A 56612-nucleotide genomic window follows, 5' to 3' on the forward strand; every position below is an offset into this window, starting at 1 on the left:
CTTGGCGTGCTGCGCCTCGGTCGCCTTCTCGCTCGGTCCGGCCACCGCCTGCGCACGGATCTCGTGCAGTTCGGCCACGCGTCCGCGCGCGTCGGCCGGCCCTGGCCTGCTCGGTACGGGGGCAGTCCTCGTCACCATGTCTGGTCCCTCCCCGGGACAGGCCGAAGCGGCCCCCGCCCGGCTCTCGGAAATCTTAACAAACCGAATGCGCGGTTTCTATACGGCGGTCGTAGCGCCGAGCAGGTCACGGCGTCCGTGCCGAACGGCCGGGCGCCGCGCGGCCCGCCGACCGCGCCCAGCGGACACCCGAACGGCTCACGAGTTGCACCCCCGGCCCCGCCAACACCCCCGCGACGTGGGACGACGCCACAGTCGGACCAGTCGGCCCGACCTGGCCCACTCGTCGGCACCCCACGCCAAGCGGCACCTCGATCCACCCCCTCGGCCACCCCTCCCCCGGGGCTGACGACAAGGCTGAACGAGGACGCTCAAGGACAGCTCCGGACCCGCTCGAGAGCCGGCCTCCCGGTCCGTTCCCATCGGACCGCTGGCCGAAAACATGCGGCAGGTGAACCGGCCGCCACTCCCTCCGCCCAACTCGGCTCCGTGAAGCCCCTGTTCACGGAGCCATGACCCCTGCGCGGCCCGCGGAGGGGTACTCAACGAGAACAAGCCGTTCACCGGACTCCCTAGCCGGAATGCTTCGTACCGCTAGAAACTAAACCGGGTGGTATGTATCTTCGCAGACCTGAGCGGCCCTCCACAGCAACGTCACATTCATGCGGCCCACGGGGAGAAGACATGTCCGCGAGCACGTTCCACGTCGCACACCCGGCACCCGGCACCCGAAGCGGCGAGGGCGACGGCACGACGCCGGTGTGCGTCTTCGTCCCGCGCTTCCCGTCCCTGACCACCACCGTGCCGAAGGAACTCGTGCACCGCGCCAGCGTCTGCGAGGTCATGCTCACCGACTGGGCGCGCGTCGACGACGAGCACTTCACCCTCGCCGCCCAGTGGCCGCGCGGACACAGCTTCTTCATGAAGGTGGACGGCTGCCACGACCCGCTGATCGCCGCCGAAACCATCCGTCAGGCCGGTATTCTTCTGGCGCACGCCGAGTTCGGCGTCCCGCTCGGCCACCACTTCCTGGTGAGCGACCTGAGCGTCCACGTCGATCCCGAGCACCTGCGCGTCGAGCGGACCCCCGCCACGCTGGAGCTCCAGGTCACCTGCTCGGAGGTGAAGCGGCGCGGCGACAAACTGCTGGGCTTCCGCATCTCCGTGCAGATCCGCCGCGACGGCCGGCTCGCCGCCACCGGCGGCGGCTCGCTCACCTGCATCACGCCCCGGGTCTACCAGCGGCTGCGCGCCGGCCGCCTGGGTGCGGACGGCATGCCGCAGGTCATCCAGCTCACCGCGCCGGAGGCCCCGCAGGTCGTGGGGCGCACCTCCCCCACGGACGTCGTGCTCTCCCCGATCGGGGAGGCGAACCGCTGGCAGCTGCGCGTGGACACCCGCCACCCCGTGCTGTTCGACCACATGGTCGACCACGTGCCCGGCATGGTGCTGATGGAGGCGGCCCGCCAGGCGGCCACCGCCACCCTGGGCCGCACCGCCCTCCCCCTGGACGTCATCAGCGAGTTCACCCGCTACGTCGAACTGGACGCCCCCTGCACCGTCGAGGCGCAGCACCTGAGCACCTCGCAGGACGGGGAGTCGGTGCTGGTGACCGCCCATCAGGGCGGTGAGCAGGTGTTCCGCTGCACGGTCCGCTTCCCGGCCGCCGACTGAGCGGCCCGGCCGCGCTACTCGCCCGGGTCGCACCGCGCCCTCGCCGGTGCGCCCGGGCGGCTCATCGTTCCGGGTTCGCCCTCCCTCACCCGGGAACGGGGGCGAAGGCCTCCAGGTGGTCGCGGGCCCACGCGCGGAACGTCGTCGCCGGGCGCCCGAGGAGCGCGGCGAGCGCCCCGTCCACCCGGGCCTTGGCACCCGCGCGCTGGCGTTCCGCGCTGGCCAGCAACGCCTCGACCACCGGCCGCGGATAGCGCAGCGCCAGCCCGGCCCGGGCCTGTTGCGGGCTGAGTTCCTCGAACCTGAGCGGCACGCCGAGCAGCCGGCCGAGCTGGCGCGCCTGCTCCACCGGCGCGATGGCCTCGGGGCCGGTGAGCGTGTAGGCGCGCCCCTCGTGCCCCTCCTCGGTGAGGACGCGCACCGCGGCCCCGGCGATGTCCCGGGGATCCACACACGGACTGGCGGACGTCCCGTTCAGCGCGCGTACGACGCCCTCGCCGCGCACCGACGCCGCCCAGGACAGGCAGTTGGACATGAACGCCCGGGGCCGCAGCAGCGTCCACTCCAGACCGCAACCGCGCAGGGCCTCCTCACAGGCCCGCTGCCAGCGAGTGATCAGGTCCTGGGCGCGGTCGTCGAGCACGGCCGCGGCCGAGAGCTTCACCACCCGCTGCACGCCGGCGTCGCGCGCCGCCCGGAGGAAGCGCTCGTCGTGCCGCCCCTCGACCGCGGCGGTGACCAGGAAGGCCGTCCGGACCCCGGCCAGCGCCCGCTCCAGCGAGCGGGTGTCCGTGTAGTCCCCGGCGACCGTCTCGATCCGGCGGCCCGCGGCGGCGACGCGCCCGGGTTCCCTCGCCATGGCCCGCACGTCCGTCCCGGCCGGCAGGCGGCGCAGCAGCTCCCGCCCCACCGTGCCCGTGGCCCCCGTCACCAGGATCACCGCGAGTCCCCCCTCGTCGCGTACGTCCTTGTCGCATCGGTGCACGGCTTTGCGGAGTCTTTCCACCTGGTGTCGTCCAGGGGGCTGCGCGAAGCCGCTTCGGCTGTAATATACATACTGGACGGTTTTTTCTCAGGGGTCTCCGGGCTCATCGAATGGAGGAGGCCGAAGTGGCGAAGCAGGACCGGGCGATCCGGACGCGGCAGACGATCCTGTCGGCGGCGGCGAAGGTCTTCGAGGAACGCGGCTACCAGGCGGCGACGATCAGCGAGATCATCACCATGGCGGGGGTCACGAAGGGGGCGCTGTACTTCCACTTCCCCTCCAAGGAGCACCTGGCCGAAGGGGTGCTGACCGAGCAGGACCAGACCCTGCCCGTCCCCGACCGCCCCTTCAAGGTCCAGCAGCTCGTGGACACGGTGGTGCTGCACGCGCACCGTCTCCAGACCGACCCGATGGTGCGCGCCGGGGTGCGTCTCACCCTCGACCAGCAGGCGCAGGGACTGGACCGCAGCGGCCCCTTCGTGCGCTGGAGCGAGGTGGGCAACGAACTGCTGGAGAAGGCCCAGGCGCAGGGCGAGTTGCTCGACCACGTCAAGCCGGGCGAGACCGCCGACGTCCTGGTGGGGTCCTTCGCCGGCATACAGGCCATGTCCCAGGCGGTGTGCGAGTACCAGGACTTGCCCGGCCGGGTCAGCTCCCTGTTGCGGCACGTCCTGCCCAGCGCGGTGATCCCCTCCGTGCTGGCCTCCGTGGACATCACCGAGGACCGCGGCGCCCGGGTGCACGCGGAGCTGCTGGCCCGCGCCGCCCGGCAGGAGAGCGCAGCCGTCGGCTGACGGCCGGGGCCGGCCCGTCGGCCCCCGGTCCGCGCTCCGCGGCTCGCCCGTCCGGCCCGGCGGCCGCAGCCCGGGGGCGATGCGGCGCGCCACCGCCCGCCCCCGGCCCCGGTGCGTCGGCGCGGAGAGCGTATGGCTCGGCACCCGGCGGTGCCCTTCAGCCGAGGGCCGGGGCGAGCGCACCGGTCCCCGCCGCGCGTCCTGCCGTCCCCGTGGCGATGCCGAAGTAGGCGGTCAGGGCGGACCGCAGGGCGCCACCGCCCGCCGCCCAGGCGATGTAACCGTCGGGCCGCACCAGGAGCGCCTCGCAGGGAAGCCCCGGAGCCGGCTCCGCGTGCACCACGCGCAGCATCCCGGCCCATCCGCGCGCCTGCCCGGCGTAGGTGTCACCGGCAGCGCCCAGGAGCAGCAGCAGCGGCCGGCCCGCGATCAGCAGGTCGATCACATCCGTCCGCCCCTGCCGGGTGGTCAGGCCCACGTTGTGCAGGAACCTTCCTTCCCACGGTGAGGCATCCCGGGCCCGCGCGGGCAGCACGGTGTCCTGGGCACTGACCATCGACGCCAGCGCGCCGCCCGCCCCCTGCCCGCCCAGGAGCTCGCCGAACAGGGCCCGCAGCGGGTCGAGTTCGGCAGCGGGACGCATCAGGGCGAGCTGCGCGCGCGTGTGGTCGATGACCCGCTGGGCGGCGGGCCGGCGCTCCCGGTCGTAGCTGTCCAGCAGCCCCTCGCCGGCCTTGCCGCGCACCGTCAGCGCCAGCTTCCAGCCGAGGTCGACCGCGTCCAGCAGGCCGGTGCTCAGCCCTTGCCCGCCGATCGGGAAATGCACGTGCGCCGCGTCGCCCGCCAGCAGGATCCGTCCCTTGCGGTAGGAGCGGGACAGCCGCGCGAAGTCGCTGAACCTGCTCAGCCACTTCGGCGCCCGCATCGGCACGTCCCGCGCGACGATCCGGGACACCTCGCCGCGCAACTCCTGCAGCGTCGGCGGCCGGTGCCGCTCGTCGTGGGCACCGGCGCAGTCCAGGGTCCGCAGCCGGGTCCCGCCGTCCGGGAGGTGCTTGGCGACGATCCAGCCGCGCCGGGTGCGCCGCCACCCCTCCTCCAGTTGTCCGGGCTCCTCCAGCAGGACGTCACCCGCCAGCGCGGACACCGTCGCCGGATACGTCCGGCAGGCGAATCCGGCCTGCTCGCGGACGACGCTGCGTGCCCCGTCCGCTCCGACCAGGTACTCCGCCGTGCACGTCACCGCGCCGTCCGGGCCGTCGGCCGTCACGCGCACGCCGTCCGGGCCCTGCCGCAGCCCGGTCACCCGGTGCCCGCGCAGGATGAGGGCCCCCGCGGCCCGCGCCCGTTCCTCGAAGTGGTGCTCCAGCTCCTGCTGCGTCCGCTTCAGCACGGGCTCCGGCTCGGCCGCCGGTGCCGAGATGCCCAGCCCCGCCATCCCCGCGAAGTGGAAGGCGCTCGTCGCCGGCTCCGCGCCGTCGTCGGAGTGCGAGAGCCCTTCCAGGTAGCCGCGCCGGACGAGGCACTGGACCGTCCGGGCGTGCAGGGTCGTGGCCCTGGGCCGCCCGGACACCGCGGTGCCGGCCTCCACGACCACGGTGGACACCCCGTAGCCCGCCAGTTCGCACGCCAGCACCATCCCCACCGGCCCGCCGCCGGCGATCACCACCTGCGCCTGTATGCAGTCCGCCATGTCCAGATCTCCCCCTGTCGTCGACGGAACCCGAACGCGAAGCGACCACCCCGGGGCCCCGGCCCAGGGGTGAACGTCCATCCCGCTCAGTCGCACGAGCACCGCGAAATATACCGGTCGGCCGGTTCTTTGTAACGCCTACGGACCACGGAACTACGCAGAGATGCGAAGCGCCGGACGTCCGACCGACGCGGCGTCCGGCGAAGGTCCGCAGGTAGGGGCGGGCATAACACCGCGTTATCGCCAAGTGCTGCTACCGCCGTTCAACGATCCTCCGTGATTCTGGGCCACGTCCACGACGAACCGGTGCCCCACGAGGGCGAGTTCGTCATGGCGGCCCCCCGAGTGGGGGCCGACGACCCCCACACCCGCACGCCCACCCGGCGTGTCCACTGAATCGAGGAACCTTGCGCATATCAAGGCTCATGCCCGCCTTCGCCGCCGCAGCGGTCAGCGTCCTCGCCCTCCTCTCCCCGAACGCCGCCGCGGCACAGGCCCCGGTGCCTCCGGTCACCAAGGCCCCGCAGCCCATCATCGGTGGCTCCTACGCCAGCAGCGGCCCCTGGGCCGCGCGGCTGTTCTCGAACGGCAGGGAGACCTGTTCGGCGACGATCATCGCCCCGACGTGGATCCTCACCGCCAAGCACTGTGTCACCGGCGGCGGGCTGTCGTTCCGCATCGGCAGCCTGGACCAGCACAGCGGCGGCACCGTGGCCAACGGCGTCCAGACCTACACCCACAGTGCGGACCTGGCGCTCGTCCGCCTCGACCGTTCCGTGTCGGCTACCTACGCACGGCTGGGCCAGCCCGGCACCGTGCGGGTGGGCCAGAGCGTGCAGGTCTACGGCTGGGGCGCCACCTCCCAGTGCGGCTCCGAGGCCACCTGCCAGTCGCGCTACCTCAAGGTCGCCAACGTCACGGTCACCGGCGGCTGCTCGGACGCCTACGGCGGTTCCGCCATCTGCGCCCGACGGGGCGACGGCATCACCGCCGGCGGCGACTCGGGCGGCCCGATGATGGCGAACGGGGTCCAGGTCGGGGTGGCCTCCACCAGCGACCGCCAGACGACCACCGCCTACACCAACGTGACGGCGTACCGCTCCTGGATCCAGTCGGTCGCGGGCGTCTGAGCCGTACCGCCCCGCCTGTCTGCACATCGGGTCCCGCATCACGTCGTGGTGCGGGACCCGTCCTCGTTACCGGGCGGGGGGCGGTTATATTCGAGCCCGCATTCGACATCCGACCTACAGGGCTGGCGTGCACACAGCAGAGGAACGTACCGAGGACGCTGAAGCGGTCACCGAGGCGGCCGAGGGCAAGGCCCTGGAGGAGCGGCTCTGGTCGGGGTTGCTCGTGCTGCTGGGAGCGGTCGTCCTGCTCAACGTGGTGCTCCTCGTGGGCCGTGGCCGGCTGGATGCGCCGGCCGTGCAGGCCTGGCGCACGGTCGCCCTCGCCGTCACCGTGCAGGCGATGCCCTTCCTGCTGCTGGGGACGGCCCTGTCCGGCGCCATCAACGCCTTCGTGCCGGCCCGGGCGTTCAGCCGCCTGCTGCCGAAGCGGCCCGCGCTCGCCGTGCCGGTCGCCGCGAGCGCCGGCGTGGTGCTGCCCGGCTGCGAGTGCGCCTCGGTGCCGGTCGCGAACAGTCTGATCGGCCGGGGTGTCACCCCGGCCGCCGCGTTCGCGTTTCTGCTCTCGGCCCCCGCCGTCAATCCGGTGGTGCTCACCGCCACGGCGATCGCCTTCCCCGGCAACCCCGCCATGGTGCTGGCCCGGCTGCTCGCCTCGCTCGCGACCGCCGCCGCCATGGGCTGGCTGTGGCTGCGGTTCGGCCGGGACTCGTGGCTGCGGCCCCGCGTGCGGCACACCGGGCACCAGCCGGGGCACAGCCGCTGGACGGAGTTCCGCCACGGCTTCCAGCACGACTTCCTGCACGCCGGCGGCTTCCTGGTGCTGGGGGCGATGGCGGCGGCCACCTTCAACGTGACGGTCCCGCGCTCGGTACTCGAGGCGTTCTCCGGGTCCCCCTGGCTGTCCGTGCTCTTCCTGGCCGGGCTCGCGGTCGTGCTGTCGGTGTGCTCCGAGGCCGACGCGTTCGTCGCGGCGTCGCTCACCGGCTTCTCCCCCGTCGCCCGCCTGGCGTTCATGGTGGTCGGGCCCATGGTGGACCTGAAGCTCTTCGCGTTGCAGGCGGGTACGTTCGGCCGGGCCTTCGCCATCCGCTTCTGCGCGGTCACCACGGTGGTGGCGCTCGCGAGCAGCGTCCTGATCGGAGCGGTGCTGCTGTGAGACGTCTCTTCCAGGTGCTGCTGCTCGTCCTGAGCGGCCTCGGCCTGCTGCACGCCTCGCTCCTCACCGACCTCTACCTCAGATACGTCAAGGAGGGGATGCGGCCGTTCCTGATCGCCTCCGGCTGCCTGCTCCTCCTGCTGGGAGCGGCGGAAGCGGTGTCGTACCCGAGGCGGCGCAGGGACGCCGGGGCGGGCGGGGAGCCCACGGAGGCCGGCGGTCACGACCACTCCGGCGTGCCCCGTGTCGCCTGGCTGCTGCTCCTCCCGGCACTGAGCCTGCTCTTTCACGCCCCACCGGCCCTCGGCGCGTACACCGCCGCCCGGGAGTCCCCGCGGGCGGTGCAGGAGCGGAACGACTTCGATCCCCTGCCCGCGGCCTCGCCGGTCCCCCTGACCCTCACGGAGTTCACCAGCCGTGTGCAGCAGGACCGCGCTCAGGGCATCAAGGGGCGCACAGTCCGGATGACGGGGTTCGTCACCCCGGCCGGCAAAGGCGGTGACTGGTACCTGACCCGGCTCGTCCTCAACTGCTGTGCCGCGGACGCCCAGACCGTGAAGGTGCGCATCCACGGGGCTCCGGAGCTGCCCGCCGACACGTGGGTGAACGTCACGGGGACCTGGCACCCCGGCGGAACCCTGGGCACGAAGTCAGCCCCGGTCGCGCTGGACGCCCACGCCGTCCGGAGAGTCCCCCGGCCCGCCAACGCCTACACCGACGCACTGCCGCTGCCGGCCACCAGGTGACCCGCCTCCGGCGAACGGGCTAGAGATCGCGACCGCATCCGGATCGGCGGGTATGACGGAAGGGGTTCGAGGGCGCCGTCGGCGGGGCGGCGCGGTGACGGAACGAGGACGTATGAGCGAGGTCCCCGGATCGGGACGGTTCGAGGGGGCGGCCGGCCCGCCCCTGGCAGGGCGGGTCGCCGTCGTGACCGGAGCGGCCCGAGGCGTGGGCGAGGCCCTCGCGCGGCGTCTGTCGGACGCCGGGATGCGGGTCGCGCTGATAGGGCGCGAGGAGGCCACCCTCCGCCGGGCGGCCGACGCTCTGCCCGGCCGGAGCCTGTGCGTCGAGACCGACGTCACCGACCGGGACGCCCTCGATCACGCCGCCCGCGAGGTCCGCGACCGGCTGGGGCCGGCGAGCGTCGTGGTGGCCAACGCGGGCATCGCCACCGGCGGGCCCTTCCTGCACACACCGGCCGACCTGTGGCAGCGGGTCATCGACGTCAATCTCACCGGATCGGCGAACACGGCCCGCGCCTTCCTCCCCCAACTGATGGAGACGCGCGGCTACTTCCTCCAGATCGCGTCCACCGCCGCCTTCGGCTCGTCCCCGTTGATGAGCGCCTACTGCGCCTCCAAGGCCGGGGTGGAGTCGTTCGCCCTGGCGCTGCGCGGCGAGGTGGAGCCGGACGGGGTCGGGGTCGGCATCGCCTACCTGCACTGGACCGGCACCGACATGATCCACGGCATCGACGATCATCCCGTGCTGCAGGCGTTGCGCCGCAACCAGCCCCGCTTCGCGCGCAAGGTGCACAGCACCGCCGAGGTCTCCCGGTGGCTGACCTCCGGCATCACCCGGCGCGCCCGCCACGTCTACGCACCCCCGTGGCTGCGCTGGTGCCAGCCCCTGCGGCCGGCCTTCCCTGCCCTTGTCTCCCTCCTGGCCCGCCAGGAACTGCGCCGGCAGCCCCCGAGCCGGCTCGCCGGACAGACCGGAGTCCTGGGCGCGGGCGGCCGGGCCGACGTCGACGCCTACCGGTCGGCCACCCGCCCCTCTCCGCCCGAGCGACCCTGACCGGCCGGGACACCGTCGAATGCCCCGGCCGGGCGGGGCCCCGCGCCGGGGCGGCCACCGGCCGGACCAGACGGCCGCCCCGTGCCCGCCGCGCCCCGGTGGAGGCGGCGCGGCGGGCGTCGGTCGGCGGTGACTACTGGACGATCTTGAGCAGCTTGTTCGGGGTGCCCTGCGAGGGGTTGGAGATCTTGTCGGGGACGGCGCCGTCGGTGAGCGCCTTGGCGACCTGGTCCGGCGTGGCGTCCTGGTGGCCCGCCAGGTAGACGGCGGCGGCGCCCACCACGTGCGGTGTGGCCATGGACGTACCCGAGATGGTCTTGGTGCCCTCGTCGCTGTCGTTCCACGCGGAGGTGATGTCCGAGCCGGGGGCGTAGAGGTCCACGGCCGAGCCGAAGTTGGAGAAGTCGGACTGCTTGTCGTCCTTGGTGGAGGAGGCCACCGTGATGGCTTCCGCGACACGGGCCGGGGATCCCTGGCCGGCGTCGGAGGACTCGTTGCCGGCGGCGACGCCGAAGGTGACACCGGCCGCGATGGCCTTCTTGACCGCTTCGTCGAGGGCCGGGTCCGCGCCACCGCCGAGGCTCATGTTCGCCACGGACGGGCCCCGGTGGTTCTTGGCGACCCAGTCGATACCTGCGATGACCTGCTCGGTCGTCCCGGAACCGTTGTCGTCGAGCACCCGGACGGCGACGATCTCGGCCTTCTTGGCGACGCCGTGGGCCGTGCCGGCGATGGTGCCGGCGACGTGGGTGCCGTGCCCGTTGCCGTCATCGGCGTCGTTGTCGTTGTCCACGGCGTCGTAGCCCGAAGTGGCCCGTCCCGCGAGGTCCTTGTGTGTGATGCGCACGCCGGTGTCGATGACGTACGCGGTCACGCCCGCACCCGCGCCGTCGGGGTAGGTGTACTTGCTGTCCCCGGCCGTGTCCGCCTGGTCCAGGCGGTCGAGGCCCCAGGAGGGCGGGTTGTCCTGGGTGGCGTCGATGCTGAACTTCTTGACCTGTACGACCTTGGCGACCGCGGGGTCGGCGGCGAGGCGCTCGGCCTCGGCCGTCGAGAGGCCGCCGGCCGAGAAGCCGTCGACGGCGGTCGTGTACGTGCGCCGCAGTGTGCCGCCGTACTCCTCGGCGAGCGAGGACTTGTCCGCCTTTTCGTCCAGCGTGACGATGAAGGTGCCGGGCACGGCACCCTTGGCGCCGAGACCGTACACGGTGCCCTCGGCGGGAGTGTGTTCGGGTGCCGACTGGGCGTGTGCCGTGCCGAGGGTCGTCAGGGTGGTGACGACGGCCGTGGCGGTGAGGAGCTGCATTCTGCGTGTGAATGCGCGAGATGCCATGTGAGGGTTCTCCTCGTCAGGGGGTGTGGGGGGTGTGGGAGTTCGGACCGCACCTGTATCCGGCCCGCCTCGAACCTGACTGATTGATGTGCGCAGATCAAGGCTTTACGGCCGATCAGTGCCGTCACAGCAGGTCAGCGGGGCGTGAATCGGCCACCCGTGGCGCACACCCGTTCCTCACACACCCGCCCCGCATGCGGGCGTCGTGTCGAGAATGTGTGCCCATGTGTCCCGTGCCGACGTGACCGCACGAAATCCGGGTAGACACCGCCGATTTCCCAGCAAGCGATTGCCGTACGGCAGCCGCGGCGAACCGGGAATTGGTGCAGACCGCACGGCGCGGAAAGAACCAGGCCGATTCAAAACCCCTTCCAGAACGCGGCGTTGATGAATCCGGATTCATCAGTTGTGCGTTGTAGCAGGTGAATGAGGGCGTGCGACGGCTGCTCTCAGGCAGAGCCCGCACGCCACCGCTGTCCGGGGCCCCGTCCTGCCCGCTCCAGCGACAGCCCGGCCCCTGACCCGCCGTCGGGGGTGACGGCCGTGTCGAAGGCGATGGCGGGGCGGATCAGGCCGCTGCCGTCCACGACGAACACGAGGTTGCGGCCGTTGCGGCCCTCCACCGAGTCGCAGGTCCAGATGCCGACGCCGCGGTAGGTGTCTCCACGGCTGTCCAGGCAGTAGCCGGGGTCGGCGGCCGATTGCAGCACCCCGCGGTCCGCGTCGACGCGCCAGCGCTGGGTGCGTGCGGCGGAGCAGGGGGCCGTGACCACGTCGGTGCCGTTGCCGAAGCCACCGCCGACGTCCAGGCACAACCCCGACGCCACGTTCACGACTTGGGCGAAGGTGCCGGAGGGCGGGTGCGTGGAGGGGGCCTCCGGTCGCGGACTCGGCTTCCTCGTCGGCGACTTGCGCGGCGTCGGGGACGCCGACCTGCGCGCCGGAGAGGGAGAGGAAGAGGGCGAGCGCGAGGTCGAGGGGGAAGGCGAGGACGCCGACGGCGTCGCCGACACGGTGGTCGTCACCGTCACCGCCACCGGGGGCGCGTCCGTCCGAGCCCGCGCCGAACTCACCGGGTCCTGTGCCGGAGATCCGTCCTGCACCATGAGGAACGCCACCACGCACAGCGTGGCCGTCCCGATCGCCGCGGAGACCAGTGCGGTGCGCCGGCGGTCCGGAGTCACGGCTCCTCCGTGCTGCTCCACACCGGAGTTCGCTCCCGTGGCCGCTCCCCCGGCCTGGCTCCGTCCCGTGACGGCGTCCGGTGCCGCCCGCCGGCCGGTCGTGTACGCCGCCCCGCCCCACGGCAGCAGTCCTTCCGCCAGGGCCGCGCGCGGTGCGTCGCACAGGGTGGACAGTTCTTCGTGGGCCGTCGTGCAGTGGGGACAGCGCGTCATGTGCGCATGCAGGTCCGCGCTGGCGCGAGGGCGGTCCGGGCGCACGGACTCCTCGATGAGGCGGCCGAAGTCGGGGCAGTCCGGGTCGTCGGAGGCGGCCAGACGCGCCCGCAGGCAGACTTGGGCCAGCCGGCGCAGTGCGCGGTCCGTGCCGTGGGCGACGTCCTCGCGGGTCAGGCCGAGCAACACGGCGGTGACGCCCGGCTGTTCCCGCTCCACGAGCCCGTACCAGATCAGGCCCTGGTCCCGGGCCGGCAGGGACTGGAAGGCGGCGAGCATCGGGGGCACGGGGCCGGAGCCGCCGACCGCGTTCAGGAGGAGCAGCAGGCCCGCGTCGAGACCGGCCGCCCGCGCGTCCTCCGCCCAGCTCCCGGCCGTACCGGTGACCAGGAGGAGGAGTCGGTGGCGCCAGGGCAGCCCGGGGTCGATGCCGCGGGCGACCTGACGGGCCGCCAGCGTAAAGGCCTGTGCGGCCAGTTGCCGGGCCGTGGACTCGTTGGGGGTGCACAGCCGGGCGTAGGCGAGCACAGGGTGATGATGGCGGGCGCGCAGTTCGCGCAGCGCCGGATACGCCGTCGCCGTGTCGGCGCGCAGCAGCTCGGTCAGCCGCGCGTCGGGCACACCCCCGAGCGTCCCCTGACCGGGCTCGGCAGCGCCACCCGTTTCGTCGTCGGCCCCAGCCATCGCGCAGCCTCCCGGCACCCTTGCGAACCGCGCGGAGAACGGACCTACCGGCGGGTATGACGGCTCATAGTGGAGGAAGAGCGGTCGCGGGAAAAGAGTTTCCGTGGGTAACGCGGTGGCCGCCGGTGCGGGTGGGAGGCCCCCCTCTCGGCCTTCCGTCACAACTCGGGCACCGGTAACGGTTTTCCGGCGCGGGGAGGCGACCGCCGCGCCGCGGGCCACGCCCGCTCGATCCACTTTGTCCTGATCATGGAAAAAGTGTCGCGAGTGGATGCGAAAGGGGTTACGCCTTCGATCCGGGGCCGCTACCTTCCCTTGCGACCGGTCATGCGCATGCAATGGCTCGACGGCGCGACGGCGCGCGCCTGTGCTCCCCACGGCAGTCCTGACATCGGCCTGCCGTCACCCCACCCCACGGGAGACGTCTGTGCGCTCAAAAGTGGTCAGACCCGGACTCGTCCGTTCGCTCGTGACGGCCTTGGCGTGTGCCGTCGGCTGCCTCGTCCCCGGTGCGGCGGTCGCCGCCCCCGAAGGGCCCGGAGCGGCACCCCGCGCTGCGACAGAGGAGTTCCAACAGGTCACGCTCGCCAAGGGTGTGGCCGAGACGGGCGAGCCGATGACGCTCGCCGTCCTGCCGGACCGCTCGGTGCTGCACACCTCCAGGGACGGCACCGTCCGGCTCACGGACGCGGCCGGCACCACGAGAGTGGCCGGCAAGCTGGAGGTGTACAGCCATGACGAGGAGGGCCTCCAAGGCGTCGCGGTGGACCCGGGCTTCGCGTCCAACCGGTTCGTCTACCTCTACTACGCGCCGAAGCTGAGCACCCCGGGCGGGGACGCCCCCTCCGACGGGTCGGCGGCGGACTTCGCACCTTTCGACGGCGTCAACCGGCTGTCGCGGTTCGTGCTCGGCAGCAGCGGCACCCTCGACCTGGCGAGCGAGAAGAAGATCCTCGACGTCCCCGCGTCCCGGGGCATCTGCTGCCATGTCGGCGGGGACATCGACTTCGACGCACAGGGCAACCTCTACCTGTCGACGGGCGACGACACCAACCCCTTCGCCTCGGACGGCTTCACGCCGATCGACGAGCGCGCCTCTCGCAATCCCGCCTACGACGCCCAGCGTTCGGCGGGAAACACCAACGACCTGCGGGGCAAGGTGCTGCGCATCAAGGTCGCCGCCGACGGGTCCTACACCGTGCCGCCGGGCAACCTCTTCCCCGCCGGCACGGCCAGGACGCGGCCCGAGATCTACGCGATGGGGTTCCGCAACCCTTTCCGGATGAGCGTCGACAAGGCGACCGGAGTGGTCCACCTTGGTGACTACGGACCCGACTCGGGTACCGCCAGCGCCTCCCGCGGCCCGGCCGGGCAGGTCGAGTTCAACCGCATCACGAAGGCGGGCAACTACGGCTGGCCGTACTGCACCGGCAGGAACGACGCCTATGTGGACCACGACTTCGCGAGCGGCAGCGCGGGCGCCAGGTTCGACTGCGCCGCGCCGAAGAACACCTCGCCGCGCAACACCGGGCTCACCGACCTGCCGCCCGCCCAGCCCGCCTGGATCCCCTACGACGGCGGCTCCGTACCGGAGTTCGGCACCGGCTCCGAATCGCCCATGGGCGGCCCCGTCTACCGTTACGACGCCGCCTCCACCTCCCCGGTCAAGTTCCCCCAGGAGTACGACGGCGACTTCCTCGCCGGTGAGTTCGGCCGCCGCTGGATCAAGCGGATCGAGACCGGCGGCGACGGCACCGTGCAGTCCGTCAACGCCTTCCCCTGGACCGGCACCCAGGTGATGGACATGGCCTTCGGACCGGACGGCGCCCTGTACGTCCTCGACTACGGCACCGGCTACTTCAACGGTGACGCGAACTCCGCGCTCTACCGCATCGAGCACGTCACCGACGGCCACGCCCCGGTGGCCCAGGCCAAGGCCGGCGTCACCTCCGGCAAGGCCCCTCTGACGGTCTCGTTCTCCTCCGCCGGGAGTTCCGACGCCGACGGTGACGCCCTGAGTCACGCGTGGACCTTCGGCGACGGCGCCACCTCCACCACGGCCGACCCCACGCACACGTACACCGCGAACGGCCGGTACACGGCCACACTGAAGGTGACGGACACGACCGGCAAGTCCGCGACCGCGTCGGTGCAGATCACCGTGGGCAACACCGCCCCGACCGTCCGGCTCGACCTACCCGCCGACGGCAGCATCTACGACTTCGGCGCCGCGATCCCCTTCAAGGTGACGGTCACCGATCCCGAGGACGGCGCGATCGACTGCACCAAGGTCAAGGTGACGTTCATCGTCGGTCACGACAGTCACGGCCACCCTCAGACCTCGGCGACCGGCTGCTCGGGCACGCTGCGGACCCTCGCGGACGGCGAGCACGATCCCAACGCCAACATCTTCGGTGTCGTCGACGCCGAGTACACGGACAAGGGCGCGAACGGCCAGCCCGCGCTGACCACCCACGACCAGCACGTCACCCAGCCCAGCCACCGGCAGGCCGAACACTACGGCGACTCCTCGGGCGTGCAGGTGGTCAGTCACACCCCGGCGCACGGGGGCAGGGCGGTCGGCCACATCGACAACGGCGACTGGATCTCCTTCGAGCCCTACGCCCTCGCCGGCGCCACGCGGTTCACCGCCCGTGTCTCGTCGGCCGGCTCCGGCGGCACCATCGAGGTCCGCGCCGGGTCCCCCACCGGCACCCTGCTCGGCACGGCGAGCGTGCCGGTGACCGGCGGGTGGGAGACGTTCCAGGACGTGACCGCCGCACTGACCGGCCAGCCCGCCGGGACCACCGAGCTCCACCTCGTCTTCAAAGGCGGCGCCGGTTCGCTGTTCGACGTCGACGAGTTCGCCTTCACCACCGCCGGCTCCGACCGCGCGGGCGAGGTGAAGGGTGTGGGCGGCAAGTGCCTCGACATCGACAACGCCCAGAGCGCCGACGGGACCAAGGTGCAACTGTGGACCTGCAACACCAGCACCGCCCAGCGCTGGACCCTGCCCGGCGACGGCACCCTGCGCGCCCTCGGCAAGTGCCTGGACATCTCCGGAGCAGCCACCGCCGACGGCACCAGGATCCAGCTGTGGACCTGCAACGGCACCGGCGCCCAGCAATGGACCCCCCACACCGACGGCACCCTGCGCAACCCCCCGTCCGGCAAATGCCTCGACGCCTCCGGCGGCACCTGGAACGACGGCACACCCGTCCACCTGTGGACCTGCCACACCGGCCCCAACCAGAAGTGGACCCTTCCGTAGAAAGGAGGCGATCCCCATGCGCTCCCCCATCAAGCCGCTGCTCGGTCTCCTGACGGGCGCCGCACTGTGCCTGACCTCCCCGTCCGTCGCCCTGCCGGCGCCCGCCGACGACCCTCGCGCCACCGCCTTGCTCCTGCCGGCCGCCGACCCCGCCTACAAGGTCCTGGTGTTCTCCAAGACCGCGGGCTTCCGGCACTCCTCCATCGACGACGGCACAGCGGCGCTGCGGGACCTCGGCGCGGCGAACAACTTCACCGTCGACGCCACCGAGGACGCCGGGGCCTTCACCACCGGCAACCTCGCCCAGTACAAGGCGGTCGCCTTCCTGTCGACCACGGGCGACGTGCTCAACGCCGGCCAGCAGAGCGCGTTCGAGAGCTACGTCAAGGGCGGTGGCGGGTACGTCGGCATCCACGCCGCGGCCGACACCGAGTACGACTGGCCCTTCTACGCGGGGCTGGCCGGCGCGCTCTTCCACTCCCACCCCGCCGTCCAGTCCGCCACCGTCGAGGTCGAGGACCGCGCCCATGACGCCACCGCCCACCTCGGCGGCACCTGGCGACGCACCGACGAGTGGTACAACTACCGCACCAACCCGCGGGACTCGGCGCATGTGCTGGCCTCGCTCGACGAGTCGAGCTATTCCGGCGGCAGCATGCAGGGCGACCACCCGATCGCCTGGTGCAAGGACTACCAGGGAGGCCGCGCCTTCTACACCGGCGGCGGCCACACCGACGAGGCGTACGCCGAGCCGGCGTTCCGCCGCCATCTGCTCGGCGGCGTCCGCTGGGCCGCCGGAATGACCGAGGCCGACTGCCGTCCCGAGACCGGCTACACCTCCCTGTTCGACGGTTCGGGCACCACGGGCTGGAAGCAGGCCGGGCCCGGCGGCTTCACGCTCGCCGACGGCACCCTCACCTCGCACGGCGGGCTCGGCATGCTGTGGCACTCCCGCGAGATCAGCGGGGACTACTCCCTGAAGCTCGACTGGCGCGCCGACGGCGACGACAACTCCGGCGTCTTCATCGGCTTCCCCGCGTCGGACGACCCGTGGTCGGCGGTGGACAACGGCTACGAGATCCAGATCGACGCCACCGACGAGGCGGCACGCACCACCGGAGCGGTCTACGGATTCAAGTCCGCGGACCTGCCGGCACGCGACGCGGCGCTGAACCCGCCCGGCGAGTGGAACACCTACGAGCTGCGGGTCACCGGGGAGCGGCTGGAGATCTTCCTCAACGGCCGCAAGATCAACGACTTCACCAACACCGACCCCGCGCGCAGCCTCCGGCAGGGGCACATCGGCCTGCAGAACCACGGGGACGGGGACTCGGTGTCGTTCCGGAACATCCGCGTCAAGCAGGGCGGCGGCACCCAGCCCGGTCCCCGCGCGGGCGAGGTGAAGGGTGTGGGCGGCAAATGCCTCGACGTCGACAACGCCCAGAGCGCCGACGGGACCAAGGTGCAACTGTGGACCTGCAACACCAGCACCGCCCAGCGCTGGACCCTGCCCGGCGACGGCACCCTGCGCGCCCTCGGCAAGTGCCTGGACATCTCCGGAGCAGCCACCGCCGACGGCACCAGGATCCAGCTGTGGACCTGCAACGGCACCGGCGCCCAGCAATGGACCCCCCACACCGACGGCACCCTGCGCAACCCCCCGTCCGGTAAATGCCTCGACGCCTCCGGCGGCACCTGGAACGACGGCACACCCGTCCACCTGTGGACCTGCCACACCGGCCCCAACCAGAAGTGGACCCTCCCCTGACGCCCCCGGAAGGGCATCCCGGGACCTCGTAGGATGCCCTTCATGAACCCGGCCCTCGCTCCCCGGCACGGCACGCCCGTCGTGCGCCGGGCCGTCGCCCGCGACGCCAAGCGGCTCACCCGGCTCGTGCGCGGCTCGCGTGCCTACGAGGGCCACTACGCGGCGATGGTCGCGGGCTACCGCGTGGGAGCCGACTACATCGAGACCCATGAGGTGTTCGTGGCCGTCGACGCCGACGACCCGGCCGGCCGGGTGCTGGGCTTCTACGCGCTGCTTCTGGTGCCGCCCGAGCTGGACCTGCTCTTCGTCGACAACGGGGCGCAGGGCCGGGGCATCGGGCGGCTGCTCGTCGCGCACATGAAGGCACAGGCGCGGGCGGCGGGACTGGACCGCGTACGGGTGGTGTCGCACCCTCCGGCGGAGGGCTTCTACCTCAGCAGCGGGGCGCGGCCCACCGGAACCGTCCCGGCGAATCCGCCCGCCGTGCCCTGGGACCGGCCGGAGTTGCAGTTCCCGATCTGAGTCAGCCGCCCCGGCGCACCCGGGCGGCCCTGCGGGCCTCCGCGAGCTTGCGGGCCTCACTGCTCTTGCGGGACGGCCTGCCGCCGGAGCCGCCGCCCACGTCCTTGGCGGTGCCCAGGCCGCGGAACGGAGCGTTGTGGTTCTTGGGGCGCGGTGCGGCCGGTCCACCGTCGAGGGGCCGGCCCGAGGGGGTTCTGGCGCCGGTGATCCGGCTCAGCTCCGCCTCGCCGGACCGTACCTTCGTGACCTTGGGAGTGACGTCCGCGTCCGTCATGACCTGGCTCGTCTCCCGGCGCTGCCCCGGCAGGGCGAGGGTCACGACGGTGCCGGAGCGGCCCGCCCGCGCCGTACGGCCGGCGCGGTGCAGGTAGTCCTTCGGGTCGGTGGCCGGGTCGACGTTGACCACGAGATCCAGGTCGTCGACGTGCAGGCCGCGTGCGGCGACGTTCGTCGCCACCAGCGAGGTGACCTGGCCGTCCTTGAACTGCGCCAGGGTCCGGGTGCGCTGCGGCTGGGACTTCCCGCTGTGCAGGGCGGCCGCGGCCACGCCACTGGCCCGCAGGTGCCGCGTGAGCAGGTCGACGCCGTGCTTGGTGTCCAGGAACAGCAGCACACGGCCGTCCCGGGCGGCGATCTCCGTGGCCACGGCGTACCGGTCGGGCCCGTGCACGACGAGGAGGTGGTGCTCGATCGCCGGGACGGAACCGGACGAGGGGTCCACCGCGTGCACGGCGGGGTCGCGCAGGCGGCGACGCACCAGGTCGTCGACGTCCCGGTCCAGGGTGGCGGAGAACAGCATGGTCTGCCCGCCGGAGGGCACCTGGTCCAGGATCTCGTCCACCTGCGGCAGGAACCCCAGGTCGCACATCTGGTCGGCCTCGTCCAGGACGACGATGCGCACACGTCCCAGTCGGCAGCCCTTGCGGGCGACGAGGTCGTGCAGCCGGCCCGGCGTGGCGACGACGATCTCGGCCCCCTCCCGCAGGGCGGCGGCCTGACGCCCGATGGAGACTCCCCCGACCACGGTGGCGAGCCGCAGCCGCAGCGCCTCGGCGTAGGGCGTGAGCGCCTCGGCGACCTGCTGCGCCAGTTCCCTGGTGGGGACCAGCACGAGCGCCAGCGGCTCCTTGGGCTGTGCGCGCCGCCCGGCCGTACGGGTCAGCAGGGCCAGACCGAAGGCGAGCGTCTTGCCGGATCCCGTGCGTCCCCGGCCCAGGACGTCCCGGCCCGCGAGGGCGTCCGGCAGCGCGGCGGCCTGGATGGGGTAGGGCACGGCCACACCCTGCTCGTCGAGCGTCCGCAGGATCGGGGCGGGGAGGCCGAAGCGGGCGAAGGACGTCACCGCGGGAGCCTCGCTGGGCGCGTCGGACCGGTCGTCGTGCGGCCGGACCGCGCTGCGTGCTGAATCGCTCAAGGAGAGCCTTCCTCGGGGAGGGACCGTACCCGGGAAGGCGCGGCAGGGGGTGCGATCACCGGCCGGGACACCGAGCGGAGCGGTGGACGGCGACGCGGCAAACAGCCGACGGTAGCACGGCGAGCGGCCCGGCCCGTGTCCGGCCGGTGGAGGCGGGCGGTGTCAGCCCGGGCGCCCCGTGTCCTCGTCGTCGCCGCTCCCCGGCTCCGCCATCCGCCGGTGGGCCGCGGCCTTGACCCCGTCGGGCAGCACCTTTCCGGCCAGCCCCTGCACCTTGGTCTTCAGGGACCCGGTCACGACCTTCGTGTCACCCCGCACGATCGCCTCGAAGGCCTGCTCGGCGACCTGGGCGGGGTCGTCCTTCTTCATGGTGCCGATCACGGTGTCGTCCGCCATGCCCGCCCGCTCGAAGAAGTCGGTGTCCGTCGGCCCGGGCATGAACGAGGTGACCGTGACACCCGTGTCCTTCACCTCCTCCGCGAGCGCCTGGGCGAAGGACTGCACGAACGACTTGGAGGCGTTGTAGACGGGCTGGAAGGCGCCGGGCATCGTCGAGGCGACGGACGAGGTGAAGGCGAGCCGGCCCGCGTCGCGCGTCACCATGGCCCGCAGCAGCGGTTTGGCCAGCCGCACGGTCGCGGTGACGTTGAGATCGATCACTTCCTGATCGTCGGCGAGGTCGGTGTCGACGAAGGCGCCACCGCGGCCCACGCCCGCGTTGAGGACGGCGACGTCGACGGTCAGCCCGTCGAGTGCGTCCAGCAGCGCGTACCGCCCTTCGGCCGTCCGGAGGTCGGCGCGCACCGCCCGCACCTCCGCGCCCGACTCCCTCAGGGTCCCCGCGGCGGCCTCCAGTCGTTCGTCCTCGGCGTTCACCACCAGGTCGTAGCCGTGGGCCGCGAACTGCCGGGCCAGTTCGAAGCCGATCCCGCTGGACGCCCCGGTGATCAGGGCCAGTGGCCGTGTGTCAGTCATGGCGGACGAGTAGCCCGCACGGCGCGGTTGAAATCGCGCCGTGCCCGTGCTTCCCGTGGCGTGCGCGGCTCACCGCTGGCGGGTGCGCCCGGAGGGGCGGTTCGACCGTCGGCGGACGGTGACGAAGGAGGCGAGGACGCCGAGTGCCCAGGCGATGAGGAGAGCACCCCACAGGGGCATGGTGACCAGCGGGATCAGCAGCCGGATCTGCACGTGCGAGCGGTTCTCGAAGATGAAGACCAGGGCGATCGCGGTGATCACGGCGAAGGGGACGAGGCGGCGAGCGCCGGGGCCGGACGAGTGGGCCTGGTGGTCCGTGTCCTTGGTGGTCCGGGTCATGAGGTGCCTCTCGGTCGGGTGGCCCCCCTCCCAGCATCCCCATCCGGCACACGGCACGCCACCGAGGTCGGCCGCGGACGGGCGGCCGGCTCCGCGGCGCCCGGGACGATCCGGACGGCGGGTCTCAGTCCCAGACGAACGAGTACGTCGTCCGGCCGGTCCGGTCGACCCGTAGCAGCCGGTCGGCCACGGGCTCGCGCCGGTCCTCGGGCGTCAGCTCCAGCAGGCTGCGCAGGAGGTCACGTGTCCGGCGCAGGACCATCGGGGCTCCGGCGGCGGCATGGACCACGTCGTCGACGGCGAGCCGGACATAGTCGTCCCATCCGGGGACCGGGACAGCCACCCGCGTCCGCCCGGCGGAGTCGTGGAACCGTCCCACGTCGAGGTCGCTGCCCGCGAGACGGACCAGCAGACCCTCGATCCGGTCCAGGGCCTCGACGGCCGTGGCCGGGTCGTTGATCGCCGGGGACAGGGCGCGGAGGGCGATGTCGACGAGCAGTCTGAACGGCAGTCCGGGATCCTGGGCGAAGGTCCGCTCCACCCCGGTGGTCAGGGCTGCGCGCACCGCGCTCTCCCCCGCGCCGCCCCCGGTGACCTCGGCGATCACCGTCCCCTCGGACAGGGTCGTGCCCGGGGCGACCCGGAACGCCACCGAGAAGTCGTGCGTGCGGGCCGCTTCGACGAGCGCGGACACATCGATCGTCTGCAGCACGGCGGGCGGCCCAGCCCAGCGGATCGGCGTCCCCGAAGCCGCCGTGGGGGGCGGGGGCGCCGCGTCGGTGGCCCTCGTATGCGGGCGGGCGTAGAGGGTGTCGTACAGCCGATACGCCCGGACGGCGATCGCCGAGAGGGAGTGACCCAGCTGGATGGAGTCGAAGGCCCTCATCTGGAGGGTGCGCATCAGGGCGAGCGCCACCAGCGTGAGGATCATGGCCGCGCCCGGGACGAGAGCGGAGACCTTCCGCTGCGATCCGACGGCCAGGGCCGCGGTGATGCAGAAGACGAACACGCCGATCGTGAAGGCGAAGGTCCGCCACACCACCGGTTCGTGGCGGAACAGGCTGAGCCGGGGTGTGAACGTGCTCGCGGAGAACTGCACGACCAGGAACAGCACCGAGTAGATGATGCTGACCAGGCTGATGACCCCGAACCCCAGGGTGAACAGCACGCTGACCACACGGCCCACGTCCGCCCGGGGCCCGGCGGTGATCAGCGGGGCGAGCAGCCCCAGACCGGCGCCGACGAGCGCGCAGAACAGTTGCGACAGGTTTCTGCGGACGGCGGGTGTCAGCCTGCGGGGCGACAGGAGCCGGTGCTCGCGCGGCCGCGGCCGGGACCCTCCCGGAGAGATGCCTCCAGCGTGTTCGGGCATTCAGCCGTCCTCTGAGACGTCCAAGCATCGGAACATGCCCGGGCTGCTCAGGTGAGACCCGCCCGGCCGCGCGACCATGCCCATTGCAGCACCGGGAGCGCACGCGCGCATGCGGGCCGGTCCGGGGCGGGGACCCCGGACCGGTTCAGAGCCGCTTGGCGCTGCGCAGGGTCTTGGCGTAGTAGCCGTTGCCGTCGAGCCGGGACACGCCGCCGACGTCGCCGATGGTCGGCCCGTTGACCTCTTCGCGGCTCGACACGAAGATCAGGTGACCCTCGGTGTCGTGGCCGAGGACTATGCCGACGTGGTCCAGTCGCTGGCCGGTGCGGGTGTCCAGCTTGAAGAAGGCGAGGTCGCCCGGCTGGAGCTGGTCGATGGCGGCGGGCCGGTCCTTGGCGGAGATGCCGGTGAGCGGCAGGATGTCGACGCCCTGCTTGGAACGGGCCATCCCGTTGGCGGTGCGGGGCAGGCCGTTGCCGGAGGTGTCGGAGGACATCAGGGGGTAGCGGGCCCGGTAGCCCAGCACCATGCGGATGAAGCCCGAGCAGTCGATGGACTTGGCCCGCATGGACTCCGGCTGCCCGACGACGCCGTCGCGGAAGGGGTAGGGCACCTGGAGGTAGTCGTAGAAGTCGGACTGCTCCAGTCTGAGGTCGCCGCCCTCGGCCCCGCTGGTGTTGAGCGGACCGAAGTTGGCGTCACCGGCGTAGACGGTGCCCCGCTCGTCCTTCTTCTCCGGTGCGCCCGCCACGTACTGGAAGGCGAACGCGAAGATGTCGTCCTCCTTGCTGTCCTTGTACTCGGCGTACCAGTCCTTGAACCACTTCTTCTCCTGGGCGCCCTTGGCCCAGGGCTCCGGCATCAGCCGCACCCAGTCCGTCGTGCTGACCTTCGATGCGGTGGAGGCCGGCTCCTGGAAGGTGCGGGCCGGGCCGGTCAGCGTCGCGGTGCGCGCGCCGTCCGTGAACACGGCCTCGATCTGCCCGTCGGACCCGCGCAGCACGGACCGCGCCGGGTTCTCCAGCCGGGACCAGGTCGCCTTGCCGGTCTCCTTGGTGCCGGTGCTGCGGCCGCCCTCCAGGACTCCGACGTTGCGCACCTCGGTGACGCCCTGGTCGTCCTGCTTGCGCAGCTCCAGCGTGAGGTAGCCGGAGGTGCCGACGAGCGCCAGCAGCACCGCGCCGGTGACGACGGGCCTCGACTTCTTCTTCCCTGCCATCGTTTGCTCCTCGGTTCTCAGACGGTCGGCATGACGCCGAGCAGCAGGCCGGCGGCGACGACGATGTAGGTCATGAGGGACACGGTGCCGGTGGCCAGCAGCGTGGCCCCCTTGGGCTGGCGCACCATCTGGTAGGCGATCAGGCCCGGCACGATGAAGCCGAGCGTCTGGTTGCCGTACATCAGCGGGAACTCGAGCGAGAGCACGATCATCACCGTGGCCTGGAGCAGCACGCCCAGCAGCACCACCGCGGCGAACAGCCGCTTGCCATAGAGGATCACCAGCCGCTGCATGATCTTGGTGCCGCCGTAGGTCAGCGCGGTGACGCCCACGACCATCGCCGCGCGCTGGAGGTCTTCGATGAGGGTGAGCGCCAGCCAGCCGGGCGTGATCATGCCGCCGGGCGACAGGTTGGTCGTGAGATAGCACAGCAGCGAGAAGAACAGGCCTATGGCGATGCCCAGGGCGGCCATCTCGGGGGTCAGGGCGGCGGTGGTCAACGGGGTCTCCGGACGAAGGGGTGCGGTGGTCGTGGGCGGGTGGGCGGCGTGCGCGCCACCTCGTGCGCGGGGTCAGGCGCGCGGCTGGTGTCCCTCGCCGTCGTCCGGCCGCGGGCGCGGCCGGCGGCGGTGTGCGTCGGGGTGCGGCCCCTGTGGCCGGGCCGGCGCGCCGAACCAGCCGGAGCCCTGCGCGTCCTGCCCCCGGCCGCCGTCGGCGGCGCCGTGCGCGCCGGGGCCGTGGCTCTGCTCCGGGGTGGGGGGCGCGCCCTGACCGTGGTGCTGCGCCGGAGGGTACGGCGACGCCGTCGGGCCGTGGCCGTGCGCGGCGCCGTACGCTCCGTCTCCTGCGGCGTGGCCGTCCCCGTACTGCCATGACGCCCCGTCGTGGGCGGGCGCGGACGGGGCACCGTGCCGACCCGCCGTCCCTGCGTACGTGTGCGCGGTGTCGCCGTACGACGCCGTCGGCTGCGCGGGGATGCGGATCACCGGGATCTCCTGGGTCTGCGACGCCTGGTACCGCTCCTCGTACGCGGTGGGGTACGAGGCGAACGGGTCCAGGCGCTGTGCCTGCTGCGGGGCGCTGGCGACCGCCTCCGGGGCCTCCTCCACCGCGCTCTCGTCGGCCGGGAGTTCGGCCAGGTACTCCAGCAGTTCCTCGCCCTGCCCGTGGATGTTGCCGATGGCGACCAGGGAGGAGCCGTCGGACATCCGGCCGAGCAGGGTCGGCATGAACTCCTCGGCCGAGCGCCGCTCGCCGCCGAGGTCGACCGCGCGGTCGCGCCAGTCGGCGGGGATGGCGTCGATGGCGCTCTTGGCCGGGTGGCCGATGACGAAGACGTTGTCCGGCTGGAGGTCGGGGATGATCTCGCCCATCTGCCCGTTGCGCTCCACCCGGTCGGGGCGGCAGTTGATGACGACGTTCAGCGGGCGGCGGATCGCTCCGAGGTCGAGCAGCTGGTTGATGTTCATCAGCGTCGACTCCGGGTCGTTGGCCGCGAAGACGTTGGCGAAGGCGAGCCGCTTGCCGTCGGGCGCGACGTACCGTTCCACCGAGAGCACGCCCGGGTCCGGCGGGGCGTCGTACATGCCCTGGAGCGCGACCTTGCGCTCGACGCCGAGCAGGCCGGCCACGACCAGGGCGATCGCCACGTTCTCCTTGAAGGTGAACCAGCTGAAGCCGCGCAGCTCCTCGTCGGTGACCGTCTCCGGGTCGGCGTAGATCAACTCGCAGTTCCGGGCGTCGGCCTCCTCCTGGAGGATGTGGAAGCGCTCCTTCTCGGCCGTGACGCAGATGCCGTTCTCCGGCATCGAGCGGCACAGCGAGCGCGCGACGTCGTCCAGGGTCGGTCCCATCTCGGCGAGGTGGTCCTCACGGACGTTGCACAGCACGCCGATCGTGGAGCGGATCAGCTTGCTCTGGTTGACCTCCTGGAGCGCCGGCATGACGGCCATGCACTCGATGACGAGCGCGTCGGGGCGGTAGGTGGCGGCCCGGCGGACGATGCCGATCTGCTCGACGACGTTGGCGATGCCGAACTTGCGGTAGACCGGCTCCTCCGTGGCGTCGGGGTGGATGAAGCGCGCCGCGGTGCCGGTCGTCTTGGCCACGGTGACCAGGTCACCGCCGCGCAGGGCGCCGGCGCACAGCCGGGTGATGGACGACTTGCCGCGGATGCCGTTGACCAGCACCCGCGAGGGGATGGTGTGCAGGGCGGCGTAGTGCCTGCGCTGTTCGACGACGCCTGCGACGAACAGGCAGATCCCGCCGGCGAGCAGGACGAAGTAGAGGTAGAGCACAGCCGGTCACCTTCCTCGGGCGTCGAGCCGGGGCTCGGCACTGCGGCGGGCCTGGTTCTGCCTGCGGGCCTGCAACTGCTGGCGGACCAGTTCGAGGCTGCGGACGACGGCCCCCACCTCGTCGTGATAGCGGGGGTAGAGCACGGTCTTGAGGTCGCCGTCTGCCAGCTTTTCGGCGCTGTCGGCGAGGGCGCGCAGGGGGCGGACGACGACCAGGTGGATCCAGCCCAGGCAGACCACGATCAGGGCGAGCCCGAGCATCCCGGCGAGCACGCTGCGGTCCTCGCGCTCGTACGGGGTGATCTCGAAGTGCTTGGCGTTCTGCCAGCTGACGACGGTCCAGCCGATGTCCGCGGCCACGCCGCCGCCGGAGAAGGGCGCGGCGGCGGCGACGGTGACGGCACGTCCCTCGCGAATGAGCAGCCCGTTCTCCACGGGGCCCGCGCCGACCCTGACCCCGCCGGCCCGTACGAGGTCGGTGAGGGAGTCGCGCGGCAGGTCCTCGAAGGCGAGGAAGCCGTCGCTGGCGGCGAGGGTCCTGGCCTCGGCGTCGACGACCCGGACCTCGCCGAGTCCGGGCCGGGCGAGCAGCGAGTTGAGGAACTCCACCCGGATCTCGCCGACGAGCGTCAGGCCCTTGTGCTCGGGCAGGGGTGCCCCGGCCTGGACGACGGGCTTCTTGCCGCCTTCGCCGGTGACGCGGACGAGCGGGGCGTCCTGGCCCTTCGTCCCGGCGTCCGCGTCCCAGCCGCCGTGCGGCTCGGCTCCGGCGCGCGCGACGACGTCACCGCCGGGGTCCACGACGTACAGGGAGCCGTAGCGGGTGTGCTTGCGCACGGCGTCGTCGAGCACGTCGGTGGTGGCGTCGGGGTCGTCCGGGTCGATGAGGCGGGTCATGGAGGTGAGGTCGGCCTGGGCCTCGTTCAGGGCGCGGCGGACTCGGTCGGCGACGAGGTCGGTGCGGTCGCGCTGGTCGTTGACCATGGTGCTGGGCACGCTCACCGAGGCGTCCGTGCGGTTGAGCAGCAGGCCCACCGGTACGCACCACAGGAGCAGCAGGACGGCCGTGACGGCCAGCGACACCCGCAGTCCGAACCGGCCCCGGCGGCCCTTGCCGCCGGCGGCGGGACCGGTGCCGGTGCCGGACAGCTGTCCGCGCAGCCGTTCCAGGGCGGCGCCGACCCGGGCGGCCTCGCCCCAGCGGGGCACGGCGACGGGCCGGGTCAGGTCACCGCGGGCCAGGCGGCGGGACTCCAGGAACAGCGCGAGCAGGGGCCGCTGCACGGCCCGCCAGAGCAGGGCCGCGGCGAGCAGGCCGACGACCACGAGGACGCCGGCCGCGACCAGCCCGTACAGTTCCCGCTCCTGCCCGACGGCCTGTTCCTGCACGACGGGCAGCATGGCCACCACGGTCAGTCCGAGTCCCGCGCCGACGCTGCGGCGCTGCTCGGGGTCGGCGGAGGCGAGGGAGGCGTAACCGGCGGTGGCGACCCGGCCGTTGTAGGAGTCGCCCAGCAGGGTGCCGCTGACGCCGGGGTACCCGTGGGAGCCGGGCTCGCGGGCGCTGACGGGGTTCTGCTCGGTCCTGGCGGCGGCCTGCTCCGACAGCCGGCTCATCTGCTTCTGCAGGAAGGTCAGCTCGTCGCGTTCGGCGTCCGAGTTGAGCGCCTCGGCCTGCTCGAAGCCTTCCGTGGCGAGGACTTCGCCGCCGCGGGCGACGACGGCCATCGAGCGGAACGGGCCCAGGTTGATGGCGGGCACGGACAGGCTGTTGGAGGCGACGAGCAGCTGCTGCGGTCCGTCCTTCCGGTCCAGCAGGGCCATGGTCATCAGCCGCACGTCGCCGGTCTCCAGCCGCACCATGCGCGGGGTGAGGGCGTGCCGGCCGGTGAGGACCTCCTTGTCCAGCCAGCCCAGAGGAATCGTTTCACCCCTGGCTGCCAGGACCTTGCCGCTCTCCAGGTCCAGCACGGTGGTGCCGGTCCACTTCTGGTAGGTCCGGCTCAGGTCGGACAGCACGCGCTCGGGATCGGCGGGCTTGCCGTCGTTCAGCACGGCCGCGGTGCGGTTCAGGTCGGTGACCCGCTCGTCGATGGACGCGCGCAGGGCGATCGCGCCGTCCTCCGCGAAGTGCTGCTGCGAGTTCAGCACCGCCTTGGGCACGGCGGGCTCACCGGCCGGGCCGAGCACCTTGGCGGTCAGCCCGGCCAGGGCGATGATCAGCAGGCACAGCAGCGCGATCGGCGGGCGTACGCCGCCCAGCAGCGGCATGTCCGCGCGTCTGCGCAAGCGCCGCCGACCGCCCCGTCCGGGACGCGGCGCGCCTTGGGTTGAAGTCACCGGTGGTTTCCTTCGCCTCTTCACTACTCGGGCGCTCGCGGGAGCCACCGCTGACGCGGAGGGTGAGACGCCGTCGCCTTAAATGACCTTCGACACGCGCGAGGGTTGGGTTCCTCGCTCAACATCCGCCTGTGTCGCTGGTCACGTCCCCAGGGAGAGCTGCCGGAGGCCGTCGCCGCCGGGGGCGCCCCGGTTGTAGAGGAAGCCGCGGGTGCGGTCGGCCGCCAGCCGGTAGCGGGCGAGCCGCTCCTCGGACAGGTCACCCGGGTCGTCCAGGGCCGCCTGCACGTCCACCACCCGGTGGTCGGCGACCGCGCCCTCGGGTGCCTTCTCCCCCGCCTCCAGCTCCGGCGGGATGTCGACCAGCGTGGTCCGGTAGCGGGCGCTGACGTTCCAGCCGTCGGCTGTCTCCTTGAACTCGAACCAGCCGATCGCGCCCTCCTCGGTGAGGCCGGTCGGCGAGGAGTGCCGGGCCACCTGGTTGCCGAGGCTGTAGGCGATCCAGGTGCCGTTGACCTTCTGGATGGGCTGCACCACGTGGGAGTGGTGGCCGATCACCAGGTCGACCCCGGTCTCCTTGGTGATCCGCTCGGCGAGCTCCAGCTGCGGCACGCTCGGTTCGTTGTAGTGCTCCAGGCCCCAGTGGACCGTGAGGATGACGACCTCGGCGCCCTTCTGCCGGGCCCGGGTCTCGGCCTTCGCGATGGCGTCGGTGCTCAGCCGGTTGAAGGCCCAGCGCTCCTTCTCGGGCGTGGGGTTGAGGAAGGACTCCCAGGAAAAGGCGAGGTGGGCGACCTTGACGCCGTTGACGTCGCGGATGTTGATCTGCTTCGCTTCCTCGGGCGTGCGCGCGGACCCGGTGTGGCCGAGACCCACCTCGTCCATCGCGTCCAGGGTGCGCTTCACGGCCTTGAGGCCGTGGTCGTAGGTGTGATTGGAGGCCGTCGAGCAGGTGTCGTACCCCACGTCCTTGAGGGACGTGAGGATCTGCGGCGGAACGAGGAACTCGGGGTACCCCTCGAAGGGGCCCTTGGGAGTGCCGACCGGCGTCTCCATGTGACAGATGGCCAGATCGGCCTTGCTGACGACCGGCTTCACCCCGGCCATCAGCGGTCCGAAGTCCAGCCCCGCCCGGCCCTTGCCGGTCCTCTCGGCGTCCTTGGCCGCCTGTTCGACCAGCTCGGGGTGGATGAGCACATCGCCGGCGGCGGCGACGGTGAAGGAGCGGCCGCCCGGCTTCACCTGGGCCCCGGACGGCTCGGAGGTGCAGGAGGCGACGAGGCCTGCCAAAGCACCCAGAACCGCCACCGAGCGACCTATACGGAGAGACTTACGGAATGTCACCGCGACATACTCACACGTCACGCACACCCCAATCGATCTCTACCATCACAAGAACATCACGTTTCGCTCGCATTTTCGCCCCGGTGGTTTTGATCCTGACGTTGGGAGCATGCGACTCCGCTTCGTCCGACCGCACGGAACCCTCGGCTCCGCGCGCTCGGGAGCTCGTCGACCTCCGCAGCCGGATCCTGGACTACACCGCCGGGTTCGAGCCCGGCGCCGCCTACACGCCACCCGGGGACGACGAGCGCGCGCGGCTCGCGGAGGGTGTGGGGCGCCTGCTCGACGGGGACGCCGCGGCGGCGCAGCGCCTGCTCGCCCCGCTCGGCCTCGCCGTCACCCGTCTCACCGACACCGACTCCGGGCGCCGCTACGACGAGATCGCCGCCGCCCGGTCCGCCGGGGACGCCGCGAGCTGGGGCCGCCTGTACGTGACCGCGGACTCGGCGCTGCGCTGGAACGTGCAGGTGCCGCACCCCGTGTCCGACCGGGCCACCGAGGAGCTGGGCGTCCGGCTGCTGGAGGAGGAGCCGTCCGGTGCGCTGGTCCTGGCCGGTGCGCACCGCCGGGCCGGCCGCGCGGGTGAGGCGGACGTCGCGCACAGCGAGGACAGCGCCTTCCACACGGTCGTCGACGAGTTGCAGAAGCGCGGCGTACCGGGCCTCCAGTTGCACGGCTTCGCGCAGACCTCCGATCGCCCGTACGAGGCCATCGTCTCCGGGGGCGCGGCCCAGAAGGCGTCCGGCGAGGCCTCGGCACTGGCGGACCGGCTGGAGGCGGACGGTCTACGGGTGTGCCGCGGCTGGTCGGCACGGTGTCCGCTGGAGGGCACCCGGAACGTCCAGGGCCGCTCGGCCGAACGCCGCCACGCCCCCTTCCTGCACGTGGAGCTGTCACCCGACGCCCGCGACGACGGCCCGGACGCCGACGAGACGGCCCGGGCACTCGCCGACCTGCTGAGCACGTGGTCCCGGGACTGAGGCCGGCGGAGCCGGGCCTTCGCCGTCCCCGCACCGCCGACAGCGGTCGAGGCGGCTTCCCCGGCCGGGCCGGGTCGCAGTGAGTGGCGGGGGGCCGCGCCGGGGGTGAAGCTTGAGGTGACGCTCTCGCCACCGGGACCGCACGGGGCGCCGGCGCACCGGGGTGACTCGATGCGCGCGATGGGGGAACCGGAAGAGAAGCCCCGACCCACGAGCGGCAACCGGGTGCCCGGACGCCCGGCTCCCTCACCGGAAGAGAGACCACGATGGCGCACGAAGACGACGGCGGGCAGGCCGTGCCGAACACGCCGGGCCTGCGCACCGACGGCGGCGGCGTCACGCGCCGCCGTCCGCTGCGCGAGCGGCACGTCGAGGAGACGGTCGAGCTCGCGGTGCCGGTCCGTACGGCCTACAACCAGTGGACGCAGTTCAAGACCTTCCCGCGCTTCTCGGCCGTGGTGCGCGACGTCGAGCAGCTCCGGCCCACCGTCACCGCGTGGACCCTCGGCTACGGTCCCCTGCGCCACCGCTTCGCGGTCGAGATCGTGGAGCAGGACCCCGACTCCTACCTGGCCTGGCGGGGGCTGGAGCAGCACCCCACCCATCAGGGCGAGGTCGAGTTCAGGCCGACGGAGTCCGGCGGCACCGCGCTCACGGTCCGGATGCTCCTCGACCCCCGGGGGGCCGCGCGGGTCCTCGGACGGTCCCCCCGGGTGGCCGGCGTGGCCGCCCGGCTGGTGCGCGGGGAACTGCGGCGCTTCAAGGACTTCATCGAGGGACTGGGCCAGGAAGGCGGCGCCTGGCGCGGCACCATCCGCAACGGCCGCGTCCAGCACGACACCCCGGAACCGCCCCGGAGCCGTGTCGCCCAGTGGCCCGTCGGCTGACCCGCGTACCGGACACGGCGAGAGAAAGGCGCACAGCGATGCAGAACCCGCCCGGTGAGGAGCGCGAGACCTCCCTCTCCGTGACACCGCCGAAGAAGTGGGCGGCCGGAGTTCCCGCGGTCGTGCACGCACTGGAGTACTCCCTGGAGCAGACCTCCCCGCGCAGGACCGGCGTGGACCTGCTGACCATGAACCAGGTGGGCGGGATCGACTGCCCCGGCTGCGCGTGGGCGGACCCCGCCCCGGGCCGGCGCCATCGCAACGAGTACTGCGAGAACGGCGCGAAGCACATCAACGACGAGGCCACCAGGCGCCGGATCACCGCCGACTTCTTCCGCGAGCACAGCGTGAGCGATCTGGCCGCCCGGTCCGACAAGTGGCTCAACCAGCAGGGCCGGCTCACCGAGCCGATGATCAAGCGGCCCGGGTCGGACCACTACGAGCCCATCGGCTGGAGCGACGCCCTGGGGGTCCTCGCGCAGGAGCTGCGGGGACTGGACTCGCCCGACGAGGCCGTCTTCTACACCTCCGGCCGCGCCAGCAACGAGGCGGCGTTCGTCTTCCAGCTGTTCGCCCGGGCCTTCGGCACCAACAACCTGCCCGACTGCAGCAACATGTGCCACGAGTCCAGCGGCTTCGCCCTGAGCGAGACCCTGGGCGTCGGCAAGGGCACCGTGAGCCTGGAGGACCTCCACCACGCGGACCTGATCTTCCTGGTCGGCCAGAACCCGGGCAGCAACCACCCGCGGCAGCTCAGCGCCCTGGAGGAGGCCAAGCGCAACGGCGGCCGCATCGTGGCGGTGAACCCGCTGCCGGAGGCGGGACTGCGGCGCTTCAAGAACCCGCAGAAGCCCAGCGGGATCGTCGGACGCGGCACGCAGATCGCCGACGCCTTCCTGCACATCAAGCCGGGTGGCGACCTCGCCCTGTTCCAGGCCCTGAACCTGCTGCTGCTGGAGGCGGAGGACGCCCGTCCCGGCACGGTCCTCGACCACGACTTCATCGAGGCCCACACCGCCGGCTTCGAGGAGTTCGCCCGGCACGCCCGGAACGTCGACTGGGACGACGTGCACGCGGCGACGGGACTGACCCGCGAGGAGATCGAGAAGGTCCGCGACGAGGTCCTGAGGAGCGAACGCGTCATCGTCTGCTGGGCGATGGGCATCACCCAGCACAAGCACGGCGTGCCCACCATCCGGGAGATCGTCAACTTCCTCCTGCTGCGCGGCAATCTGGGACGTGCCGGAACCGGTGCATGCCCGGTGCGCGGCCACAGCAACGTCCAGGGCGACCGCACCATGGGCATCTGGGAGCAGATGCCGAACACCTTCCTGGACGCCCTGCAGCAGGAGTTCGGCTTCGACCCGCCGCGCGCGCACGGCCTGGACTCGGTGAACTCGATCAAGGCGATGCTCCAGGGCCGCGTCAAGGTCTTCCTCGCCCTGGCCGGGAACTTCGTGCGCGCCGCGCCCGACAGCGAGGTCACCGAGAAGGCGATGCGCTCGTGCCGGCTGACCGCCCACATCTCCACCAAGCTGAACCGCTCGCACACCGTCTGCGGCGACACCGCGCTGATCCTGCCGACCCTGGGACGCACCGAGCGCGACGTCCAAGCCGACGGCGAGCAGTTCGTCACCGTGGAGAACTCCATGAGCGAGGTGCACACGTCGCAGGGACGGCTCGAACCGGCCTCGCGCATGCTGCTGAGCGAGGTCGCCATCCTGTGCCGGCTCGCCCGGCTGACCCTCGACGGCACGGCGGACATCCCCTGGGCCGAGTTCGAGGGCGACTACCACACCATCCGCGACAGCATCTCCCGGATCGTGCCGGGCTTCCACGACTTCAACGCCCGGGTGACCCGCCCGGGAGGCTTCCAGCTGCCCAACCCGGTCAACGAGGGCGTGTTCAAGACCAAGGTCGACAAGGCCCTGTTCACCTGCAACGAGCCGGTGGTCCCCCGGGCCCCCGAAGGGCACCTGCTGCTCCAGACGCTGCGCTCGCACGACCAGTGGAACACCGTCCCCTACACCGACAACGACCGGTACCGCGGCATCCACGGCAGTCGCCACGTCGTCCTCGTCAACCCGGCCGACCTGCGTGAACTGGGTCTCGCCCAGGGCGACAAGGTGGACCTGGTGAGCGTCTGGGAGGACGGCTCCGAGCGCCGGGCCGAGAACTTCGAGGTCGTGCCCTACCCGGCCGCCAAGGGCTCGGCCGCCGCCTACTACCCGGAGACGAACGTCCTGGTGCCGCTCGACAGTGTCGCCGACATCAGCAACCAGCCCACGTCGAAGGGCATCGTGGTCCGCCTCGAACCGGCGAGCGACCGGAGCCGGCCCGCACCGGTCTGACCCGGGTCCGGTGAGCCCGGTACCCGGGCGTTCGCCGTCACGGAACGGTGCCCTGCACGGCGGTGCGGGTGTTGCGCAGGGCCAGGAAGCAACGCCCCCCGAGGGCCCACCGGTCGACGGCGGCCCACCCGGCGGCACGTGCTGCGTCGTGCAGGGCGGCGACACCCAGACGCGCCCACGGGAAGGGCCGGCCGTGCCGGCCCCGGGCGTCCTCGATCCGCACCAGCAGCCGTTCGTCGACGTCCCGGCCGAGCGCTTCGGCGAGGAGGAGCCCGCCGGGAGCCGTGACCCGGCCGATCCGGGCCAGCAGCGTGACCGGGTCGCCGGCGATCCCCGCGTTGCCGTCCAGGAGCAGGACCGTGGACCACCGTCCCTCTCCGGGCACGCGCTCGAAGACGGAACGCCGTACGGCCGCGCCGCCCAGCCGGCGGGTGCGGGCCACGGCGGCGGGGCTCACGTCGATGCCGAGTGCCGGTACGCCCCGCCCGGCGAGAGCGGCCACGAGCCGCCCGGGCCCGCAGCCGACGTCCAGGACGGGACCTCGGCAGCGGCGCAGGACGCTCAGGTCCGCCGCGTCCGGTGGTGCGCACCAGCGTTCGACGTCCAGCGGCAGCAGGCGCTCCCGGCCGGCGGCGGCGTCGGTGAGGGAGCGCAGGAAGAGCGGGCCCCGGCCGGCGCGGAGGGCGGCGTCGTAGGGGTCGTCGATCCACGGCCGGCGCTGTGCCGGGGGGACGGTGCTCAGCGCCCTCGGGGGTGCCTGCCCGACGAGGGGAGCCGGACGTCCGGGGCGCAGGGGCGGGGCGTCCGGGCCGGTCACCGGACGGCCCGGGGCAGCGCGCGCAGCGCCGCGGCGAAGTGGGAGTCCGGGGGACAGAGGGTGGCGACGTGACGGGCGTCCTCGGCGGTGTCGACGTCCCGCAGCATCGGCAGATCCCGTACCACGAGGCCGGCGTCGAGAAGACGTCGCCGCTGGCGGGCCCCGGTGTGGGGCGTGGACATGGGCACTCCCCTGACCAGGTGATCGGCCCGCGCCGGCGTCCTGAGCCCCAGGGCCCAGAAGCCGCCGTCGGCCGCCGGTCCGAACCAGGCGTCGGTGCCGTCCCAGGTGATGCGGGTGAGCAGGTCGGACGTCAGCTGGGGTGTGTCCATACCCACCAGGATCGCCGGACCGGACCGGCATCCGCTGAACGCGGCGGCGATCCGCTCGTCCAGGGGTCCGCGGGCCTGCGGGACGACGTCGAAACCGGCCGGCAGCCACGGTCCCGGCGCGCCGTCGAGAACGAGCACCCGGCGCGCCGCGGGGACGCCGGCCAGCGTGCGCAGGGTGTCGGCCAGCGCCGCCTCGGCCAACGCGGCGGCCTGTGCGGGGCTGAACGCCGGGGTGAGCCGTGTCTTGACGCGGCCCGGCAGGGGCTCCTTGGCGATCACCAGCAGGGTCGGCGGATTCACCGTGCGCCTCCCCCGTCGCGCGCCGTGACCGCCGCAGGGCCTTCGTCCAGGACGCGGCGCATGTCCCGGACGGCCTGCCAGGTGCCGCGCCAGGTTCCGGTGACCTTGGAGCGCCCGGTGCGCGGATGGTACGGGACGTCCGTCTCCCGCACGCGCCAGCCGGCGTCGGCCGCGCGGACCACCATCTGGAGGGGGTATCCGGAGCGCCGGTCGGTCAGGTCCAGCGCCAGCAGGTCGCGGCGGCGGGCCGCGCGCAGGGGGCCCAGATCGTACAGGGGCAGGCCGGTGCGGCGGCGGATCAGGCGGGCGAGCTCGGCGTTGGCCAGGCGGGCGTGCGGGGGCCAGGCGCGGAAGGTGGTGGGGCGCCGCCGTCCGAGGACCAGGTCGGCGCTGCCCGCGGTCAGCAGGGCGACGAGCTCGGGCAGCAGGGCCGGGTCGAGGGAGGCGTCGCAGTCGCAGAAGCAGACGATGTCGGCCGTGGCCGCGGCCAGCCCGGCGTGGCAGGCGGCGCCGAACCCGCGGAGTGGTTCGCCGACCACGTGCGCTCCGTGGGCCCGGGCGGTCTCGGCGGAGCGGTCGGTGCTGCCGTTGTCGACCACGATCGCGCGCCAGTGGCGGGGGATCCGGCTCAGCACCCAGGGCAGGGCCGCCGCTTCGTCCAGGCAGGGCAGCACCACGTCGACAGGGGCGGGGGAGGTCGGGGATTCGTCGATCACGTGACTCACCCTACGAACGCAAAAGGGGCATAAAGGATCTCGGTGCCTTACGGATCGCTGACGTCCGCGCCCTGCTTACCGTTTGCTGACGTCTGCGCCCGGCCCGCGGCACGGCCGGCCGATGCGGTGCCAGACTCGTAGCCGTGAAACGTGTACTGGTCGTCGACGACGACCCGACCATCGTGGAAGTCGTCGCCTCGTACCTGACCCAGGCCGGCCTGGCCGTCACCGCGGCCACGGACGGTCCGGCAGCGGTCGCGGCCGTCTCCGCCGAACTGCCGGACCTGGTGGTGCTCGATCTGATGCTGCCCGGCATGGACGGCTTCGAGGTGTGCCGCCTCATCCGCGGGCGCGGCCCGGTACCCGTCATCATGCTGACCGCGCGCGGTGACGAGGAGGACCGCATCCTCGGCCTGGAGATCGGGGCGGACGACTACGTCACCAAGCCCTTCAGCCCCCGTGAACTCGTCCTGCGCGTGCAGTCCGTACTGCGCAGGGCCGCGACCGCGCACACCGCGGGCCGTGACGGTGGCCCCGCCCACGAGATGCGCGCCGGTGCGCTCGTCCTGGATCCGTCGGCCCGCCGCGCCCGGCTGCGGGGGCGTGAACTCCCTTTGACTTTGCGCGAGTTCGACCTGCTGGAGTACTTCCTGCGCCATCCCGGGCAGGCCACGAGCCGCGAGGACCTCATGCACCGCGTGTGGGGATGGGAGTTCGGGGACCTGTCCACGGTCACCGTCCATGTGCGGCGGCTGCGGGCGAAGATCGAGGACGATCCGGCACGGCCGCGGCTGATCAGCACCGTGTGGGGCGTCGGCTACCGCTTCGACGCGGATCCGGCGGGAGGAGCTCACGATGTGGCGTGACACGTTGCTGATCGTCCTGTACGCGACGATCGGCGCGGTCGGTGCCGGTGTGCTGGGCACGGTGGTGCTGCGGCTGCTGCGCCACCGGTCCCTGACGGTGTCGCTCGCCGTCGTCGCCGGTGTCACGGTCGTGGCGATGCTCGCCGGAACGATGCTCGTGGCCTGGGCGATGCTGCTGTCCGACCACGACCTGTGGGTCGTGACGACGGTCTGCTCGATCGCCGCCGTCGTCTCGCTGATCGTCGCCCTCGTCCTGGGGCGGAGTGTCGTGCGCGGCAGCCGGGCGCTGGCACGGGCCACCCGCACGCTCGGTGAGGAGGGCGTCTTCACCCCGCCGGCTGCCGCGCCCACCGCGGAACTCGCCGAACTGGGCCGGGAACTGGCCGAGACCAGCGCGAGGCTGCGCGCCTCGCGGGAACGGGAACGCGCCCTGGAGGAGTCCCGCCGTGAGCTGGTCGCCTGGATCTCGCACGATCTGCGCACTCCACTGGCGGGTCTCCAGGCGATGACCGAGGCGCTGGAGGACGGAATGGTCGCCGACCCGCACGTGTACCACGCCCGGATGCGCGCGGAGGTGGGGCGCCTGAGCGAGATGGTCGGCGACCTCTTCGAGCTCTCCCGCATCCAGGCCGGGGTGCTGACGCTGAGCACGACCCGGATGTCGGTGTACGACCTCGTCGACGACGCGCTGGCCGGCGCGGGTGCCCTGGCCGAGGAGCACGGGGTGCGGCTGGTGGGCGACGGCGTCGAGCCCGTTCCCGTCGAGGTGGACGGCCGTGAGATGACCCGGGTGCTGACCAATCTCCTGGTCAACGCGATCCACCGCACCCCGGCCGACGGCACGGTCGCCGTCTCCGTCAGGCGGGAGTCCGGTGACGTCGTCCTGGCGGTGACCGATGCCTGCGGGGGGATCCCGGCCGAGGATCTGCCCCGGGTGTTCGACACCGGCTGGCGGGGAACCGACGCCCGTACGCCCCCGGCCGGGGCGGGGCTCGGGCTGGCCATAGTGCGCGGCATCGTCGAGGCCCATCGCGGTCGCGCGGCGGTGCACAACGTCCCCGGCGGCTGCCGCTTCGAGGTGCGTCTGCCCGCCACCGCCTGAGGGCGCGCCGCCACCGCCGCACGGCCGGGGCGGCGCTCCCCCCCCCCGTCCGGTCGACCGGTCAGTCGCCCCGCAGCGGTGCGGTGGCGAACTCGGTCATCCCCTGGGTGAACGGCACGTGCGGCGTCCACCGCAGTTCCTCGCGCAGCCGCCGCGAGGAGGCGGTGATGTGCCGGACGTCGCCCAGCCGGTACTCGCCCGTCACCACGGGCGGGCTCCCGCCGCGGGCGGCGGCGAGAGCGGCGGCGGCCTCACCCACCGTGTGCGGCTCTCCGCTGCCGACGTTGTAGGCCCGCGCCGTTCCCTCCGGGAGGGAGCGCAGTCCCGTGAGGGCCGCCAGGTTCGCCGCGGCGACGTCCCGGACGTGGACGAAGTCCCGCAGCTGACCGCCGTCCTCGAACACGCGCGGTGGCTCTCCCCTCTCCAGCGCGGACCGGAACAGCGAGGCCACCCCCGCGTAGGGCGTGTCCCGGGGCATCCCCGGCCCGTACACGTTGTGGTAGCGCAAGGCGGCCACCCGTCCGCCGGTCGCCCGGGCCCAGGAGGCGGCGAGGTGCTCCTGGGCCAGCTTGGTCGCCGCGTAGACGTTGCGCGGGTCGGTGGGAGCGTCCTCGGTGACCGGCCCGGGGGCGAGCCGGGCGCCGCACCGCGGGCAGGGCGGTTCGAACCGGCCCGCCTCCAGGTCGCCCACCACCCGGGGGCCCGGCCGGACGTGGCCGTGGCGCGGGCAGGTGTAGCGGCCTTCGCCGTAGACGACCATGGAACCGGCCAGGACCAGGTGCGCGACGCCGGCCGCGGCCATGCCGGCCAGGAGGACGGCCGTGCCGAGATCGTTGCAGGCGACGTAGTCCGGGGCGTCGGAGAGGTCCTTGCCCAGCCCGACCATCGCGGCCTGGTGCAGGACGGCGTCCACTCCGGCGAGCGCGTCCGCGACGGCCCCCGCGTCGCGGACGTCGGCGCGGCGGAAGTCGACTCCGTCGGGGACCGCCGGCGGAACGTGGTGGGCGGCGGGGAGCAGGGCGTCGAGCACCCGCACCTCGTCGCCGTTGCGCAGCAGAGCGTCGACGATGTGCGAGCCGATGAAGCCCGCGCCTCCGGTGACCAGGATGTTCATGCCCGCGACCGTACGGCTGCGGGGAGCCGCGCGGGGTGCGTCGGCCCGGTGCGTCAGGAGTTCGTAAGGCTTGTGCCGCCTGCGCCTGTGCGTCGCGGCCCCCGCCGGCCGCGGCGCACCCTGCGGACGGCAACGAGCACCGCGGTCACCACGGCCACGCCCAGCAGGGTGAGCAGCCAGTTGCGCGGGTAGTCCAGCGGGAGCACGGAGGGGTTGCCGCGGGGCCCGGGGCGCAGCAGGGGCGGCAGGGCGACCGCGGTCAGCGCGCCGGCCACCAGCAGGCCGCCCCGGACGGCCCCGCGGGCCGCGCCGCGCACCGCGACCATGCCGATCAGCAGCACCGCGGGCGCTATCAGAGCGTCGTGCAGCAGCACGGCACCCCCCAGCCACACCACCACGCCGGACAGGTCGCGCACCTCCAGCAGCAGGGACACACCCGTCCCCAGCAGGGCCAGGCCGAGCAGGCCGGTGAGGAGCCGCAGCAGTCGCGTCGTCATGCCTCCAGCACCTCCAGCCGGGCGACCCACTTGGTCTGGAGGACGCCCGGCCGGTTCGGTGCGATCAAACGCGCCGGGAAGCCGTGGTCGGGGGCGAGTTCCTCGCCGTCGAGGCGCAGGGCGAGCAGGGTCAGCGGATCGCGCGCGTGCGCGACGTCCAGCTCGGACACCCGGTACCCCCCGCGGGTCTGCAGGGAGATCACGCGGACGCGGGCGTGGGCGGGCGCACCCGCCCGTTCCAGCAGGTCGGCGATCCGCACACCGCCCCAGTGCGCCGACTTGCTCCAGCCTTCCACGCACGCGATGGGCAACTCGGCCTCGTACTGCGGCAGTCCGCGCAGCTCGGACAGCGTCAGGACGAAGGGGCGGGGACCGACGACCGTGAGCCGGTAGCCGTCCGCGGCGACCGTCCCGACGCCGGCCGCCGCGGCCGTCCGGTTGACCGGCAGTCCTTGCAGGCCCTTGTCCGGGTGACGGGGAGCGAGAAGGTCGAGGCCCTTGAGGGGGGTGAAGGACTGACCGACGGTCGTCACCGTCACCGCGCCGGCCGCCAGCCCCACGGCGGTCAGCAACGAGCGCCGGTCCCAGGCGTCCTGAGCGGGAAGAGCGAGCGTGCCGGCCGACCGCCGCCTCCAATGGTCCCTGATCTGCGGTGCCTTGACCGCGATGTGCAGGACCAGGGATCCGGTGACCACCCAGGCCAGGGCGTAGTGCACGGGGACGAACGAGAACGGCCACGGGTACCACTGGGCCGTGTTGAGCAGTCCGGTCCCCACCTCCAGGACGGCAGAGCCCACCAGCAGTCCGACCGACAGGCGTTCCAGCCCGTGGCGCGCCGAACGCACGGGCGGCCGGACGAACAGCCTCGGGTACACGGTCCACAGCTTGGCGAGCAGCAGGGGAACGGCGGCGATGCCCGAGGCGACGTGGAGGCCCTGGGTGACCCGGTACCCCCAGATGGGACGGCTGGGGAAGCCGGGCAGCCACGCCGGAGGGTGCTGCATCAGGTGACTGATCAGCCCGGTGACGAAGCACAGCACGAAGGCGGCCCCGAGCCAGCGGCCGATCACGGTCGCCGTACGGGGGTCGTGGAGCCTGCCGTCGAACCGGGGTGGGAGCAAGCGTGGTCTCATGCCTCCCATCCCACTGCCTGTGCACGGGCGCCGGAACGGGCAAATCCTTACGGGGCGGGGACGTCTGCGCCCGGCGCGGCGACGGGCGGACGGGTACCGGACGGGTGTCTTACGGACCTCTGACGTCTGCCGGTGTGCACGCCCGGTGCGGCACACCTCGATCTAGCGTGGCGCCGGTGAACCGCGCCTCTCTTCGTGATCTGTGCTCCGCCGCTCTCGCCGCCGGTCTGGTCGCCGCGGCGGTCCTGGTCGGACGGCACACCGACGACTTCCGTGACACATTGCGGGTCGGCTGGCCGCCGCTGCTGGCCGACTTCGACCCTCACCTCGGCCCCGGCACCCCGGCGGCCGTCCTCCTGGCGGTCGCCGGCGTGACGTTCGGGCCGCGGGTGGCGGCGCGCCTGCCGTGGCGGGCCGTGCCCCTGGGCGCCTGGCTGACGTCCGTGGCCTGGATCTGGTCCCTGGCGCTGATCGACGGCCCGCACGCCGGGGTCGCCGTGCGCCTCACGACCCGCCACGAGTACCTGCAGGTCGTCGACCGCTTCCACGACATCCCGGCGGCGTTGGGCGGCTTCACCGAGCACATCCTGCTGCACTCCCCCGACAACTGGCCCGCCCATGTCGCCGGCCATCCGCCCGCGGCCACCCTGACCTTCGTCCTGCTGGACAGGGTGGGTCTGCACGGGGGCGGCTGGGCCGGGGCGTGGTGCATCACCGTGGGCGCCAGTGCCGGTGCGGCGGTCCTGGTCGCCGTGCGCGCACTTGCCTCGGAAGACCTCGCCCGCCGGGCGGCCCCCTTCGTGGTCCTCGCCCCGGCCGCCGTGTGGATGGGCACGTCGGCCGACGCCTACTTCGCGGGGGTGGCCGCGTGGGCCGTCGCCCTGCTCGCCGTGGCCGTCACCAGGCGCTCGTGCGGGGCGGCCGCCGTCTCCGGGCTGCTGTTCGGCCTCACCTGCTACCTCTCCTACGGCCTGACCCTGTTCGCCCCGATCGCCGCGAGCGTGCTGTTCCTCGGGCGTCGCGGGCTGCGGGCCCGGCCCGCGCTGTGGCCGGCCCTCGCGGCGGGCGCGGCGGTCGTCCCCACGCTGTTCACCCTGGCCGGCTTCGACTGGTGGGAGGCGTACCGGCTGCTCGTCACGCGGTACTACCAGGGGGCGGGCGGGGTCCGCCCGTACGGCTACTGGGTGTGGGCGAACCTCGCCTGCACGGTCGTCATCACCGGGCTCGCCACCTCCGCGGGCCTGGCCCGGGCCGCCGGTGTGCCCGCCCGGCTGCGGCGGGAGGGGCCCTCGTCCCAGGGCACGGCTCGGGCGCGGCTGGCGCTCGTGGTCGGTGCCGCGTGCCTCGCCCTCCTCGTCGCCGACCTGTCCGGCATGAGCAAGGCGGAGACCGAACGCATCTGGCTGCCGTTCGCGATGTGGCTGCTGCCCGCGTGCGCCTACCTGACGAGGGCGCGCGGCTGGCTGTGCGCCCAGGTGCTCGTCGCCCTGGCCGTCAACCACCTGCTGCACACCGGTTGGTGAGGCACAACCGGGATGCCTCGACCGGCACCGGTCCGGTAGCCTGCGGGCCATGTCGAGTCCTGAGTCGGACGAGGTGGGGGCTCACGGTCACGCCGTCAGCCCCCTTGCTCACTGAGTCCGCACCCCTGCCGTCGCGCCGCTCTCCGCGGCGTGACACGTGTGCGTTCCCGGGCTGACCGCGGTGACGAGATGACCTCTCGTGCTTCTCCTCACCCCGGAGCCACTCGATGCCTCTTCCCCTGTATCTGCTTGCCGTGGCCGTCTTCGCCATGGGCACCTCGGAGTTCATGCTCGCGGGCCTCCTGCCGGACATCGCCTCGGATCTCGGCGTCCCGGTCGGGACAGCGGGCTCCCTCACCTCGGCCTTCGCGATCGGCATGATCGTCGGCGCCCCGCTCGTGGCCGTGCTCGCCCGCAACCGGTCCACGCGGGCCGGCCTTCTCGTGTTCGTCCTCGTGTTCACGGCGGCCCACGCCGTGGGTGCCGTCGCCACCGGCTTCCCCGTCCTGTTCGCCACCCGGGTCGTCGCGGCGGTCGCGAACGCCGGGTTCCTCGCCGTGGCCCTGACGGCCGCCGTCACGCTCGTCCCGCCCGACCGGAAGGGACGCGCGCTGGCGGTGCTGCTGTCCGGCACCACACTGGCCACGATCGCCGGTGTCCCCGGCGGGGCCGCGCTCGGCGCTCTGCTCGGCTGGCGTGCGACGTTCTGGGCTGTGGCCCTTCTCTGCCTCCCCGCCGCCCTCGGCATCCTCCGGGGCGTCCCGGCCGGACGTGAAGGGACCGGGGTGGCGGGGAGGCCCTCGCTGCGGGCGGAGCTCGCCGAGCTCACCCGGCCGCCGCTGCTCCTGGTGATGCTGCTCGGCGCGCTGGTGAACGCGGCCACCTTCGGGAGCCTCACCTTCCTCGCCCCCGTCGTCACCGGCAGCGCCGGGCTGGGCGAGTGGTGGGTCCCCGTCGCCCTGGTGGTCTTCGGCGCCGGCTCGTTCGCCGGCGTCACCGTCGCCGGCCGGTTGTCCGACCGGCGTCCGGGCCGGGTGGTCGCTCTCGGCGGTCCCTTGCTGCTCGCCGGCTGGCCGGCCCTGGCACTGCTCGCCGGCGAGCCGATCGCCCTGTTCCCCCTGCTGTTCGTGCAGGGCGCCCTGTCGTTCGCCCTGGGGAGCACCCTCATCGCGCGGGTCCTGCACGAGGCGGCCGGAGCGCCCACCCTGGCCGGCGCCTACGCCACGGCGGCGCTCAACGTGGGCGCCGCGGCCGGTCCCGTCGCGGCCGCGGCCGCCCTCGGTTCCCCGGCCGGGGAGGCGGGGCCCCTGTGGCTGAGCGGACTGCTGGTCGCCCTCGCGCTGCTCGTCGCGTTCCCCGCCCTTCCCGTCCTGACGGGCGGCCGGAGCAGCGAGATGCCCGGGTGACGCCCTCCGAGGTCACGCGGCCGCCCGGCGCAGCCGCGTGACCCGCGGGGCGTCCACCACGGCGCCGACGGTGAAACGGACGGTACGGGCTCCGTCCCCGGCGAAGTCGACCCGCGCGGTGCCGGTGACCTGGAGGGTCCTGCCGGTCGTCCAGTCCGCCAAGAGAAAACTGGCTCGGGGCTCGAGGGCGGGGTGGGGCGTGACCTGCTCACGGGCACCGAGGGGCTGCCCGTCCGGCCGGCGAGCAGCGAGCCGGCGACGCGGAGGCGGCGTCCGGCGTGGGTCAGCCGACCCCACAGGGGGGTCCGGCCCGGACGGCCGCCTGCTCCTGCCTGTGGTTGCTGCGCGCCCCGACCCGGTCCGCGGGTGTGCGTACCCCTCCTGCGCGCTGCGCTTCTTCGACACGTCGCGCGACGGGACGCGCCGCTGGTGCTCCGAGGCGGTGTGCGGTGACCGGGTCGAGGCGTCACGCCATCACGCGCGGTAGCGCGGGAACCGACGACCGGGCGCCGGGTCAGTGGTGAGGAGCGCGGTACGGGGTCGTCGGCCGGTGGTCGTCCCGCTGCCACGACCTTTGCGCGGACGACGTGCGTCACCCGCGCCTCGGTGGGAACCCGGGCCCCGCAAGTCCGCACCACCAGATCGCACCACCAGAGGAGGTTCGTGGCATGCCCAATCCGCAGCAGCCGGAGCTACGGCGCAACGACAAGGGAGCCGCCACCCCCGAGGACAGTCGCCAGATGAAGGCGGCCCAGCCGGACGGCACCGGAGGCGGTACCCCGCACGGCACGGACAAGGGCGAGAAGGGTGGAGGAGAGGGCGGCGGAGTGCCTCCGGCGCAGCAGCCCGACCACCCCTGAGCCCGGCGCACGACCCGGCCGAACGGCCCCGCTCGGGGCCGTTCGGCGCGTTCCGATCCTCTTCCGGGTCGGCCGGCCACCGGCCGGGCGCCGAGTCGTCCGCGGCCTCGAAGTGCACCTGAACGCGTTGCAGTGGCGATCGCCGGTCAGGGTGCAATCGCCCGCGGCCGTGCGCGTTGGGCGGGACGGGAATCGCGTGGCGGCCTAGCGTGGCCGGTAACGATCCAGGCGGTCCGCCGCCGATCCGGCTCCCAGGGAGGTTCCTCACCATGACTGTCCCGATCCCCGACCTCACCGGCGACTACGTGCTCGACCCGGCCCACACCCGGATCGGCTTCGTCGCCCGCCACGCCATGGTCACCAAGGTGCGCGGCGCCTTCCACGAGTTCGAGGGCACCGCCCACCTGGACGGCGCCGATCCGGCCCGGTCCAGCGGCCAGGTGGTCATCAAGGCGCAGAGCATCGACACCGGCGTGGAGCAGCGCGACCAGCACCTGCGCACCAACGACTTCCTGGACGCCCCCAACTTCCCCGACATCACCTTCCGCACCACCGAGGTCGAGAAGCGGTCCGACACCGAGTACCGGGTCACCGGCGAGCTCACCATCAAGGACCTGACCAAGCCGGTCACCATCGACTTCGAGTACACCGGCAATGCCGTCGACCCGTTCGGCAACCTGCGCGTCGGTCTGGAGGGCTCGCTGACCATTTCGCGCAAGGAGTTCGGCGTCACCTGGAACGCGGCCCTGGAGGGCGGCGGCGTCCTCGTCGGCGACAAGATCGTCCTGGAGTTCGACATCTCCGCGATCAGGCAGGGTTAGCGACCGCGCGAACCTCGCCGGCACACCTGCCCCACGGCGTGCGAGAGCGACCACACGGCGCGGTCCCGGCAGCCGGATCGCGCCGACCCGCCCGTGTGTGAGGCCGGCGGCCCGTCATTCGGTGGGCGTGCCGATCCGCAGGCGGTTGCCGTCGGGGTCCCGCAGCTCGATCTCACGTGCCCACGCCGCGTCGCTCACCGTCACACCGAACTCCCGGGCGAGGGTGTCGACGTCCCGCACCCGGAGGTACACCAGCGTGCCGGGCCGGGCGTCGCCCCGGTGCTCCGACAGGAACAGCCGCAACCCGCCCCGGGCCACGCCGTTCGACTTCGAAGCGCAACCGCGCCTCAGCGGTGGGGACACCGAGCGTGCGCTGCCGACCGAAGTCGATCACCATTGGGGCAAGCGTTTTCCCGCACAGCGCAGTACTGTGTGGGCGGTTACTCACGATCGTTCCTGTCGCTCTGCTTTCGCAGGACCTTCGCGGAATGACCGGTCGGAGCACTGTTCGTGGTGCGGCCTGCCGGCTCGGGCCGTCGCGTCCGCTCCGCCGGGCCGAGCGTCGCAGCGCCGGCGGGCGCGGTCGGGAGGGTCCGGCAGGCAGCGGTGGTGCGGGGTTGCCACCACGCCTGCGGGACGGTGGACACCGCCTTGGTCGATCGGATGGGGGGCCGGCTATGCCTTGGGGGCGGCGGCGAAGAGAGTCTGCACCCGCACCACACGCGGGGACGGACCACCTGGCGTTCGAACTCGCCCACAGCGACTTCCAGATACTCACCCGGGTGATCGAGCACGCCCGACAGCGCCTGGAGACGGACAGCAACGCGGATGCGCAGACGATCGGCAACGCCAGCGGGGCGGAACTGCTCCCCCTCCTCCACGCCCGGGCAGGGGCCGCGCCGGCATCCGGTGCCGCGGGCGTGCCGATGCTGGTCAGCGAGATCCGTCACGTGGAAGCCGCAGTGATCAACCTGCAGTCCTACGGCGGCCACGAGACCGTACTGTGCGACGGGCACAGCCTGTTGGAGCGGCTGGCCGCACTCGCCCGAGAGGCCCGCACCGGGCGGATCGTGGACGGCGTGCTGGAACTTCCCCATCCGCAGACCCCGTGCGGGTGACGGTGGGCGAGGGGTGGTGGGCCCGGCCGTGACTGGCGCTGCCACCGTCGGCCTGCGTGGTGCTCAGCCCCGAGCTCCTGCGGCCCAGCGCCCGAGGATCGGCTCGGCCAGCAGCCTGGCCGGGGAGCAGAGGGTCTGGCCGTGCTGGGCGAAGAGCTCGTCCCGTGAGTCGAAACGACCGAGGTCTGCCAGGACGTAGGAGGACAAGTCACAGCTCCTCGCGGTGACGTCATCGCCGGTCCGGCTTCCGGTGGCCGTGTCCGCGGTACCGCCGGTGGCCGTCCCCGTCGGGCAGACGGTGACCCCGTCCCAGTCGACGGCCGTCCGGGACAGCGCCTCGAACAGCGTCTCTGGTCCTCTGTTGGTGAAACCGCCGCCGTCCCGCCGGCTCAAGCGGCTCAGGTCACCGAAGATCTCGGACGCCGTCAACCACTCCACACCCGTTCCCCGGTTTTCCCCCGTACCGTCCGGAGTCGCACCGCTCTCCGCCTCGATGAGGAACTCCGGCCAGGCCAGCACAACGCGGTCGGGCACGATCTGCCGCATGCGCGGGAAGCGCGGGTACCAGAACGCTCCGTCCACGAGCAGGCCCCGGACCCGGGTCGCGGTCCCGCTCGCCCTGGCGACCGCCTCCAGGACCGCGAGCCGCTGGCTGCACGAGCCTCGGCCCCGGCGGAGCACCTGGGATACCGGTCGCTCGTCCTGCACGGAGTAGACGGGACGCACCGCGTAGGTGATCACACCGTGAGCTCGCCGAAGCAGGTCGATCCGGGCACCGGCCCGGGAGCCGGCTCCTCGCTCGGAGTGCGGTGTCGCCGCGTCGATGTCGCGGAGCAGCGCGGTGACACGGCCGTCGGTCCAGTCGAGGACGGCTGTCGGCGCCGTGCTCCCGGTCACGTCCCGTGGAGCGTCGACGAACGCGCGTCTTCTCGGCGTCAGCAGTGAACTCGTCATGGCAGTGGTTCCTCCCCCGCCGGGTGAGCAGCACGCCGGCCGGACTCATACTGACAGAGCTTTTGAACGCGTTCAACCAGCGCGGTCCGCTCGCGCGAGAGTCCGGCGATGTCAGTGCGCTGACATAGTCTTCCCGCCACCGCACACCGACCCGGAGGACCGAAGAACGTGTCCAGCTCGCCCCCGTTCCCCCTGCCCTTCCAGGCATCCCGTTCCACGGCGTTCGCACGACCGCGGACTCTGCGGGAGCTGCAGATGATGGAGTGCAGCGCCCACATACGGGCGAAACCGGGGTGGTTCGACAAGATGAACGACCCGGGCATCGTCGCGACGTGGACGCGGGAAGCGGTCGCCCAGGGACTGACCGAAGCGCAGGTCGCCTTCGTCGTCGCGGAACTGGCGCACTACGCCGCGCTGCGGGACGAGCGGACGGGCATCGAAGTGGCCGCCGTCGATGGAGTGTGGCAGTCGGACACGCTGGTCGACGACACCCTCCGATCGCGCCTGCGCGACGCCGTCAAGGTCCTGGAGGAGGTTCCCGAGTCGGAGCGGGACTGGCATCCGGGATCGGACGGCCAGGTGCTGGACCTGGTGCATCCCTCGCTGTTCTGCCTGGTGAGGGAGGTCAGCGGTGCACCGGAGCGGGCCTGGCGGAACCCGACGGACGGCTACTCGAAGCACGAGTTCTCCGAGCGTTTCCAGTGGCTGCCCACTGACGTCGACGTGGACGTTGAGGGTGATGTCACCTTCCGCTCCTACATCAACAACGTGCATCCCGAGAAGCACCGGGAACTGGCCTCCGTCCTGCCGGAGTTGTTCGCCCGGATGCGTCCCCTGTGGGAGAACGTGCTCACCGACCTGCGGCATCCGCGCCCTCTGCGGATCGAGGCCGATCCATACGGTTGGTACGACTCGGAGCCGGAGTACCCGGACAAGGCTTCCTTCACCGACGAAGCGGCCTACGCGGAGGCCTACCGCGCGTGGCAGCAGGCCCTTGACGCATGGTGGGAGAACCGCCGCCCGGTCGTTCCGGACGCCCCCGCCTTCACGCCACCCGCGGTGCCCGACGAGACCGCGCGTGTGGACCTGCGCGGTCGCCGCCTCCAGGTCATCGTCAAACTCGCCACCCTTCATCTCACCCCGGACAAGCCCGAGTATCCCGGCGGTTCCTGGCATGTCGAGGGAATGCTGAACGAGCGGATCGTCTCGACCGGCATCTACTACTGGGACAGCGACAACATCACCGAGAGCCGGCTGGGTTTCCGCACGGCACTCGACGACCCGGACTACGAGCAGAACGACGACAACGGCCTGCGTGAGGTCTACGGCCTGGAGGACGAGGACGCGCTGAACCAGGTGCTCGGATCGGCGCCGACCCCGGCGGGCCGCTGCCTGGCATTCCCGAACACCCTGCAGCACCGCGTCGGTTCGTTCCGACTGAAGGACCCCGCACGGCCGGGTCACCGCAAGATCCTCGCGTTCTTCCTGGTCGATCCGTCGGAACGGATCATCTCGACGTCCGACGTGCCCCCGCAGCAGCCCTGGTCCGGCACCTCGACCATGACGCTCGACCAGGCCAAGGCGTACCGCGAGGAACTCATGCGGGAACGCAAGTTCTTCGTCGCCGAACACAACGAGCAGCTCTACGAGCGGGAGTTCTCCCTCTGCGAGCACTGAGATGCCCCGCGGTCACTCCCCTGTCGTCCGCGCCCGGCGGCACGAGCCGGGCGCGTGCGACGATCAGGCGGTGAAGACATCTGACCTGGTTGCCGCACGAAGGCTCCTGACCGACGCCCTGTCCGTGGTGGCGGCCGATGCTCCGACCCAGACCGCCTGGCTCGACCGGCACCGCGTGCACGCGGACGAGATCGCCCTCGACTTCGAGAACGCCTTCCGCGTGTCCGGCCGGCTGGCGGAACACCAGCAGATCGGCGAGCCCGTAGTCGACGCACTGCGGGAGATCGACGCGGTGTTCGCCGGCATGAGCAGTCAGGAACACGCCGAGCGGTGGACGCGGAGTGCGCTGCACGATGACGCCGCGTGGAGTCGAGTACGGCAGCTGGCCCGCCACGCCCTCACCGAGATGACCGGCGGGTATGAGAGCCCGCTGCCGACCATCCAGGTGATCCGGTGACTTCACAGGGCGGATCGCCCGTGATCGAGGGAAGCGACGGGCGTCATGAGTGACATGTGGACGGGTGAGAAGGTACGGCTTCGCGGCGTCGAGCCGGAGGACTGGCAGGGTTTCCGTGACCTTGCCCGGCACACCGTCGACGTCCGCAACGCCGACGTCGTCGAGCCGCCGCGCTCCGAGGAGAGCTTCCGCATCTGGACTGCGGAGCGCGCCGGCCGTCCACCGGGCGGGGACGCGTTCCGGCTGGTCATCGATGCGTTGGACAAGCGTACCTTCGCGGGGTCCGTGACAGTCGGCGAGACCGACCGCCGGGCCGGGCGGTTCAGGACCGGCATCGAGGTCGCCCCGGGCAGTCGCCGGAAGGGATACGCGGTCGAGGCCATGGAGCTGACCTTGACGTACATGTTCGCCGAACAGCGCCTCAACAAGTGCGAAGTGGAGATCTACGCCTTCAACGACGCGTCCCTCGGCCTCTATCACAAGCTCGGCTTCGTCGAGGAAGGGCGGCTTCGCCAGCACGAGTTCTTCGCCGGCGAATACCACGACGTCGTCCTCATGGGCCTCACCGCGTCCGAGTACTGGGCCACCCATCGGCCTCCGTCGGTGCGGTGAACCCGGAAAACCCGGTGACCTCGAGGACGTGTTCAGCAGGAACTGCTACAGGACGAAGAACTGCTGCCGCACGACGAGGAACTGCTGCCGCACGAGGACGAGCTGCTGCCGCAGGACGAGGAACTGCTGCTGCACGACGAGGAACCGGAGCCGCAGGACGAGGAGCTGCCGCACGAGGAACCGCCGCCCGAGCAGCCACCGGACGAGCCGTCGCCGCCCGGCGCCCACCAGGACGAGTGGTCGTTCGGGCTCCCGGCACCGTGCGTCGTCGACGCGCCGTACGCAGCGCCTGCGGCGCCGCCACCGGTCGACCACGCTCCACGCCGCGCCCCGGCGCCCGGACCGTGCGCCGCCGCCCGCACCCCCAGGTCGGCCCAGGCACGGTGCCATGCCCGGCGCACCAGCCAGGTCACCACCGTGACGACCACCAGGACGAACCCACCCACCAACACGAATGCGATCAACACAGCGTCCCCCTTACGCCGGGCGGTGCCCGGATTGCCCGCAGTATGCCCGGCACGGGGACGACCGGTATCGCTTCTTGAGCAAGTCCAGAGCTTCGGCGCCGTCCCGCCCCGTGCGGCGGGACGGCGCCGATGGCGTTCCGGAGGAACCACTTCCTACCGAGGGGTAGGCCGAGCACCGCCCCTTGTTATACATTCCGTCTAACAAGAGGGCCCGGCGGTGGAACGCGCCGCGCGTCACCTCGTGGCCGCGTCACGCCCGGCGGCACCTCCGCAGACCCCGCGGAGCGCCCCTGGCGCACCGGACGGCCCTGCCCCACCGATCGCATGTGCCACAGACGGAGACGGACCGTCACTCGAGACTGAGGAGTTGAGAGCATGGCAAGCAGCACGGCCCGGCCCGGAGTCGAGCGCGACACCCGGACCGGCGAAGTCGCCGGCCGACTGCTCGACTCGGCCGCGACACTCTCCTACGACCCCGCGACCGAGGTGGACTGGGAGACACCCCTCGACAAGGACTTCCACGGTGCCAGCCCGGAGTGGAGCACCCTGTACGGCACGTCATACTGGAACGAGCTCTCCGAGGCGCAGCGCAAGGAGCTGACGCGGCAGGAAGCCGCCTCCGTGGCCAGCACCGGCATCTGGTTCGAGATGATCCTCCAGCAGCTGATCCTCCGGGACGTCTACGCCAAGGACCCGACCGACGACACGGTCCAGTGGGCCCTCACCGAGATCGCGGACGAGTGCCGGCACTCGATCATGTTCGCCCGCGGCGCCCGGAAACTCGGGGCACCGGCGTACCGGCCCCGCCGCCTGGCGATCGAACTGGGCCGGGCCTTCAAGACGCTGGCGTTCGGCGAGGCCGCCTACGCGGCGATCCTCGTCGCCGAGGAAGTCCTCGACGTCATGCAGCGCGACTGGATGCGGGACGAGCGGGTCGTGCCGTTCGTGAGGACCATCAACAACATCCATGTGGTCGAGGAGTCCCGCCACATGAAGTTCGCCCGCGAGGAGACCCGGCGGCATCTGGCGAAGGCCGGGCCGGTCCGGCGGCACATCCACGCGTTCGTGATCGCCGTGGCGGCGTACGTCATCGTCACGAGCATGGTGAACGAGTCCGTCTACGCCAACGCCGGGCTCGACCCCGAGCGGGCACGCGCCGAGGCACGCGCCAACGAGCACCACAAGGCGATGATGCGCTCCAGCTGCGCCGGCCTGATGGAGTTCCTCGCCTCGGCGGGGCTGCTGACCAAGCCGGCGCTGGCGTTCTACCAGCGCGCCCACCTCATCTGACCAGCCCCCAGGCAGCGCTGTTCGAGCAGAGCGGACCCATGACCTACGCCATCACCCAGACCTGCTGCGCCGATGCCACCTGCGTCGCCGTCTGCCCGGTCAACTGCATCCACCCCACCCCTCAGGAGCGGGCGTTCGGCAGCACCGAGATGCTGTACGTGGACCCCAGGGCCTGCATCGACTGCGGCGCGTGCGCCGACGCGTGCCCGGTCGACGCCGTCTTCCCCGTGGACCGGCTGACCGGCCCGCAGAAGGCGTACGCCGACATCAACGCCGCCTACTTCGCCGAGGCGCCGGCACCCGAACTCCCCGAGGAGAGCCCGAACTTCCACGTCTGGGACGGGCCCGTGTTCGACCGGGTCCTGCCGGCGGACTTCCGGCCGTTGCGGGTCGCCGTCGTCGGCACGGGGCCGGCCGGCATGTACACCGCCCAGGACCTGCTGCTGCACACCAACGCCGAGGTCACGCTCGTCGACCGGCTGCCGGTCGCGGGCGGGCTCGTGCGGTTCGGCGTCGCCCCCGACCATCCCACGACCAAGCAGATCGGCGACACCTTCGCCCGCTTCCACGGCCACCCGCGGGTGCGGATGCTGCTGGGGCTGGAGGTCGGCGCACACGTGTCCGCGCAGGAACTCGCCGCCCACCACGACGCGGTGGTGTACGCGGTCGGGGCGTCCGCCGACCGCCGGCTCGGCCTGCCCGGGGAGGATCTGGCGGGCAGCCTGTCCGCCACGACGTTCGTCGCCTGGTACAACGCCCACCCGGACGTCGCCCCCGACGCGGTCGACCTGTCCGCCGAGCGCGTGGTCGTGGTGGGCAACGGCAACGTCGCCCTGGACGTGGCCCGCATCCTGGTCACCGACCCCGAGCAGCTCGCCGGCACCGACATCGCCGACCACGCGCTGCGCGCCCTGCGCGACTCCCGCGTGCGCGAGGTCGTCGTCCTGGGCCGCCGCGGCCCGGAGAACGCCGCCTGCACACGGCCGGAACTGCTCGCCCTGACCCACCTGCCCGGTGTGGACCTGATCGTGGACGACCACGACCCCCGCACCGGCCGCGCCATCGAGGCCGCCGGCCCGCACGACATCGCCGCGGTGCTGCGGGAGGTGCGGCGCGAGGAACTCGACTGGTCTCGGGCGCCCGGTGCGGGCCGGCGCATCGTGCTGCGCTTCCACTCCGCGCCGACGCAAATCGTGGGAAGCGACGCGGCGGCGGTCCGGGCCGTGCGCGTCACCGACGCACGCGGGGAAGCCCTGATCCCCGCCACGTCCGTGCTGCGGGCCATCGGCTACCGGGGGACGCCGGTTCCCGGGCTGCCGTTCGACGAGACGACGGGAACCGTTCCGCACGACGAGGGCCGGGTCGCCGGGATGCCGGGCGCCTACGTCGTCGGATGGATCAAGCGCGGTTCGTCCGGGGGCATCGGCGCCAACCGGGCCTGCGCCGCCGAAACGGTGAGCAGCCTGCTCGCCGACGCCGTCGCCGACGTCCTCGAGCCGCCCGCCCACTCGGCGAGGTCCTTCCAGCGGCTGGCCCGCCGCCGAGCCCCGCGCCTCGTCGACGCACGGGGCATGGCGGCCATCGACCGGGCCGAGCGCCTGCGCGGCGGACCGGACGGCAGACCCCGCAGGAAGCTGGCCACGGTGACCGAGCTGGTCACCGCGTCACGGCGTGGACCGGCCCTCTGACGACCGGGGAGCAGTACGTCCCGACAGCACGCCCAGGATCCGAACACGCCGACGGCGCACGGCCGGTCGGGCGGCTCACCGCCTGAGTACCCGTACTCAGGCCGTCCGAGCTGTCCTACCCTGCTCCACCAAGATCGGCCGACGTCACACTGAACCCCCTTGGTCCCGACCGAAGAGGTTCCGATGAGCCGTCCCCTCACCCTGCGCTCCGCAGACGCCGACGACATGGTGTGGATCCATGAACTCCGGCACCGTGTCTACGCGGAGGAACTCGGCCAGCACCCGCGCAACAGCGAGGGGCGGCTGGTCGACGGGCTGGACGGCGACAACGTCTACCTGGTCGCCGCGCGGGACGCGGACCGCGTCGGGTTCGTGAGCGTGACGCCGCCGTGGGTGGGACGGTACGGGCTGGACAAGTACCTGACCCGGGCCGAACTCCCGCTCCTGGACGGGCCCGACGTCTTCGAGGTGCGGCTGCTCACCGTCGAGCCGCGGGCCCGCCTCGGCGCGTCGGGCCTCCTGCTGATGTACGCGGCACTGCGCTGGATCGCCTCCCGGGGCGGGCGGCACGTGGTGGCCATGGGACGCTCCGACCTGATCGGCATGTACCGGGCGGCGGGTCTGCGTCCGGCCGGCCGCACCGTCCGCAGCGGCGCGGTCGACTTCGAGGTGCTGACGGCAGAGGTGGCGGAGCTGTCCCGCTGTGCGACAGGACGGCATGCGGCGGCCCTGGCACGCGCGGCGACCGGCGTGGACTGGCGACTGGACGCCCCGTTCGCGCCCGGGCCCGACGGCTGCGAGCACGGCGGTGCCTCGTTCACCGCGATCGGGACGGACTTCCGCACGCTCGAACGGCGTCGCGAGGTCGTCACGGCCGATGTGCTCGACGCCTGGTTCCCACCGGCCCCCGCGGCACACGTCGTGCTCACCGAGGACGCCGGCTGGGTCGCCCGCACCTCGCCCCCGACCGGTGCGGAGGGCTTGCTCGCGGAGCTCGCCTCCGTACGCGGCCTGCCCCAGCGGACGCTCGCTGTCGGCTCCGGCTCCTCCGACCTGATCTTCCGGGCCTTCGGCCGATGGCTGACCCCGGCGAGCCGGGTCCTGCTGATGGACCCAGGCTACGGCGAGTACGCCCACGTCACGGAACGGGTGATCGGCTGCCGCGTGGACCGGTTCCGGCTGCGGCGCGAGGAGGGCTGGCGCATCGATCCGGGGAGGCTGTCGGCTGTCGTCGCGGACGGCTCGTACGACCTCGTGGTCGTGGTCAACCCGAACAACCCGACCGGCCGCCACGCACCGGCCGGCGAGCTGGCCGCGGTGATCGCGGCGGCGCCCGCCCACACCCGGTGGTGGATCGACGAGGCGTATCTCGGGTACGTCGACCCCTCCGAGTCCCTCGCCCCGCTCGCCGCGCGGGACCCGCGTGTGGTGGTCTGCACCTCGATGTCGAAGACGTACGCCCTGTCCGGCGTGCGGGCCGCGTACCTGGTGGCCGAGCCCGGCACGGCGGCGGAGCTGCGCCGGTGGACGCCCCCGTGGGTGGTGAGCCTGCCGGCCCAGCTCGCGGCGGTGGCGGCGCTGCGCGATCCGGGCTACTACACCGGCCGGTTGCAGCGTACGCACGAGTTGCGCGCGCTGCTCGCGGCGGACCTGGCCGCTGTCGACGACTCCGTCACGGTCGAGGAGTCGGTGGCCAACTTCCTCACGCTCACACTGCCTCGGAGCAGGCCGAGCGCCGCGTCCCTGGTCGCGGAGTGCCGGCGGCACGGTGTCCACCTGAGGGACCTGTCACCGCTCTCGCCGGCGTACGAGGGCCGCACGGTACGTGTCGCGGTCCGCGACACCGGCGAGAACGCCCGCATCGTGGACGCGTACCGAGCCGCTCTCGGCGAACTGCCGCTGCGTGAGCGCACGTTGTCGGCCGCCGGGGCCGGGCGGTGACCTCGGTGGCCGCGCTGGCTCCGTGGCTGGGCGGTGCTCTGCTGGTGAGTGGCGTGGCGGTGGGGGCGTCGCGGCGACGGGAGTTGGTCACCCGGTGGTGTGCGTGGGCGGTGGGTGTGCCGGTGGTGACGGCCGCGTTCTGGTGGGGGCGGCCCGGGATCGCCCTGCTTGCCGCAGTCGTCGCGGTCGTCGCGGTGCTGGAGTTCGGGGCGTTGGCCCGGCTCCCCCGCCCCGACCGGGCGGTGCTGGCGTCGGCCGTGCCGGCTCTGATCGCCGCCGCCGCGTGGGCGCCCGATCAGGTCGGCCGGGTGGCGGGTGCCGGGGCGCTGGCCCTGGTCGCCGTGCTCTTGGTGAGCGGAGACGCGGACGACGGGCTGCGGCGGCTCGGCACGGGGTTGCTCGGCCTGCTCTGGCTGGGGGTGCTGGCCGGCCTCGCGCCGCTGGGCGCGCTCGGTCTGGCGCTCTTCGCCGCGGTGTCGGTCGCCGACGTGGTGGCGTACTTCGCCGGGCAGCGGCTGGGTGGGCCGCTGCTGTCGCGGCTGTCCCCGGCCAAGCGGTGGAGTGGCACGCTGTGCGGCGCGGCCGCGGGCCTCGCGGTGCTCGCGCTGCTGTCGGCGTGGAGCTGGCAGGCGGCACTCGCGGTGGCCGTGGGCGGCCCGGCGGGCGACCTGGTGGAGTCCCTCGTCAAGCGCGGTGCCGGGGTCAAGGACTCCGGTCGATGGCTGGCAGGAGCCGGAGGACTCCTGGACCGGATCGACTCCCTGCTGGGCGCACTGGCGGTGGCGGTCCTCCTGGGCTGAAGGGTCCCGCTCGGGCTGGGAGGGCCGCACACTCAATCAGCCGTCTTCACGCGCGCTGTTGCCCTCCCGAGCGGCAGCTCACTCACGGGGATCGAGGACCTCCAGGGCACCGGTGACGGTGTCGTAGCTGCGCAGGGTCGTGAGCTGCAGCGGCGAGGGTGGGGGCGGCAGCAGTGCGGGGATGCGCCGGTCGGCGAAGGCGCCGGCGCGCCTCGTGCGGCCGAGGGTGATGTGCGGGGCCCAGCGATCGGGCTCGTGGAAGGGGTTGAGCGTGTCGGC

Annotated in this window: 49 protein-coding genes and 2 pseudogenes (1 of these 51 running past the window's edge); 27 read left to right on the forward strand and 24 right to left on the reverse strand. The window is 72.7% G+C overall.

The window, feature by feature from the left end:
* The first annotated feature begins 801 nt into the window (after positions 1-801).
* Entirely contained in the window at positions 802-1791 is a 990-nt protein-coding gene (locus ACZ6ZN_RS00005) for a ScbA/BarX family gamma-butyrolactone biosynthesis protein (protein ID WP_469641837.1), read from the forward strand.
* 85 nt (positions 1792-1876) lie between these two features.
* On the opposite strand, the gene ACZ6ZN_RS00010 is transcribed toward ACZ6ZN_RS00005, so the two are convergent.
* The gene (locus tag ACZ6ZN_RS00010) at positions 1877-2731 is read right to left on the reverse strand and encodes an NAD(P)H-binding protein (protein ID WP_469643872.1); all 855 of its coding nucleotides are present in this window, start codon (positions 2729-2731) and stop codon (positions 1877-1879) included.
* Positions 2732-2901: 170 nt separating this feature from the next.
* Here ACZ6ZN_RS00010 and ACZ6ZN_RS00015 point away from each other — a divergent pair, with 170 nt between their 5' ends.
* Positions 2902-3570 carry a ScbR family autoregulator-binding transcription factor gene (locus tag ACZ6ZN_RS00015; protein WP_451880361.1) on the forward strand — a complete coding sequence of 223 codons (669 nt, stop codon included), beginning with the start codon at positions 2902-2904 and terminating at the stop codon, positions 3568-3570.
* Positions 3571-3727: 157 nt separating this feature from the next.
* Here ACZ6ZN_RS00015 and ACZ6ZN_RS00020 read toward each other — a convergent pair whose 3' ends face one another.
* A complete protein-coding gene (locus ACZ6ZN_RS00020) occupies positions 3728-5263 on the reverse strand; it encodes an FAD-dependent monooxygenase (protein ID WP_398107180.1) in 1536 nt (511 codons plus the stop codon).
* 425 nt (positions 5264-5688) lie between these two features.
* Between ACZ6ZN_RS00020 and ACZ6ZN_RS00025 the strand changes: the two genes are divergently transcribed.
* The 4 genes from ACZ6ZN_RS00025 to ACZ6ZN_RS00040 all read left to right on the forward strand — a co-directional run bounded on the left by ACZ6ZN_RS00025 (position 5689) and on the right by ACZ6ZN_RS00040 (position 9349).
* Positions 5689-6393: a S1 family peptidase gene (locus tag ACZ6ZN_RS00025; RefSeq protein ID WP_451878988.1), complete on the forward strand. Its 705-nt coding sequence runs from the start codon at positions 5689-5691 to the stop codon at positions 6391-6393.
* A gap of 193 nt (positions 6394-6586) precedes the next feature.
* Positions 6587-7549 (forward strand): permease, encoded by a 963-nt coding sequence (locus ACZ6ZN_RS00030; protein ID WP_469643875.1) that lies wholly within the window; start codon positions 6587-6589, stop codon positions 7547-7549.
* Complete coding sequence (locus ACZ6ZN_RS00035; RefSeq protein WP_469641842.1) at positions 7546-8295, forward strand: TIGR03943 family putative permease subunit; 750 nt, start codon at positions 7546-7548, stop codon at positions 8293-8295. Before ACZ6ZN_RS00030 ends, ACZ6ZN_RS00035 begins: the two co-directional genes overlap by 4 nt.
* A 112-nt stretch (positions 8296-8407) precedes the next feature.
* Positions 8408-9349, forward strand: coding sequence for an SDR family oxidoreductase (locus ACZ6ZN_RS00040; RefSeq protein ID WP_451878990.1), 942 nt, complete (start codon positions 8408-8410; stop codon positions 9347-9349).
* A 133-nt stretch (positions 9350-9482) separates the two neighbouring features.
* Here the strand turns inward: ACZ6ZN_RS00040 and ACZ6ZN_RS00045 are convergent, their stop codons facing one another.
* Both ACZ6ZN_RS00045 and ACZ6ZN_RS00050 read right to left on the reverse strand, forming a co-directional pair.
* Positions 9483-10682: a S8 family peptidase gene (locus ACZ6ZN_RS00045; protein ID WP_469641845.1), complete on the reverse strand. Its 1200-nt coding sequence runs from the start codon at positions 10680-10682 to the stop codon at positions 9483-9485.
* Between the two features lie 449 nt (positions 10683-11131).
* The gene (locus tag ACZ6ZN_RS00050) at positions 11132-12763 is read right to left on the reverse strand and encodes a ricin-type beta-trefoil lectin domain protein (RefSeq protein ID WP_469641847.1); all 1632 of its coding nucleotides are present in this window, start codon (positions 12761-12763) and stop codon (positions 11132-11134) included.
* Between the two features lie 439 nt (positions 12764-13202).
* On the opposite strand from ACZ6ZN_RS00050, the gene ACZ6ZN_RS00055 reads away from it, so the two are divergent.
* Genes ACZ6ZN_RS00055 through ACZ6ZN_RS00065 form a run of 3 tightly spaced genes read left to right on the forward strand, consistent with a single transcriptional unit; the run spans position 13203 to position 18324 of the window.
* Positions 13203-16034, forward strand: coding sequence for a PQQ-dependent sugar dehydrogenase (locus ACZ6ZN_RS00055; RefSeq protein ID WP_469643877.1), 2832 nt, complete (start codon positions 13203-13205; stop codon positions 16032-16034).
* Between the two features lie 16 nt (positions 16035-16050).
* On the forward strand, positions 16051-17802 hold the full coding sequence (locus ACZ6ZN_RS00060; RefSeq protein WP_469641849.1) for a ThuA domain-containing protein: 1752 nt from the start codon (positions 16051-16053) through the stop codon (positions 17800-17802).
* A gap of 42 nt (positions 17803-17844) precedes the next feature.
* Positions 17845-18324 carry a GNAT family N-acetyltransferase gene (locus ACZ6ZN_RS00065; protein ID WP_469641851.1) on the forward strand — a complete coding sequence of 160 codons (480 nt, stop codon included), beginning with the start codon at positions 17845-17847 and terminating at the stop codon, positions 18322-18324.
* 1 nt (position 18325) lies between these two features.
* Here ACZ6ZN_RS00065 and ACZ6ZN_RS00070 read toward each other — a convergent pair whose 3' ends face one another.
* The 9 genes from ACZ6ZN_RS00070 to ACZ6ZN_RS00110 form a co-directional block, all read right to left on the reverse strand.
* Positions 18326-19738, reverse strand: a complete 1413-nt coding sequence (locus tag ACZ6ZN_RS00070) for a DEAD/DEAH box helicase (protein WP_469641853.1) — start codon at positions 19736-19738, stop codon at positions 18326-18328.
* A 162-nt stretch (positions 19739-19900) separates the two neighbouring features.
* On the reverse strand, positions 19901-20713 hold the full coding sequence (locus ACZ6ZN_RS00075; protein WP_469641854.1) for an SDR family NAD(P)-dependent oxidoreductase: 813 nt from the start codon (positions 20711-20713) through the stop codon (positions 19901-19903).
* A gap of 69 nt (positions 20714-20782) precedes the next feature.
* Positions 20783-21052: a LapA family protein gene (locus tag ACZ6ZN_RS00080; protein ID WP_451878997.1), complete on the reverse strand. Its 270-nt coding sequence runs from the start codon at positions 21050-21052 to the stop codon at positions 20783-20785.
* A 124-nt stretch (positions 21053-21176) separates the two neighbouring features.
* A complete protein-coding gene (locus ACZ6ZN_RS00085) occupies positions 21177-22424 on the reverse strand; it encodes a DUF2254 family protein (RefSeq protein ID WP_469641857.1) in 1248 nt (415 codons plus the stop codon).
* Between the two features lie 145 nt (positions 22425-22569).
* Positions 22570-23643, reverse strand: a complete 1074-nt coding sequence (locus tag ACZ6ZN_RS00090) for an NlpC/P60 family protein (protein WP_469641859.1) — start codon at positions 23641-23643, stop codon at positions 22570-22572.
* A 17-nt stretch (positions 23644-23660) separates the two neighbouring features.
* Positions 23661-24143, reverse strand: a complete 483-nt coding sequence (locus ACZ6ZN_RS00095; protein ID WP_469641861.1) for a poly-gamma-glutamate biosynthesis protein PgsC/CapC — start codon at positions 24141-24143, stop codon at positions 23661-23663.
* Between the two features lie 72 nt (positions 24144-24215).
* Complete coding sequence (gene pgsB, locus ACZ6ZN_RS00100) at positions 24216-25940, reverse strand: poly-gamma-glutamate synthase PgsB (RefSeq protein ID WP_469641863.1); 1725 nt, start codon at positions 25938-25940, stop codon at positions 24216-24218.
* 6 nt (positions 25941-25946) lie between these two features.
* Positions 25947-28211: a HAMP domain-containing protein gene (locus tag ACZ6ZN_RS00105; RefSeq protein ID WP_469643880.1), complete on the reverse strand. Its 2265-nt coding sequence runs from the start codon at positions 28209-28211 to the stop codon at positions 25947-25949.
* A 210-nt stretch (positions 28212-28421) separates the two neighbouring features.
* Complete coding sequence (locus ACZ6ZN_RS00110) at positions 28422-29588, reverse strand: CapA family protein (protein WP_451879001.1); 1167 nt, start codon at positions 29586-29588, stop codon at positions 28422-28424.
* A gap of 29 nt (positions 29589-29617) precedes the next feature.
* Here ACZ6ZN_RS00110 and ACZ6ZN_RS00115 point away from each other — a divergent pair, with 29 nt between their 5' ends.
* The 3 genes from ACZ6ZN_RS00115 (at position 29618) to ACZ6ZN_RS00125 (ending at position 33842) form a co-directional block, all read left to right on the forward strand.
* Positions 29618-30604: a hypothetical protein gene (locus ACZ6ZN_RS00115; RefSeq protein ID WP_451879002.1), complete on the forward strand. Its 987-nt coding sequence runs from the start codon at positions 29618-29620 to the stop codon at positions 30602-30604.
* A 266-nt stretch (positions 30605-30870) separates the two neighbouring features.
* Complete coding sequence (locus ACZ6ZN_RS00120; RefSeq protein WP_469641866.1) at positions 30871-31491, forward strand: SRPBCC family protein; 621 nt, start codon at positions 30871-30873, stop codon at positions 31489-31491.
* Between the two features lie 38 nt (positions 31492-31529).
* Entirely contained in the window at positions 31530-33842 is a 2313-nt protein-coding gene (locus ACZ6ZN_RS00125; protein ID WP_469641868.1) for an FdhF/YdeP family oxidoreductase, read from the forward strand.
* 37 nt (positions 33843-33879) lie between these two features.
* Here the strand turns inward: ACZ6ZN_RS00125 and ACZ6ZN_RS00130 are convergent, their stop codons facing one another.
* Genes ACZ6ZN_RS00130 through ACZ6ZN_RS00140 form a run of 3 tightly spaced genes read right to left on the reverse strand, consistent with a single transcriptional unit; the run spans position 33880 to position 36004 of the window.
* The gene (locus ACZ6ZN_RS00130) at positions 33880-34659 is read right to left on the reverse strand and encodes a class I SAM-dependent methyltransferase (RefSeq protein WP_469641870.1); all 780 of its coding nucleotides are present in this window, start codon (positions 34657-34659) and stop codon (positions 33880-33882) included.
* Positions 34656-35291 (reverse strand): TIGR04282 family arsenosugar biosynthesis glycosyltransferase, encoded by a 636-nt coding sequence (locus ACZ6ZN_RS00135; RefSeq protein ID WP_469641872.1) that lies wholly within the window; start codon positions 35289-35291, stop codon positions 34656-34658. Before ACZ6ZN_RS00135 ends, ACZ6ZN_RS00130 begins: the two co-directional genes overlap by 4 nt.
* Entirely contained in the window at positions 35288-36004 is a 717-nt protein-coding gene (locus ACZ6ZN_RS00140) for a glycosyltransferase family 2 protein (protein WP_469643882.1), read from the reverse strand. The genes ACZ6ZN_RS00135 and ACZ6ZN_RS00140 overlap by 4 nt, the downstream gene beginning before the upstream one ends.
* A gap of 146 nt (positions 36005-36150) precedes the next feature.
* Between ACZ6ZN_RS00140 and ACZ6ZN_RS00145 the strand changes: the two genes are divergently transcribed.
* A complete protein-coding gene (locus ACZ6ZN_RS00145) occupies positions 36151-36873 on the forward strand; it encodes a response regulator transcription factor (protein WP_469641874.1) in 723 nt (240 codons plus the stop codon).
* Complete coding sequence (locus tag ACZ6ZN_RS00150) at positions 36863-37975, forward strand: sensor histidine kinase (RefSeq protein ID WP_469641876.1); 1113 nt, start codon at positions 36863-36865, stop codon at positions 37973-37975. The genes ACZ6ZN_RS00145 and ACZ6ZN_RS00150 overlap by 11 nt, the downstream gene beginning before the upstream one ends.
* A 61-nt stretch (positions 37976-38036) precedes the next feature.
* Here the strand turns inward: ACZ6ZN_RS00150 and ACZ6ZN_RS00155 are convergent, their stop codons facing one another.
* From ACZ6ZN_RS00155 to ACZ6ZN_RS00165, 3 genes are read right to left on the reverse strand one after another with little or no spacing between them, the layout of a single operon-like run.
* Positions 38037-39089, reverse strand: coding sequence for an NAD-dependent epimerase/dehydratase family protein (locus ACZ6ZN_RS00155; RefSeq protein WP_469641878.1), 1053 nt, complete (start codon positions 39087-39089; stop codon positions 38037-38039).
* 53 nt (positions 39090-39142) lie between these two features.
* Positions 39143-39586: a hypothetical protein gene (locus tag ACZ6ZN_RS00160; protein ID WP_451879010.1), complete on the reverse strand. Its 444-nt coding sequence runs from the start codon at positions 39584-39586 to the stop codon at positions 39143-39145.
* Complete coding sequence (locus ACZ6ZN_RS00165; RefSeq protein WP_469641880.1) at positions 39583-40719, reverse strand: molybdopterin-dependent oxidoreductase; 1137 nt, start codon at positions 40717-40719, stop codon at positions 39583-39585. The genes ACZ6ZN_RS00160 and ACZ6ZN_RS00165 overlap by 4 nt, the downstream gene beginning before the upstream one ends.
* 176 nt (positions 40720-40895) lie before the next feature.
* Here ACZ6ZN_RS00165 and ACZ6ZN_RS00170 point away from each other — a divergent pair, with 176 nt between their 5' ends.
* Complete coding sequence (locus ACZ6ZN_RS00170) at positions 40896-42242, forward strand: hypothetical protein (protein WP_469641882.1); 1347 nt, start codon at positions 40896-40898, stop codon at positions 42240-42242.
* Positions 42243-42469: 227 nt separating this feature from the next.
* Positions 42470-43648 carry a Cmx/CmrA family chloramphenicol efflux MFS transporter gene (locus ACZ6ZN_RS00175; RefSeq protein WP_469641884.1) on the forward strand — a complete coding sequence of 393 codons (1179 nt, stop codon included), beginning with the start codon at positions 42470-42472 and terminating at the stop codon, positions 43646-43648.
* A 12-nt stretch (positions 43649-43660) separates the two neighbouring features.
* Here the strand turns inward: ACZ6ZN_RS00175 and ACZ6ZN_RS00180 are convergent, their stop codons facing one another.
* Positions 43661-43810 carry a hypothetical protein gene (locus ACZ6ZN_RS00180; RefSeq protein ID WP_469641886.1) on the reverse strand — a complete coding sequence of 50 codons (150 nt, stop codon included), beginning with the start codon at positions 43808-43810 and terminating at the stop codon, positions 43661-43663.
* 172 nt (positions 43811-43982) lie between these two features.
* Between ACZ6ZN_RS00180 and ACZ6ZN_RS00185 the strand changes: the two genes are divergently transcribed.
* The 3 genes from ACZ6ZN_RS00185 (at position 43983) to ACZ6ZN_RS00195 (ending at position 45329) form a co-directional block, all read left to right on the forward strand.
* A complete protein-coding gene (locus ACZ6ZN_RS00185) occupies positions 43983-44135 on the forward strand; it encodes a CGNR zinc finger domain-containing protein (RefSeq protein WP_469641888.1) in 153 nt (50 codons plus the stop codon).
* Between the two features lie 181 nt (positions 44136-44316).
* Positions 44317-44508 (forward strand): hypothetical protein, encoded by a 192-nt coding sequence (locus ACZ6ZN_RS00190; RefSeq protein ID WP_398107207.1) that lies wholly within the window; start codon positions 44317-44319, stop codon positions 44506-44508.
* Between the two features lie 269 nt (positions 44509-44777).
* On the forward strand, positions 44778-45329 hold the full coding sequence (locus ACZ6ZN_RS00195; RefSeq protein WP_398107208.1) for a YceI family protein: 552 nt from the start codon (positions 44778-44780) through the stop codon (positions 45327-45329).
* Positions 45330-45443: 114 nt separating this feature from the next.
* Here ACZ6ZN_RS00195 and ACZ6ZN_RS00200 read toward each other — a convergent pair.
* A pseudogene (locus tag ACZ6ZN_RS00200) lies at positions 45444-45647 on the reverse strand (glyoxalase superfamily protein); the annotation flags it as partial.
* A 464-nt stretch (positions 45648-46111) separates the two neighbouring features.
* Between ACZ6ZN_RS00200 and ACZ6ZN_RS00205 the strand changes: the two are divergent.
* Positions 46112-46447, forward strand: a complete 336-nt coding sequence (locus ACZ6ZN_RS00205; protein WP_469641891.1) for a hypothetical protein — start codon at positions 46112-46114, stop codon at positions 46445-46447.
* Positions 46448-46510: 63 nt separating this feature from the next.
* On the opposite strand, the gene ACZ6ZN_RS00210 is transcribed toward ACZ6ZN_RS00205, so the two are convergent.
* Positions 46511-47401 carry a transglutaminase domain-containing protein gene (locus ACZ6ZN_RS00210; RefSeq protein WP_469641892.1) on the reverse strand — a complete coding sequence of 297 codons (891 nt, stop codon included), beginning with the start codon at positions 47399-47401 and terminating at the stop codon, positions 46511-46513.
* 162 nt (positions 47402-47563) lie between these two features.
* Here ACZ6ZN_RS00210 and ACZ6ZN_RS00215 point away from each other — a divergent pair.
* The 3 genes and pseudogenes from ACZ6ZN_RS00215 to ACZ6ZN_RS00225 all read left to right on the forward strand — a co-directional run.
* Positions 47564-49078: pseudogene (locus ACZ6ZN_RS00215) on the forward strand (DUF4246 domain-containing protein); the annotation flags it as partial.
* Between the two features lie 70 nt (positions 49079-49148).
* The gene (locus ACZ6ZN_RS00220; protein ID WP_469641895.1) at positions 49149-49535 is read left to right on the forward strand and encodes a hypothetical protein; all 387 of its coding nucleotides are present in this window, start codon (positions 49149-49151) and stop codon (positions 49533-49535) included.
* Between the two features lie 45 nt (positions 49536-49580).
* The gene (locus ACZ6ZN_RS00225) at positions 49581-50147 is read left to right on the forward strand and encodes a GNAT family N-acetyltransferase (RefSeq protein ID WP_469641897.1); all 567 of its coding nucleotides are present in this window, start codon (positions 49581-49583) and stop codon (positions 50145-50147) included.
* A gap of 45 nt (positions 50148-50192) precedes the next feature.
* On the opposite strand, the gene ACZ6ZN_RS00230 is transcribed toward ACZ6ZN_RS00225, so the two are convergent.
* Positions 50193-50537: a hypothetical protein gene (locus ACZ6ZN_RS00230; protein WP_469641899.1), complete on the reverse strand. Its 345-nt coding sequence runs from the start codon at positions 50535-50537 to the stop codon at positions 50193-50195.
* A 452-nt stretch (positions 50538-50989) separates the two neighbouring features.
* On the opposite strand from ACZ6ZN_RS00230, the gene ACZ6ZN_RS00235 reads away from it, so the two are divergent.
* The 4 genes from ACZ6ZN_RS00235 (at position 50990) to ACZ6ZN_RS00250 (ending at position 56333) form a co-directional block, all read left to right on the forward strand.
* On the forward strand, positions 50990-51904 hold the full coding sequence (locus tag ACZ6ZN_RS00235) for an AurF N-oxygenase family protein (RefSeq protein WP_451879020.1): 915 nt from the start codon (positions 50990-50992) through the stop codon (positions 51902-51904).
* A gap of 38 nt (positions 51905-51942) precedes the next feature.
* Positions 51943-53592 carry an FAD-dependent oxidoreductase gene (locus tag ACZ6ZN_RS00240; RefSeq protein ID WP_469641902.1) on the forward strand — a complete coding sequence of 550 codons (1650 nt, stop codon included), beginning with the start codon at positions 51943-51945 and terminating at the stop codon, positions 53590-53592.
* Positions 53593-53775: 183 nt separating this feature from the next.
* Complete coding sequence (locus tag ACZ6ZN_RS00245; RefSeq protein ID WP_469641904.1) at positions 53776-55533, forward strand: aminotransferase class I/II-fold pyridoxal phosphate-dependent enzyme; 1758 nt, start codon at positions 53776-53778, stop codon at positions 55531-55533.
* Positions 55530-56333, forward strand: a complete 804-nt coding sequence (locus ACZ6ZN_RS00250) for a phosphatidate cytidylyltransferase (RefSeq protein ID WP_451879023.1) — start codon at positions 55530-55532, stop codon at positions 56331-56333. Before ACZ6ZN_RS00245 ends, ACZ6ZN_RS00250 begins: the two co-directional genes overlap by 4 nt.
* Positions 56334-56411: 78 nt before the next feature.
* Here ACZ6ZN_RS00250 and ACZ6ZN_RS00255 read toward each other — a convergent pair whose 3' ends face one another.
* Positions 56412-56612: the end of a 2'-5' RNA ligase family protein gene (locus ACZ6ZN_RS00255; RefSeq protein WP_398107218.1), read on the reverse strand. The gene runs 333 nt beyond the window's last position; 201 of the gene's 534 nt are visible here — the last part of the coding sequence; its start codon lies beyond the right edge, outside the window; its stop codon occupies positions 56412-56414.

Source organism: Streptomyces sp. NPDC053665 (genome assembly GCF_055585285.1).

Coding starts and splice junctions, on each gene's coding strand:
- ACZ6ZN_RS00080 (WP_451878997.1), bottom strand. CDS start 21,052: ATGACCCGGACCACCAAGGACACGGACCACCAGGCCCACTCGTCCGGC.
- ACZ6ZN_RS00090 (WP_469641859.1), bottom strand. CDS start 23,643: ATGGCAGGGAAGAAGAAGTCGAGGCCCGTCGTCACCGGCGCGGTGCTG.
- ACZ6ZN_RS00190 (WP_398107207.1), top strand. CDS start 44,317: ATGCCCAATCCGCAGCAGCCGGAGCTACGGCGCAACGACAAGGGAGCC.
- ACZ6ZN_RS00025 (WP_451878988.1), top strand. CDS start 5,689: ATGCCCGCCTTCGCCGCCGCAGCGGTCAGCGTCCTCGCCCTCCTCTCC.
- ACZ6ZN_RS00085 (WP_469641857.1), bottom strand. CDS start 22,424: ATGCCCGAACACGCTGGAGGCATCTCTCCGGGAGGGTCCCGGCCGCGG.
- ACZ6ZN_RS00065 (WP_469641851.1), top strand. CDS start 17,845: ATGAACCCGGCCCTCGCTCCCCGGCACGGCACGCCCGTCGTGCGCCGG.
- ACZ6ZN_RS00175 (WP_469641884.1), top strand. CDS start 42,470: ATGCCTCTTCCCCTGTATCTGCTTGCCGTGGCCGTCTTCGCCATGGGC.
- ACZ6ZN_RS00195 (WP_398107208.1), top strand. CDS start 44,778: ATGACTGTCCCGATCCCCGACCTCACCGGCGACTACGTGCTCGACCCG.
- ACZ6ZN_RS00075 (WP_469641854.1), bottom strand. CDS start 20,713: ATGACTGACACACGGCCACTGGCCCTGATCACCGGGGCGTCCAGCGGG.
- ACZ6ZN_RS00225 (WP_469641897.1), top strand. CDS start 49,581: ATGAGTGACATGTGGACGGGTGAGAAGGTACGGCTTCGCGGCGTCGAG.
- ACZ6ZN_RS00040 (WP_451878990.1), top strand. CDS start 8,408: ATGAGCGAGGTCCCCGGATCGGGACGGTTCGAGGGGGCGGCCGGCCCG.
- ACZ6ZN_RS00060 (WP_469641849.1), top strand. CDS start 16,051: ATGCGCTCCCCCATCAAGCCGCTGCTCGGTCTCCTGACGGGCGCCGCA.
- ACZ6ZN_RS00005 (WP_469641837.1), top strand. CDS start 802: ATGTCCGCGAGCACGTTCCACGTCGCACACCCGGCACCCGGCACCCGA.
- ACZ6ZN_RS00115 (WP_451879002.1), top strand. CDS start 29,618: ATGTCACCGCGACATACTCACACGTCACGCACACCCCAATCGATCTCT.
- ACZ6ZN_RS00245 (WP_469641904.1), top strand. CDS start 53,776: ATGAGCCGTCCCCTCACCCTGCGCTCCGCAGACGCCGACGACATGGTG.
- ACZ6ZN_RS00155 (WP_469641878.1), bottom strand. CDS start 39,089: ATGAACATCCTGGTCACCGGAGGCGCGGGCTTCATCGGCTCGCACATC.
- ACZ6ZN_RS00150 (WP_469641876.1), top strand. CDS start 36,863: ATGTGGCGTGACACGTTGCTGATCGTCCTGTACGCGACGATCGGCGCG.
- ACZ6ZN_RS00165 (WP_469641880.1), bottom strand. CDS start 40,719: ATGAGACCACGCTTGCTCCCACCCCGGTTCGACGGCAGGCTCCACGAC.
- ACZ6ZN_RS00160 (WP_451879010.1), bottom strand. CDS start 39,586: ATGACGACGCGACTGCTGCGGCTCCTCACCGGCCTGCTCGGCCTGGCC.
- ACZ6ZN_RS00105 (WP_469643880.1), bottom strand. CDS start 28,211: ATGCCGCTGCTGGGCGGCGTACGCCCGCCGATCGCGCTGCTGTGCCTG.
- ACZ6ZN_RS00125 (WP_469641868.1), top strand. CDS start 31,530: ATGCAGAACCCGCCCGGTGAGGAGCGCGAGACCTCCCTCTCCGTGACA.
- ACZ6ZN_RS00235 (WP_451879020.1), top strand. CDS start 50,990: ATGGCAAGCAGCACGGCCCGGCCCGGAGTCGAGCGCGACACCCGGACC.
- ACZ6ZN_RS00210 (WP_469641892.1), bottom strand. CDS start 47,401: ATGACGAGTTCACTGCTGACGCCGAGAAGACGCGCGTTCGTCGACGCT.
- ACZ6ZN_RS00050 (WP_469641847.1), bottom strand. CDS start 12,763: ATGGCTGGGGCCGACGACGAAACGGGTGGCGCTGCCGAGCCCGGTCAG.
- ACZ6ZN_RS00120 (WP_469641866.1), top strand. CDS start 30,871: ATGGCGCACGAAGACGACGGCGGGCAGGCCGTGCCGAACACGCCGGGC.
- ACZ6ZN_RS00020 (WP_398107180.1), bottom strand. CDS start 5,263: ATGGCGGACTGCATACAGGCGCAGGTGGTGATCGCCGGCGGCGGGCCG.
- ACZ6ZN_RS00230 (WP_469641899.1), bottom strand. CDS start 50,537: ATGGCACCGTGCCTGGGCCGACCTGGGGGTGCGGGCGGCGGCGCACGG.
- ACZ6ZN_RS00240 (WP_469641902.1), top strand. CDS start 51,943: ATGACCTACGCCATCACCCAGACCTGCTGCGCCGATGCCACCTGCGTC.
- ACZ6ZN_RS00045 (WP_469641845.1), bottom strand. CDS start 10,682: ATGGCATCTCGCGCATTCACACGCAGAATGCAGCTCCTCACCGCCACG.